Source organism: Rhodococcus sp. IEGM 1307 (assembly GCF_030056915.1).
GTDB classification, from domain to species: Bacteria; Actinomycetota; Actinomycetes; order Mycobacteriales; family Mycobacteriaceae; genus Rhodococcus_F; species Rhodococcus_F opacus_D.
This window is the reverse complement of the sequence record NZ_JASHKW010000033.1, coordinates 1-56,251: the sequence shown is the minus strand read 5'-3', so window position 1 is coordinate 56,251 and position 56,251 is coordinate 1. Positions and strand designations below refer to the sequence as shown.

At 68.2% G+C, this 56,251-nt stretch carries 60 protein-coding genes and 1 tRNA gene; 31 read left to right on the top strand and 30 right to left on the bottom strand.

The features are described 5' to 3' along the window. Positions 1-27: 27 nt before the first annotated feature. The 6 genes from QM841_RS39995 (at position 28) to QM841_RS39970 (ending at position 3,203) form a co-directional block, all read left to right on the top strand. Complete coding sequence (locus QM841_RS39995) at positions 28-828, top strand: thymidylate synthase (RefSeq protein ID WP_283336334.1); 801 nt, start codon at positions 28-30, stop codon at positions 826-828. Then, the gene (locus QM841_RS39990; RefSeq protein WP_283336333.1) at positions 828-1,334 is read left to right on the top strand and encodes a dihydrofolate reductase; all 507 of its coding nucleotides are present in this window, start codon (positions 828-830) and stop codon (positions 1,332-1,334) included. Before QM841_RS39995 ends, QM841_RS39990 begins: the two co-directional genes overlap by 1 nt. A gap of 72 nt (positions 1,335-1,406) precedes the next feature. Further along, complete coding sequence (locus tag QM841_RS39985) at positions 1,407-1,805, top strand: hypothetical protein (protein ID WP_283336331.1); 399 nt, start codon at positions 1,407-1,409, stop codon at positions 1,803-1,805. Between the two features lie 72 nt (positions 1,806-1,877). After that, complete coding sequence (locus QM841_RS39980; RefSeq protein ID WP_087559051.1) at positions 1,878-2,204, top strand: cupin domain-containing protein; 327 nt, start codon at positions 1,878-1,880, stop codon at positions 2,202-2,204. Then, a complete protein-coding gene (locus tag QM841_RS39975; protein WP_349307460.1) occupies positions 2,125-2,481 on the top strand; it encodes an SLAC1 family transporter in 357 nt (118 codons plus the stop codon). Before QM841_RS39980 ends, QM841_RS39975 begins: the two co-directional genes overlap by 80 nt. Further along, the gene (locus QM841_RS39970; RefSeq protein WP_037230761.1) at positions 2,478-3,203 is read left to right on the top strand and encodes an SRPBCC family protein; all 726 of its coding nucleotides are present in this window, start codon (positions 2,478-2,480) and stop codon (positions 3,201-3,203) included. Before QM841_RS39975 ends, QM841_RS39970 begins: the two co-directional genes overlap by 4 nt. A 12-nt stretch (positions 3,204-3,215) precedes the next feature. Here the strand turns inward: QM841_RS39970 and QM841_RS39965 are convergent, their stop codons facing one another. Beyond that, entirely contained in the window at positions 3,216-3,839 is a 624-nt protein-coding gene (locus tag QM841_RS39965; protein WP_009474921.1) for a hypothetical protein, read from the bottom strand. 117 nt (positions 3,840-3,956) lie between these two features. Here QM841_RS39965 and QM841_RS39960 point away from each other — a divergent pair, with 117 nt between their 5' ends. Beyond that, a complete protein-coding gene (locus tag QM841_RS39960) occupies positions 3,957-5,603 on the top strand; it encodes a sensor histidine kinase (protein WP_283336330.1) in 1,647 nt (548 codons plus the stop codon). An 8-nt stretch (positions 5,604-5,611) separates the two neighbouring features. On the opposite strand, the gene QM841_RS39955 is transcribed toward QM841_RS39960, so the two are convergent. Next, entirely contained in the window at positions 5,612-6,247 is a 636-nt protein-coding gene (locus QM841_RS39955; protein WP_283336329.1) for a response regulator transcription factor, read from the bottom strand. 172 nt (positions 6,248-6,419) lie between these two features. Between QM841_RS39955 and QM841_RS39950 the strand changes: the two genes are divergently transcribed. Beyond that, entirely contained in the window at positions 6,420-7,328 is a 909-nt protein-coding gene (locus QM841_RS39950; protein WP_283336327.1) for a nitroreductase family protein, read from the top strand. On the opposite strand, the gene QM841_RS39945 is transcribed toward QM841_RS39950, so the two are convergent. The 4 genes from QM841_RS39945 to QM841_RS39930 form a co-directional block, all read right to left on the bottom strand. Then, complete coding sequence (locus QM841_RS39945) at positions 7,325-8,410, bottom strand: alpha/beta hydrolase family protein (RefSeq protein ID WP_283336326.1); 1,086 nt, start codon at positions 8,408-8,410, stop codon at positions 7,325-7,327. The genes QM841_RS39950 and QM841_RS39945 overlap by 4 nt on opposite strands. A 59-nt stretch (positions 8,411-8,469) precedes the next feature. Continuing rightward, positions 8,470-9,360, bottom strand: coding sequence for a universal stress protein (locus QM841_RS39940; protein ID WP_283336324.1), 891 nt, complete (start codon positions 9,358-9,360; stop codon positions 8,470-8,472). Between the two features lie 49 nt (positions 9,361-9,409). After that, positions 9,410-10,450 carry an LLM class F420-dependent oxidoreductase gene (locus tag QM841_RS39935; protein ID WP_011595049.1) on the bottom strand — a complete coding sequence of 347 codons (1,041 nt, stop codon included), beginning with the start codon at positions 10,448-10,450 and terminating at the stop codon, positions 9,410-9,412. A 70-nt stretch (positions 10,451-10,520) separates the two neighbouring features. Next, a complete protein-coding gene (locus QM841_RS39930; protein WP_271212723.1) occupies positions 10,521-11,405 on the bottom strand; it encodes a universal stress protein in 885 nt (294 codons plus the stop codon). 249 nt (positions 11,406-11,654) lie between these two features. Between QM841_RS39930 and QM841_RS39925 the strand changes: the two genes are divergently transcribed. After that, entirely contained in the window at positions 11,655-12,131 is a 477-nt protein-coding gene (locus QM841_RS39925) for an RrF2 family transcriptional regulator (RefSeq protein ID WP_280780360.1), read from the top strand. A 1-nt stretch (position 12,132) separates the two neighbouring features. Continuing rightward, positions 12,133-13,314 (top strand): globin domain-containing protein, encoded by a 1,182-nt coding sequence (locus QM841_RS39920; protein ID WP_283336320.1) that lies wholly within the window; start codon positions 12,133-12,135, stop codon positions 13,312-13,314. Positions 13,315-13,332: 18 nt separating this feature from the next. On the opposite strand, the gene QM841_RS39915 is transcribed toward QM841_RS39920, so the two are convergent. Further along, positions 13,333-14,841 carry a glutamate-cysteine ligase family protein gene (locus QM841_RS39915; protein WP_005254223.1) on the bottom strand — a complete coding sequence of 503 codons (1,509 nt, stop codon included), beginning with the start codon at positions 14,839-14,841 and terminating at the stop codon, positions 13,333-13,335. Between the two features lie 118 nt (positions 14,842-14,959). Here QM841_RS39915 and QM841_RS39910 point away from each other — a divergent pair, with 118 nt between their 5' ends. Continuing rightward, positions 14,960-15,220 carry a hypothetical protein gene (locus tag QM841_RS39910; protein ID WP_005251602.1) on the top strand — a complete coding sequence of 87 codons (261 nt, stop codon included), beginning with the start codon at positions 14,960-14,962 and terminating at the stop codon, positions 15,218-15,220. A 4-nt stretch (positions 15,221-15,224) separates the two neighbouring features. Here the strand turns inward: QM841_RS39910 and QM841_RS39905 are convergent, their stop codons facing one another. Beyond that, complete coding sequence (locus QM841_RS39905; RefSeq protein ID WP_283336319.1) at positions 15,225-16,013, bottom strand: M23 family metallopeptidase; 789 nt, start codon at positions 16,011-16,013, stop codon at positions 15,225-15,227. A 113-nt stretch (positions 16,014-16,126) separates the two neighbouring features. Beyond that, positions 16,127-17,605 (bottom strand): D-serine/D-alanine/glycine transporter, encoded by a 1,479-nt coding sequence (gene cycA, locus QM841_RS39900; RefSeq protein WP_283336318.1) that lies wholly within the window; start codon positions 17,603-17,605, stop codon positions 16,127-16,129. 176 nt (positions 17,606-17,781) lie between these two features. Here cycA and QM841_RS39895 point away from each other — a divergent pair, with 176 nt between their 5' ends. Next, positions 17,782-18,039 (top strand): hypothetical protein, encoded by a 258-nt coding sequence (locus tag QM841_RS39895; RefSeq protein ID WP_105415257.1) that lies wholly within the window; start codon positions 17,782-17,784, stop codon positions 18,037-18,039. Here the strand turns inward: QM841_RS39895 and QM841_RS39890 are convergent, their stop codons facing one another. Then, positions 18,040-18,810 carry a dienelactone hydrolase family protein gene (locus QM841_RS39890; RefSeq protein WP_283336315.1) on the bottom strand — a complete coding sequence of 257 codons (771 nt, stop codon included), beginning with the start codon at positions 18,808-18,810 and terminating at the stop codon, positions 18,040-18,042. Positions 18,811-18,881: 71 nt separating this feature from the next. Between QM841_RS39890 and QM841_RS39885 the strand changes: the two genes are divergently transcribed. Next, positions 18,882-18,954: transfer RNA gene (locus tag QM841_RS39885), tRNA-Arg, on the top strand. 410 nt (positions 18,955-19,364) lie between these two features. After that, entirely contained in the window at positions 19,365-19,808 is a 444-nt protein-coding gene (locus QM841_RS39880; RefSeq protein ID WP_283336313.1) for a VOC family protein, read from the top strand. Between the two features lie 42 nt (positions 19,809-19,850). On the opposite strand, the gene QM841_RS39875 is transcribed toward QM841_RS39880, so the two are convergent. Next, complete coding sequence (locus QM841_RS39875) at positions 19,851-20,726, bottom strand: amidohydrolase family protein (RefSeq protein WP_283336311.1); 876 nt, start codon at positions 20,724-20,726, stop codon at positions 19,851-19,853. Between the two features lie 59 nt (positions 20,727-20,785). Next, entirely contained in the window at positions 20,786-21,319 is a 534-nt protein-coding gene (locus tag QM841_RS39870; RefSeq protein WP_283336309.1) for a ribonuclease H family protein, read from the bottom strand. A gap of 72 nt (positions 21,320-21,391) precedes the next feature. On the opposite strand from QM841_RS39870, the gene QM841_RS39865 reads away from it, so the two are divergent. From QM841_RS39865 to QM841_RS39830, 8 genes are all read left to right on the top strand, one after another. Then, positions 21,392-22,318 (top strand): DNA-3-methyladenine glycosylase family protein, encoded by a 927-nt coding sequence (locus QM841_RS39865; protein WP_283336308.1) that lies wholly within the window; start codon positions 21,392-21,394, stop codon positions 22,316-22,318. A gap of 128 nt (positions 22,319-22,446) precedes the next feature. Continuing rightward, positions 22,447-23,142, top strand: coding sequence for an energy-coupling factor ABC transporter permease (locus tag QM841_RS39860; protein WP_283336350.1), 696 nt, complete (start codon positions 22,447-22,449; stop codon positions 23,140-23,142). Further along, positions 23,139-23,501: a PDGLE domain-containing protein gene (locus QM841_RS39855; RefSeq protein WP_105415372.1), complete on the top strand. Its 363-nt coding sequence runs from the start codon at positions 23,139-23,141 to the stop codon at positions 23,499-23,501. The genes QM841_RS39860 and QM841_RS39855 overlap by 4 nt, the downstream gene beginning before the upstream one ends. A 2-nt stretch (positions 23,502-23,503) precedes the next feature. Further along, positions 23,504-24,268: a cobalt ECF transporter T component CbiQ gene (cbiQ, locus tag QM841_RS39850; protein ID WP_105415374.1), complete on the top strand. Its 765-nt coding sequence runs from the start codon at positions 23,504-23,506 to the stop codon at positions 24,266-24,268. Continuing rightward, the gene (locus QM841_RS39845) at positions 24,265-25,059 is read left to right on the top strand and encodes an energy-coupling factor ABC transporter ATP-binding protein (protein WP_283336307.1); all 795 of its coding nucleotides are present in this window, start codon (positions 24,265-24,267) and stop codon (positions 25,057-25,059) included. Before cbiQ ends, QM841_RS39845 begins: the two co-directional genes overlap by 4 nt. A gap of 50 nt (positions 25,060-25,109) precedes the next feature. Next, the gene (locus QM841_RS39840) at positions 25,110-26,180 is read left to right on the top strand and encodes a class I SAM-dependent methyltransferase (RefSeq protein WP_283336306.1); all 1,071 of its coding nucleotides are present in this window, start codon (positions 25,110-25,112) and stop codon (positions 26,178-26,180) included. 182 nt (positions 26,181-26,362) lie between these two features. Continuing rightward, positions 26,363-26,965 carry a DUF8020 domain-containing protein gene (locus tag QM841_RS39835; RefSeq protein WP_317568287.1) on the top strand — a complete coding sequence of 201 codons (603 nt, stop codon included), beginning with the start codon at positions 26,363-26,365 and terminating at the stop codon, positions 26,963-26,965. Positions 26,966-27,156: 191 nt separating this feature from the next. After that, complete coding sequence (locus tag QM841_RS39830; RefSeq protein WP_037231028.1) at positions 27,157-27,585, top strand: hypothetical protein; 429 nt, start codon at positions 27,157-27,159, stop codon at positions 27,583-27,585. A gap of 54 nt (positions 27,586-27,639) precedes the next feature. Here QM841_RS39830 and QM841_RS39825 read toward each other — a convergent pair whose 3' ends face one another. Then, positions 27,640-28,836 (bottom strand): CaiB/BaiF CoA transferase family protein, encoded by a 1,197-nt coding sequence (locus tag QM841_RS39825; protein WP_283336304.1) that lies wholly within the window; start codon positions 28,834-28,836, stop codon positions 27,640-27,642. Positions 28,837-28,844: 8 nt separating this feature from the next. Further along, complete coding sequence (locus QM841_RS39820; RefSeq protein WP_283336303.1) at positions 28,845-29,210, bottom strand: ArsR/SmtB family transcription factor; 366 nt, start codon at positions 29,208-29,210, stop codon at positions 28,845-28,847. A 168-nt stretch (positions 29,211-29,378) separates the two neighbouring features. Here QM841_RS39820 and QM841_RS39815 point away from each other — a divergent pair, with 168 nt between their 5' ends. Genes QM841_RS39815 through QM841_RS39795 form a run of 5 tightly spaced genes read left to right on the top strand, consistent with a single transcriptional unit; the run spans position 29,379 to position 34,584 of the window. Next, positions 29,379-30,947, top strand: coding sequence for a long-chain-fatty-acid--CoA ligase (locus tag QM841_RS39815; protein ID WP_283336302.1), 1,569 nt, complete (start codon positions 29,379-29,381; stop codon positions 30,945-30,947). Further along, entirely contained in the window at positions 30,944-31,987 is a 1,044-nt protein-coding gene (locus QM841_RS39810) for an MBL fold metallo-hydrolase (protein WP_283336301.1), read from the top strand. The genes QM841_RS39815 and QM841_RS39810 overlap by 4 nt, the downstream gene beginning before the upstream one ends. Before the next feature lie 12 nt (positions 31,988-31,999). Further along, positions 32,000-32,761, top strand: a complete 762-nt coding sequence (locus tag QM841_RS39805; protein ID WP_280780378.1) for a crotonase/enoyl-CoA hydratase family protein — start codon at positions 32,000-32,002, stop codon at positions 32,759-32,761. 47 nt (positions 32,762-32,808) lie between these two features. Then, positions 32,809-33,687 (top strand): LysR family transcriptional regulator, encoded by an 879-nt coding sequence (locus QM841_RS39800; protein WP_283336300.1) that lies wholly within the window; start codon positions 32,809-32,811, stop codon positions 33,685-33,687. Between the two features lie 12 nt (positions 33,688-33,699). Then, the gene (locus QM841_RS39795; protein WP_280780380.1) at positions 33,700-34,584 is read left to right on the top strand and encodes a LysR family transcriptional regulator; all 885 of its coding nucleotides are present in this window, start codon (positions 33,700-33,702) and stop codon (positions 34,582-34,584) included. On the opposite strand, the gene QM841_RS39790 is transcribed toward QM841_RS39795, so the two are convergent. Beyond that, positions 34,566-35,528: an NAD(P)H-dependent flavin oxidoreductase gene (locus tag QM841_RS39790; protein ID WP_283336299.1), complete on the bottom strand. Its 963-nt coding sequence runs from the start codon at positions 35,526-35,528 to the stop codon at positions 34,566-34,568. The two genes, QM841_RS39795 and QM841_RS39790, sit on opposite strands and share 19 nt — an antisense overlap. A 269-nt stretch (positions 35,529-35,797) precedes the next feature. Here QM841_RS39790 and QM841_RS39785 point away from each other — a divergent pair, with 269 nt between their 5' ends. Continuing rightward, positions 35,798-36,622 carry an enoyl-CoA hydratase/isomerase family protein gene (locus QM841_RS39785; protein ID WP_283336298.1) on the top strand — a complete coding sequence of 275 codons (825 nt, stop codon included), beginning with the start codon at positions 35,798-35,800 and terminating at the stop codon, positions 36,620-36,622. Here the strand turns inward: QM841_RS39785 and QM841_RS39780 are convergent. The 6 genes from QM841_RS39780 to QM841_RS39755 form a co-directional block, all read right to left on the bottom strand. Continuing rightward, positions 36,591-37,250 (bottom strand): Dabb family protein, encoded by a 660-nt coding sequence (locus tag QM841_RS39780; RefSeq protein WP_502943328.1) that lies wholly within the window; start codon positions 37,248-37,250, stop codon positions 36,591-36,593. The two genes, QM841_RS39785 and QM841_RS39780, sit on opposite strands and share 32 nt — an antisense overlap. Beyond that, on the bottom strand, positions 37,243-37,596 hold the full coding sequence (locus tag QM841_RS39775; RefSeq protein ID WP_283336296.1) for a hypothetical protein: 354 nt from the start codon (positions 37,594-37,596) through the stop codon (positions 37,243-37,245). Before QM841_RS39775 ends, QM841_RS39780 begins: the two co-directional genes overlap by 8 nt. 87 nt (positions 37,597-37,683) lie before the next feature. Further along, positions 37,684-39,333, bottom strand: a complete 1,650-nt coding sequence (locus QM841_RS39770; protein ID WP_283336295.1) for a class I adenylate-forming enzyme family protein — start codon at positions 39,331-39,333, stop codon at positions 37,684-37,686. A 17-nt stretch (positions 39,334-39,350) separates the two neighbouring features. Then, a complete protein-coding gene (locus QM841_RS39765; RefSeq protein ID WP_005261389.1) occupies positions 39,351-40,115 on the bottom strand; it encodes an SDR family NAD(P)-dependent oxidoreductase in 765 nt (254 codons plus the stop codon). A gap of 34 nt (positions 40,116-40,149) precedes the next feature. Next, positions 40,150-41,283 (bottom strand): thiolase family protein, encoded by a 1,134-nt coding sequence (locus QM841_RS39760; protein WP_283336294.1) that lies wholly within the window; start codon positions 41,281-41,283, stop codon positions 40,150-40,152. Positions 41,284-41,367: 84 nt separating this feature from the next. Continuing rightward, entirely contained in the window at positions 41,368-42,696 is a 1,329-nt protein-coding gene (locus tag QM841_RS39755; protein ID WP_005251536.1) for an MFS transporter, read from the bottom strand. Between the two features lie 330 nt (positions 42,697-43,026). Here QM841_RS39755 and QM841_RS39750 point away from each other — a divergent pair, with 330 nt between their 5' ends. Next, positions 43,027-44,184 carry an acyl-CoA dehydrogenase family protein gene (locus tag QM841_RS39750; RefSeq protein ID WP_280780387.1) on the top strand — a complete coding sequence of 386 codons (1,158 nt, stop codon included), beginning with the start codon at positions 43,027-43,029 and terminating at the stop codon, positions 44,182-44,184. Between the two features lie 49 nt (positions 44,185-44,233). Then, the gene (locus tag QM841_RS39745; RefSeq protein WP_283336293.1) at positions 44,234-44,998 is read left to right on the top strand and encodes a trans-aconitate 2-methyltransferase; all 765 of its coding nucleotides are present in this window, start codon (positions 44,234-44,236) and stop codon (positions 44,996-44,998) included. Positions 44,999-45,007: 9 nt separating this feature from the next. Here the strand turns inward: QM841_RS39745 and QM841_RS39740 are convergent, their stop codons facing one another. The 6 genes from QM841_RS39740 to QM841_RS39715 all read right to left on the bottom strand — a co-directional run bounded on the left by QM841_RS39740 (position 45,008) and on the right by QM841_RS39715 (position 51,846). After that, complete coding sequence (locus QM841_RS39740) at positions 45,008-45,949, bottom strand: TAXI family TRAP transporter solute-binding subunit (protein WP_280780389.1); 942 nt, start codon at positions 45,947-45,949, stop codon at positions 45,008-45,010. Then, positions 45,946-47,361 carry a sensor histidine kinase gene (locus QM841_RS39735; protein ID WP_283336292.1) on the bottom strand — a complete coding sequence of 472 codons (1,416 nt, stop codon included), beginning with the start codon at positions 47,359-47,361 and terminating at the stop codon, positions 45,946-45,948. The genes QM841_RS39740 and QM841_RS39735 overlap by 4 nt, the downstream gene beginning before the upstream one ends. A 1-nt stretch (position 47,362) precedes the next feature. Continuing rightward, positions 47,363-48,022: a response regulator transcription factor gene (locus QM841_RS39730; RefSeq protein ID WP_009474969.1), complete on the bottom strand. Its 660-nt coding sequence runs from the start codon at positions 48,020-48,022 to the stop codon at positions 47,363-47,365. 15 nt (positions 48,023-48,037) lie between these two features. Continuing rightward, entirely contained in the window at positions 48,038-49,405 is a 1,368-nt protein-coding gene (locus QM841_RS39725; RefSeq protein ID WP_283336290.1) for an MFS transporter, read from the bottom strand. A 138-nt stretch (positions 49,406-49,543) separates the two neighbouring features. Continuing rightward, positions 49,544-50,677: a CaiB/BaiF CoA transferase family protein gene (locus QM841_RS39720; RefSeq protein ID WP_283336289.1), complete on the bottom strand. Its 1,134-nt coding sequence runs from the start codon at positions 50,675-50,677 to the stop codon at positions 49,544-49,546. Then, a complete protein-coding gene (locus tag QM841_RS39715) occupies positions 50,674-51,846 on the bottom strand; it encodes an acyl-CoA dehydrogenase family protein (protein ID WP_283336288.1) in 1,173 nt (390 codons plus the stop codon). Before QM841_RS39715 ends, QM841_RS39720 begins: the two co-directional genes overlap by 4 nt. A 146-nt stretch (positions 51,847-51,992) precedes the next feature. On the opposite strand from QM841_RS39715, the gene QM841_RS39710 reads away from it, so the two are divergent. Then, a complete protein-coding gene (locus QM841_RS39710) occupies positions 51,993-53,027 on the top strand; it encodes a LacI family DNA-binding transcriptional regulator (protein ID WP_283336287.1) in 1,035 nt (344 codons plus the stop codon). On the opposite strand, the gene QM841_RS39705 is transcribed toward QM841_RS39710, so the two are convergent. The 3 genes from QM841_RS39705 to QM841_RS39695 form a co-directional block, all read right to left on the bottom strand. Further along, entirely contained in the window at positions 53,028-54,551 is a 1,524-nt protein-coding gene (locus QM841_RS39705) for an acyl-CoA synthetase (RefSeq protein WP_283336285.1), read from the bottom strand. A gap of 45 nt (positions 54,552-54,596) precedes the next feature. Next, entirely contained in the window at positions 54,597-55,205 is a 609-nt protein-coding gene (locus QM841_RS39700) for a hypothetical protein (RefSeq protein WP_005251516.1), read from the bottom strand. A 162-nt stretch (positions 55,206-55,367) separates the two neighbouring features. Further along, positions 55,368-56,150 (bottom strand): enoyl-CoA hydratase, encoded by a 783-nt coding sequence (locus QM841_RS39695; RefSeq protein ID WP_283336284.1) that lies wholly within the window; start codon positions 56,148-56,150, stop codon positions 55,368-55,370. Positions 56,151-56,251 lie beyond the last annotated feature (101 nt).

Sequence of the window (56,251 nt, the reverse complement as noted above, 5' to 3'; positions counted from 1 at the left end):
GGGCGCGGAGCGCCTAAACTGGACGCCGTGACTGTGCCGACCCCGTATGAAGACCTGCTCCGACTCGTCATGGACACGGGCACCCCGAAGGCAGACCGCACCGGGACCGGCACGAAGAGCGTCTTCGGTCATCAGATGCGCTGGAACCTCGCGGACGGGTTTCCGCTGATCACCACGAAGAAGGTGCACCTCAAGTCGATCGTCTACGAACTGTTGTGGTTCCTGCGCGGCGATTCCAACGTGAAGTGGCTCCAGGACAACGGCGTCACGATCTGGGACGAGTGGGCGGACGCGGACGGCGAACTGGGCCCGGTGTACGGCGTGCAGTGGCGCAGCTGGCCGACCCCGTCCGGCGAGCACATCGACCAGATAACCCAGACCATCGAGACGCTGAAGTCGAACCCCGACTCGCGTCGCATCATCGTGTCGGCGTGGAACGTCGGCGACATCCCGCAGATGGCGCTGGCGCCGTGCCATGCGTTCTTCCAGTTCTACGTCGCGGACGGCAAGCTGTCGTGCCAGCTGTACCAGCGCAGCGCCGACCTGTTCCTGGGTGTGCCGTTCAACATCGCGAGCTACGCGCTCCTCACCCACATGGTGGCGCAGCAGGCCGGGCTCGAACCGGGCGATTTCATCTGGACGGGTGGCGACTGCCACATCTACGACAATCACGTCGACCAGGTCACCGAGCAGTTGAGCCGGGAACCGTTGCCGTACCCGACGCTGAAGTTGACCAAGCGGGATTCGATCTTCGACTACACCTTCGAGGACGTGGAGATCGTCGACTACCGGCACCACCCCGCCATCAAGGCGCCGGTGGCCGTCTAGTGGCGGCGCGGCAGGTCAAGCTGGTCTGGGCCCAGGGCGTCAGCGGCGTCATCGGCCGCGACAACACGATCCCGTGGCACGTCCCCGAGGACATGGCGTATTTCAAGAAGGTGACGCAGGGTCACCCGGTGATCATGGGCCGCCGGACGTGGGACTCGCTGCCCCCGAGGTTCCGGCCCCTGCCCGGGCGGCGCAACATCGTGATCAGCCGTCAGCCCGACTGGACTGCGGAGGGTGCCGAGTCCGCCGACGGGCTCGGCTCCGCGCTCGCGCTCACCGACGAGGACGTCTGCGTCATCGGCGGCGCCCAGATCTACACGGCGGCAATGCCGTTCGCCACCCAACTGCTGGTCTCCGAGATCGACGTCACGATCGACGGCGACGCCTGGGCACCCCCGATCGACGACTCCTGGCACGCGCAGGACACCGGTGAGTGGCTCACGTCGGCGAAGAACGGCACCCGCTACCGGTGGATCACCTACACGCGAGCATTACCTGCGAGGTAATTGAGAGCATTCGGCTTCGGCGCGAGTCTGAGTGACGTACCCGTTCACCCGTCTCACGTGAGGACCGCCGACATGATCGCCGCACTCGAAACCCGCACCGCTCTCTCCCCACTGCGCCTCGTCCTCCGCGTCGACGCCGTCGTCACCGGCGCCAACGGCGTCGCCTACCTCGCCGCCGCCACCGTGCTCGACGACGTCCTCGGCCCGACAGCCGGCTTCCTGCGTGCCATCGGCGTCTTCCTGATCGTCTTCACCGCCGGGGTGTGGGCGGTGAGCGTGCCGGCCCGTCCTTCGCCGGGCGCGGTGGACGCCGTCGTCCTCGCGAACGTCGTCTGGGTGGGCGCGAGCGTGGCCCTGGTGCTCACGGAGTGGCAGCACCTCACCACCGTCGGCGTCGTCTGGGTGCTGCTGCAGGCCGTAGTGGTCGGCGCGTTCGCGGTGGCCCAGGGCTGGGCCCTCATCCGGCGCTGACCGACCCCTTTGCCGCCGCACCGTTACCCCATTCGACGGGTGACGGTGCGCGCAGTGGTTCATACTCACCTCATGGACAAGAAGTCACTGACCGCCCTTGCCCGTCAGCAACTGAAGTTGGCAGGCGGGACGTCCAGCGGCCGCAGTTCGCAGACCGTGTACGGCGGGCATCGGCGCAGCCTCCGACAGACCGTCATCGCCTTGGCCGCGGGTCAGAAGATGGCGGAACACGAGAGCCCGGGCGAGGCCACCCTGTTCATTCTCAGCGGCAAACTGAACCTCGTGGCCGGCGAGGACTCGTGGAAGGGTTCCACCGGCGATCTGCTGGTTCTTCCGACTGATCGGCACAGCGTCGAGGCGATCGAGGACGTCGCGTTCCTGCTCACCGTCGCCATGTGAGGGTCGCGCTCGATCGTGGCGTCACGTCGCGAACAAGGTGCCGCTGCGCTACGACGCCACCGTGTGGAGCATAGTCTTCCCACTCGGCATGTATGGGGTCGCCGGCATCTACCTGGGGCGTGCGGACCATCTTCCACTCGTCGGTATCGTCGGTAGTGCCGAACTGTGGTGTGCATTCACCGTGTGGTGCGTGGCGTTCGTCGTCATGGTGGTGCATCTCTGGCGGTCGGTGGTGCATGTCGGACCGGCAACAGTGACGACGCAGGAGAACGCGTGACCGAATCCCAGCCCGTGATCGAGGTGTCCGTCGCTGCGGCGCCGTCGGTGGTGTGGCCTGCCCTGCGCGACCCGGAGTTGATCCGGCGCTGGCACGGCTGGGACTACGCCGGCCTGGCCGACGAGATCAGGGAAATTTACTTCGACGACGTGAAAGAGGACGCCGCCGCCTTCACTCTGGCCCTGAACGGCGCCGACAAGTTCAGCCTCCACGAGCACGAGGGCACCACGCTGGTGCGGATCACCCGCCCGCCCCGCAGCGGCGACCCCGCCGCCGACGACTGGTACGACGACGTCACCGAGGGCTGGACCACGTTTCTGCAGTTCCTCAAGTTCGGCATCGAGCGGCACGGACTCGACGAGCGTCGCACACTGTTCCTCGAAGGCCCGGTCGCGGAGGGTGATTCGGCGCGGCATCTGCTCGGCCTCGACAAACTCGAGGGAATGACGGTCGGCGATCATTTCACCGTGGTCGCCGAGACGGGCGATCTGCTGCACGGGGTCGTGTGTTTCGTGGGCGAACACCAGACCGCGGTGAGTGTCGACGACCTCGGCCCGGGACTGTTGCAGTTCGGCGAGCAGCCCGTCAACGCGGCACGCCCCAACGGCGGTGCGCAGATCCTGCTGGCGGCCTACGACCTGGACGACGAGGAGTGGGCCGAACTCGAAGAGCGCTGGAGAGAGTGGTGGCAGGCCCGGCCGGGAGCCGAACCTGCCACCTGAGTTCTCGAACGGTCAGGCGAGCACGGTGCCCAGGGTGGGCCACCAGATCGTGCTCTTGACGACGTTCGGCCCCACCTGGTGGTTCAGCGAGCCGTACACCGCCGCCACGACCAGACCGCTGCCGAGCCCGGCGACCGGCGGAGAGGAGACGACCGTGGGAACCGCGACGTTGTTCTGGTCCAGCTTCACGATGCCGCTGGCACCGGTGGCGAAGCTGTAGTAGACGACGTCGAGTTCGGCACCGGTCTGGTCGTTCGCGATGACGCCCGGTCCGCCGAAGAATCCGAAGCGGAACTGGTTGCTCATGTTGGTCGCCACGCCCGCGCCGTACAGCTGTCCGAGGACCGGACCGCCCTGCCCGGTGTCGGAGTACGCGGGGATCTGGAAGATCTGGCCCGGGAGGGCGATGTTCGTTGCCGCGGTGTCGGTCGGCGACGCGGCGAGTCGCTCGAGGGCGGCTTCGGCCTCGGGGTTACCGGCGGCGACGGTGCGCAGCTTCGCGATCGCGGTGGCCGGGTCGACGACGGGGGCGGAATCTGCGGGCTGCGCCGATACGACACCGGTGAACATCATCGTCGCTGCCACTGCAGCGGTCAGACCTGCCGCGACCCGTCGTCCGAAGTGCCGTCGATTCATTCTTCTTCTCCCTCGTCACGTCAATGGGTAAGCATTAGTTCGAATGAGTAAACACTCGAGCCCTTATCGACGCCGCGGTTCGCGGCGTTACGCCGCCCCCGGACCTATGCTGCAGACATGGGAGCGGACGGCGGGCACGAGGCGAGGATCAGTGAGTTTCGGGAGGGGCTCGCCGACGTGGTCCCCACGCGCCGAAGTCTGCAGCGACTGTTCGAGGCGGTCCTCGTGGTCGGTTCGGGACTCGAGCTGGATTCCACCCTGCAACGCATCGTCACTTCGGCCACGTCCCTGCTCGACGCCCGGTACGGCGCGCTCGGTGTCCACGCCCCCGACGGGGGGCTGTCGGAGTTCGTCTACGAGGGCATCACGCCGGAAGAGCGTGCGCACATGGGCCATCTGCCCGAAGGCCTCGGTCTGCTGGGACTGCTGATCCACGACCCCCGCCCGGTGCGCCTCGCCAACCTGGCCGATCACCCCGGGTCGATCGGCTTCCCGCCCGATCATCCACCGATGAAGAGCTTTCTGGGCATGCCGATCATGATGCGGGGCAAGGTTTTCGGGAGCATCTACCTCACCGAGAAACTCAGCGGACCCGAGTTCACCGACGAGGACGAGGTGATCCTGCGCGCGCTCGCGACCTCGGCAGGTGTGGCGGTGGAGAATTCGCGGCTGTTCGAGGAATCGCGGACGCGGGAGCGGTGGTTGACGGCCGTCGCGGCGATCACGTCCCGGCTGATGGTCGGCGGATCACTCGACGAAACACTCCACACACTCGCCGCCGAGGTACGCGAACTGTCCAGCGGCGACGAGGTCTTCATCGTCGTCACGCTCGGCGAGGGCGCGGTGGTCGGCGCGGACAGCACGGTGCGGCCGCTGCGCAACAGCTTCCGAATCGCCACCCAGGCCGAGCCGTTCGCCGAAGTGCTGCTCTCCCGCACTCCCGCACTGCTGACGGGTCTCGACGGTCTCGCACCGTTCTCCGCCGAGGCGGGCCGGGCCGCGGTGCTGCCGTTGTCGACGGCGTCGGGGGTCGGCGGGATCCTGGTGGTCACGGCGCGCGGCAACACCGCGTGGGATCCGGACGAGGTCGCCCGACTCGAATCGGTGGCCGACCTGGCTGCCGTCGCGGTGGAATTCTCCGATCAGCAGAGCAAGCAACGCCTGCTGTCGGTGCTCGCCGACCGCGACCGGATAGCGCGTGACCTGCACGACAACGTCATTCAGCGATTGTTCGCCACCGGCATGAGCCTGCAGAGCACGCACGCGGTCGGGGACGTTCCAGAGGGCGTGCGCTCCATCGTGGCCACCGCGGTCGAGCAACTCGATCGCACGGTGCGCGAGATCCGCACCACCATCTTCGATCTGCAGGCCACCGGGATCGCGTCCGCGACCAGTCTGCGCCGTCGTCTCCTCGACGTGATCGGCGACCTCACCTCCCAGTCACCGATCGCGCCGAACGTCCAGTTCTCGGGCGCCATCGACACTCTCGTGCCCAGCCGCATCCACCAGCACGCGGAGGCGGTGCTGCGGGAAGCCCTGAGCAATGCGCTGCGGCACGCGCGGGCCACCACCATCGACATCTCGGTGGCCGCCGGGGACGACCTCACCGTCACGGTCGCGGACGACGGCATCGGGATCGCCGACGGCGCCCGGCGCAGCGGACTGGACAACCTCGATCGGCGTGCCGAGCACTGCGGCGGCACCTGCACCGTCGACGCCGAGGGCGGTGGAACCGTCGTCACGTGGCGGGTTCCGTTGACGTGAGGAAGAAGTCAGCGCTGGTTGCGTAGTTCGGTGGCCAGCACGGCGGCCTGCGTGCGTCGTTGCATCCCGAGTTTCGACAACAGCCGTGACACATAGTTCTTGATCGTCTTCTCGGCGAGGAAGAGCCGCTCGGCGATCTCCCGGTTGGTGAGCCCCTCGCCGATCAATTCGAACACGGCGCGTTCCTGCTCGGACAGTTCCGCCAGGGGGTCTTCCCGGCGCGCGGACCTGATCCGGTTCATCAGCGCCGACGTCGCCCTGCTGTCGAGCAGCGAACCGCCCTCCCCCACCGTCCGCACGGCGGCGACCAGGTCGGTGCCGAGGATCTGTTTGAGGACGAATCCGGACGCGCCTGCCATGATGGCGTCGAACAGCGCCTCGTCGTCGGAGTACGACGTGAGCATCAGGCACCGCAGTTCGGGCAGGGACGTGCGGAGGTCCCGGCACAGTTCGACGCCGTTGCCGTCGGGCAACCGGACGTCGAGCACGGCGACGTCGGCGCCGCTGCCCGGGATCCGTGCCATCGCCTCGCCGACGGACGCAGCCTCCCCGACGACCTCGAGGTCGGGCACGCTGCCGAGTAGATCGACCAGGCCTCGTCGCACGATCTCGTGGTCGTCGACCAGGAACACCCGCGTGGTCATGTCTGCACCTCCACCGTCTTCTCCTCGAACCGTACCGCGCCGGCGACCGGTGCCCACCCCTCCGGGACCTCTCCCTCGCGCATTCGGGACCTTCGACCCCAGCGCCGGCGCCGCGGTGCGCGGGAGGCTGAGCCTGCGGGGGAACACCCGGACACGACAAGTGGAGGTCGCGATGAACAGCTGGTCGCTCAGTGACATCGAGGTGGTCTCCCGCGCCATCGTCTCGGCCCCGTCGGTCCACGACACCCAGCCGTGGGATCTTCGGCTCGACGGCGGGTGCGCGGAGGTCACGGAGCGTCGCGGTTTCACGGACACACCACGCGCCGACCGCGTGATCTCGTGCGGTGCGGGTGTCGCGAACGTGGAGCTCGCGCTGCGGGCGCTCGGCAAGAAGATCGAGACCGACCTGCTGCCCGATCCGCGCAGACGCGAGCTCGTCGCCACCGTACGGGCCGTGGGCACAGCTTCCCCGTCCAGCACCGAGCTGAGGCTGTTCTCCGCGATGGCCCGCCGCCGGAGTCATCGAGAAGCGTTCGCCGACATACCGGTTCCCGCAGCAACCATCGCCGACATCGTCGCCGCGGCGGAGATAGAGGGCGTCCGCGCTCGGCTGCTCGCCGCGGACGAGGCGCCCGCGCTCGCCGACGTCCTTCTCTATTCCGCCGACCGGGTTCGGCAGGATCCCGGCCACCAGCGCGACCTCTTCCCGTGGACGTCGCACTGGCTGCCGCAGGGCGGTCACGAGTCGGTCGACGCGATCCGCCCCGTCGTCACCCGCGGCGTCCCCGACTCGGCACGGCTCGCCGCGGCCATCGAGAGCGAGACCGTCCTCGTGTTCGTATCGGACACGCAGGAGTCGATCGACCTGGTCCGCACCGGAATCGCGGTCGAACGAGCGTGGCTGACCGCGGTCGATGCCCGGCTGGGTGCCTCCATCCTCTCCCACCCGCTTCGCGTCGACGACTCGGCGCATCGGCTGGCACGCCGACTCGACGTGCCGGGTCATCCCCAACTGATTCTGCGAATCGGTTACTGGGGCATACGCAACTTCCGCCGCGGCGAACGCGCCGCGGCCCTCTAACGCACCTCGAAGACCAGCGGGTACCGCGACGCGGCGTCGTCGAGTTCGGGTGCCGGAGCCTCCTTCAGGAAGCGGTCGAACATTCCCGCCACGAGGTGGTTGGTCGTGTCGACCACCTCCTGGCGGGGAGCCGTGCCGAGGCTGAAGCCGGCGGGCACGTCCATTCCGGGAGGATCGGGGATCGCCTGCGGGACGTAGTGCTCGGCGTCGGTGAAGCTGAAGTGCCCGGTGTCCCGGAGTGCGTAGACCTTACTCCAGGACCGTGGGGTCGCAAAATACTGTCCCCAGAACCTGTCCCGGCCTTCGGGGCTCTCGGCGTGACGCGAGTTGAGCACGCTGAGCAGTGGGGTGCCGGGATCCTGGGAAACGATCGGGCTCGCCGTGTTCGCGTACAGGAGCGCTCCGTCGACATTGACCCCGGCGTCCACCCGCGGATCGTCGAGGAGGACCTGGGTGGTCGTGGCTCCGCCGATCGAGTGACCGAACATCCCGATCCGTTCGGGATCGACGGCCTCGGAGAGGCCGTCCGGCAGCAGCCGGCCGATCCCGTCGGGGTCGTCACCGCGGGAGAGGGATTCGACGGTGTCGACGACGAAACTCGCGTCCTCCACCCGGGTGTCGAGCGCCTTCTTCTGGGTTTCCGCGGAGTACGGGTCGGTGATCTGCGACGTGACGACGCGGCCGTCCGGGAACACCGTCGCGAGGGCCTCACCCGTGTGGTCCATGCCGATCACCACGTAGCCGCGGCTCGCGAGATCCTCGGCGGCGATCGTGTACAGCGTCCGCGGCACATAGAAGCCCGGCGAGAAGAGGATCACGGGAAGCGAGCGGGTTCCGCCCGCGGCGAATCCGGCAGGATAGGTGACCGTCACCGGAATGGATCGCGCACGGCCCGGCGACCACGGATCGTCGCGATCGTGATCCACCAGTTCGAGTGTGCTGACACCGACGTTCGAATCGCTCGCAGGCAGGCGCAGCAGCGTGCCCGTGCCGGCACTCGCCGTCGCCGGCTGGACCGAGGCCACTGCGCCGACAACCACTGCGCCGGCGACCAGTCCCCGGAGCATGAGGGTTGCCTTCACTCGAACCTCCTCTGCGAAGTCGCGCGAAGGCTACCGCACAGTCGTCGTGATCGGGGGCGCTAGCTTTCCGGCCGGACGATCATCACCGGGCAATCCGCGGTGTGGAGCAACGCATTGCTGGTGGAGCCCAGCAGCATTCCCTTGAAGCCACCCCGGCCGCGGCTGCCGACCACGATCAGCTGCGCCTTCTCGGCGAACTCGCTGAGCACCCGCACCGGACGGTCCCGCGCCACGATGCGTTCGACCGTCACGTCGGGATACCGCTCCTGGTATCCGGCGAGGCGCTCCGACAGCACCACCTCTTCACCCGTCTGGATGCTGCTCCACAGCGCGTCCTCCGGGCTGGCGCCGAGCGACGGCTGCACACTGACATCGCTCCACACATTGACCGCGACCAGGCTCGCTCCGCGGGCGGCGGCCTGCTCGAACGCCACTTCCACCGCCGCCTTGCTGCTTTCCGAGCCGTCGACGCCGACCACGATCGGCCCCTCCGTGGGCGGCTGCCCGTCCATGGTGCGCCCCCGCACGACCACCAGCGGGCAATGGCCGTGCGCGGCGACCGCGGAGGTGGTGGAGCCGACCAGCAGACCGGTGAACTCACCGTGCCCCCGCGAACCGAGCACCACCATGTGCGCGTTCGCGGAGAGCTCGATGAGTGTCTGACTCACCTTGCCCTCGTGCTGTTCGGTGGTGATGTCGAGCGGCTCGTCCACCGTCTGCTTGGCATGCACCCGCGCACTGCCCAGCCGGGCCTTCGCCGTGTCCTCGAGTTCTTCCTTGAAACTCTCGGCCAGGTACGGCTCGGTGTAATAGAAGGCAGGAATGTGCACCACTGTCACGATGTGCAGCGGGAGCGACAGGGCGGCGGCGGCGCGAGCGGCCCACGCCACTGCGGCCGAGGCCGCCTCGGATCCGTCCACACCCACGACGATCGGCTTGATTCCAGTCATGGTCACCTTTCCTGATTCTTCCGGCTGGGCACTGCTGGGGTTTGCGGGGCTACCCGCAGATCTTGCGGAGCTTCTCGACCAGCGCGACTCGTCCCGCACGATCCGCGGCGAGCGGGGTGACGGTGAGCGTGGTGACCCCGGACTCGGCGAAGGCGGCCACCCGCTCCGCGACGTAGCTCTCCGGACCGATCAGCGACACGGCCCGCACCAGATCGTCCGGCACCGCGGCGGCGGCCTCGTCCTTCTTGCCCGACAGGTAGAGGTCCTGGATGGTCTCGGCTTCCTTCTCGTAGCCGTACCGGACCGCGAGGTCGTTGTAGAAATTCTTGCCCTTCGCGCCCATGCCGCCGATGTACAGCGCCAGGCCCGGGCGGACCCAGTCGAGCATGTGCTCGACGTCGTCGCCGATGGCGAGGGCGGGCGACGCGAAGACCTGCAGCTCACCGAGGCTGGGGTCGCGCTTCGCCTTGCCCTTGGCCAGCGGCTCGCCCCACACGCTCGCCGCCTTCTCCGGGTGGTAGAAGATGGGTTCCCAGCCTTCGGCGATCTCGGCGGTCAACTCCACGTTCTTCGGTCCGAGCGAGGCGATGACGATCGGGATGCGATCACGCACAGGGTGGTTGATGATCTTCAGCGGCTTGCCCAGCCCGGTGCCCTTCTCGGCGGGCAGCGGAATCTGGTAGTACTTGCCCTGGAACTCGACCTTCTCGCGGCGCCACACCTTGCGGCAGATCTCGACGACCTCGCGGGTGCGCCCGAGCGGGGCGTCGTACTTGACGCCGTGAAAGCCCTCGATCACCTGCGGGCCGGAGGCGCCGAGGCCCATCACGAAGCGTCCGTCCGACACGAAGTCGAGGCCGGCCGCCGTCATGGCGGTCAGGCTGGGCGTGCGGGTGTAGATCTGGAAGATGCCCGACGCAAGTTCGAGTGTCGTGGTCTTGGCGGCGAGGTAGCCGATCTGGCTCACCGCGTCGAACGAGTAGGCCTCGGGCACGAACGCGATGTCGAGCCCAGCTTTCTCCAGGTCGGCGACCTCGTCGACCGTCTCGGCGAAACCGCCGCTGTAGTTCAAGCCCATACCTATGCGCACGTCGTTCCCCAATCTGCGTTATCTGCAACCTGTTCCTGCGTCAACCCAGACACTACTGCGAACAATCGCGTCAGGGACGTGCAGGCCTCACGACGACTACCGGGCAATGCGCACCACCGACCAGGCTGTTACTGGTCGATCCAAGCAGCATCCCCTTGAATCCTCCGCGCCCCCGGCTGCCGACCACCAGCAGTTGCGCCTTCCTCGACCACTCGAGCAGTCGCGCCCGCGGATTGTCGATGTACACCTCCCGGGTGACCCGCACGTCGGGGTACTTCTCCTGCCAGCCGGCGAGGCTCTCGGCGAGAACGGCGTGTTCGTCCTCCTCGAGTCCCTGCGGCACCAGGGCCGCGGCCCGCGGGTCCTCGAACGCTTTCGGTCCGAGGTCACTCCAGACGTGGACGGCCACCAACGGCGCATTCCGCAGCGACGCCTCCTGGAAGGCCACCGAGATCGCCCGCTCACTGGTGGGGCTGCCGTCGACGCCGACCACGACGGGCCCTCCGGCGTGGGCGTCGCCGCGGACCACGACGACCGGGCAGTGCGCGTGGCTGGTGACGTTGATCGCCGTGTTCCCGAGCAGTGCGGTGGCGGCCGCTCCGGACCCGGACGCGCCGACGACCACGATCCGGGCGTTCTCGGACAGGTCGACGAGCCACTGGGCACTGCTGCCGATCGACAGTTCGGTGTGGACGTCGATGATGGGATTGACCGCGAACGCCTGCTCCTGCGCTTCGGCGAGAATCGCCTTGCCGCTGGCCTCCACCCACTCGTACACGCCGCCCGAATCCATGTAGGGACCGCCGAACCCGTACGGGGCGAAGTCGAGTGCGTGGATGATCTTCAGGTTCAGTCCACGTTCGGTGGCCAGTTCGGCGGCCACCCGAACAGCGGACTTCGAGGTGTCCGATCCGTCGACACCGACGACGACGCTGTTGCGGTCCCGTGTGCTCATGGCTTCACACTATCCCCGGCCTCCGTTTCGCGTCTGCCGCCCTTCGCCTTTCGACGAGGGACTTAAGTCCCCACCAACTCGGGCTCTCCGCCCGTAGCCGCGGGCCCCGACTTCGACGATGATGAGAAGGTGGGGTCCTGTGCCCTATTCGAATTTTGCTGGGCCACTGCACTTTCCGACCAGATTCCGCTGGAGCGACGTCGATCACAAATTTGGTATTCGGAATGCGAATTAAAGTACGTTCGGGTCATGCAACTCACACAGTTCACCGACCTCGGACTGCGGGTGGTCATGCGACTGGCCGTCGCCGGGGAGGGCGAACGACCGGGAAGCCGGGCGATCGCCGAGGAACTGTCGGTGTCGTACACCCACGCCGCCAAGGTCATTACCCGGCTGGGTGAACTCGGCATCGTGGACGCACGCCGGGGACGCGCGGGCGGTCTGGCCATCACCGAACTCGGGCGCACCGCCTCCGTCGGCTGGCTCGCCCGCCGACTCGAAGGCGATGCGGAGGTCGTCGACTGCGACGGCGCCCAACCGTGCCCGCTGCGATCGGGCTGCCTGCTGCGGTCGGCGCTGCGACGCGCGCAGAACGCGTTCTTCGAGTCGCTGGACGCCCTCACCATCGAAGACCTCACCCGGTCCCCCACCGGAACCGTGCTGCTCACCCTCCCACGCGTAGCCGCCGCCACAACTTCCCAGATTTCTCGAACGATCGGAGAATGACATGCTCTCGCCCACCTCGACGGACGTCATCCGCGCCACCCTGCCCGTGGTCGGCGCCGCGATCTCGGACATTACGACGCTGTTCTACCGCAAGCTGTTCGACGCGCACCCCGAACTCGAACGTGACCTGTTCAACCGCGGAAATCAGAAGCAGGGCGAACAGCAGAAAGCGCTGGCCGGGGCCATCGCCGCGTTCGCGGCCCTCCAACTCGAGCCCGATCAGGCGCGCGTCGACCTCATCCTGTCGAGGATCGCGAACAAGCACGCCTCACTGGGGATCGAGCCCGCGCAGTACGCGATCGTGCACACCCACCTGTTCGCGGCCATCGTCGAGGTCCTCGGTGACGCCGTCACTCCCGAGGTCGCTGCGGCCTGGGACGAGGTGTACTGGCTGATGGCGGAGACGCTGATCGCGATGGAGGCCGGCCTCTACGCCTCGGCGGGAGTGACGGTCGGCGACGTGTGGCGGGACGTGCGGGTCCGCGAGCGCCGCCACGAGTCCGCCGACACGGTGTCGTTCGTGCTGACGTCCCTCGACGGCTCGCCGCTTCCGTCGTTCGCTCCGGGGCAGTACCTGTCCGTGGCGGTGCACCTGCCGGACGGCGCGCGCCAGATCCGCCAGTACAGCCTGTCGTCGGCCCCGTCGCGCGGTGACTGGAGGATCTCGGTGAAGCGAGCGGGCGAGGTGTCGAACTTCCTGTACCAGAACGTCTTCGAAGACGACATCGTGACGGTGTCGACGCCGTTCGGCGATCTCGTCCTGCAGGACGACGACGCGCCGCTGCTGCTCGTGTCCGCGGGCATCGGGTGCACGCCGATGATCGGGATGCTCAGCCACCTCGCCGACACCGAGGACAGCCGACCGATCTCGGTGCTCCACGCCGACCGGTCCGCCAGCAGTCACGCGCACCGCGCGGAACTGACCGAACTGGTGGAACGTCTGCCGTTCGCGGTGATGCACCGCTGGTACGAAGACCTGGGCGCCCGCCGGCCCGAGGGCAGCCTGCGGGAGGGCCGCGCGGACCTCGGCGAGGTCGCGATCGCGCCCGGCACTCGCGCCTACCTGTGCGGTCCGTTGCCGTTCATGCTCGGAATGCGGGAGGCGCTCCTCGCGAAGGACGTGCCCGCCGAGAACATCCACTACGAGGTGTTCGGCCCCGACAGTTGGTCGGCCACCGTGTGAGAGCCACGGCGGCTTCGTTCACACCGGCCAGGTGTGGACGGGGCTGCCCTCACGCATGTTCTCCACGTACTGACGCAACATGGCGGCCAGGGCTTCCGGGCGGCTCAGACCGGCGTTCTCGTGCCGGACCACCTGCGCACGCTGCCACGACGCCCCCGTCTGCCGGGTGACGCACCGGCCCTCGATGACGCTGAGGTAGCGATCGCGGGCCTTCGCGGACAGCCCGAACGCGGCGAGCCCCTCGTCGGCGATCGGCAGCAGCCGCCGCAGGACGAGCTCGTCGGCGCCCGCGAACCCCACACCGGGCCAGTACAACTCGGCGTCCATACCGTACTTCGCGCCCGCGTGCAGGTTCTCCTCGGCCGCGTTGAACGACATCTGCGACCAGACGGGCCGGTCCGATTCGACGAGCCCGCGCAGCGCGCCGTAGTAGAACGCGGCGTTCGCCATCGTGTCGAGCACCGTCGGGCCCGCGGGCAGCACCCGGTTCTCGATCCGCAGGTGCGGCTTGCCGTCGTCGCTGTCGTACACCGGGCGGTTCCATCGGTAGATGGTGCCGTTGTGCATCTGCAGTTCGCTGAGGTCCGGTACCCGGCCCGCGTCGAGTTCGGCCGACGGGTCGACGTCGGAGACCTCCGGCAGCAGCGCCGGGAAGTATCGGGAGTTCTCCTCGAACAGGTCGAAGACCGACGTGATCCATCGTTCGCCGAACCACACACGCGGCCGCACGCCCTGGTTCTTCAGCTCCAGCGGCCGCGTGTCGGTGGCCTGCTCGAAGATCGGGATGCGCGATTCGTGCCACAGCGCCTTGCCTGCCATGAACGGTGCATTCGCGGCGAGGGCCACCTGGGCACCGGCCAGGCACTGCGCGGCGTTCCAGTGCGCGGCGAATTCGTCCGGCGCGACGCGCAGGTGCAGCTGCAGCGACGTGCACGCGGCTTCCGGGAGCACCGAATTGGCGTCCACCTTCAGCTGTTCGGCGAGCCGGCCCTCGAGCGGCACACCCTCGAGGTCGAGTTCGATGTCCTCCCCGCGCGCGGCGAAGATCTGATCGTTGAGCTGCTCGTAGCGGGGATTCGCGGTGATCCACTCGCGGCCGAGGTGCTCGAGTTGCAATGTCGGGAGCATTCCCACCATCACCAGCTGGGCGTCGTGCCCGTGGATCCGCGCGTCGGCGACGTGCAGCGATGCCCGCAGGGTGCGTTCGAGCTCGAACGTCCCCTCACCGATCAGGGGACCCGGCCGGACGTTCATCTCGACGTTGAACTGACCGAGTTCGGTCTGGAACACGGCGTCGTCGTCGATCGACTCGAGGACTGCGAGATTGGACATCGCCGGCGTCATGTCGGCATGGACGAGATTGAACTCGATCTCCATGCCCAGCATGGGCCTCGGCGGGTCGACCTCGTCGACGAACGCTCCCTCCCGCAGCATCCTCTCGAGCGCGTCGACGCACATGAGCACCTTCTGCCGGAACAGGCGCCGGTCTTCTCGGGTGAATGTCCGAGACGTCACTTCGCGACCCATACCACTCCCCAACTGCGCGTCGAACTGCGCTCACGGGGGAGCATATCCGTTCATCCCGCGCGAAGGCGGGATGGCGGGCTAACCTCGAACCAGACGCTGGTGAGCGGAAGGACTTGAGATGACGCCTGATACCGACTCCAAGAAGAAACCAGAGTTCTCCGTGGGCACGCGCGTGAAAACGCGGCATTCGGCCGATCACGAACTGGCCGAGAAGAAGTGGCCCCTGGAGGCCGGCGTCATCGTCGACGATTTCGCCGGCGTCCAGGACATCAGCAACGATTCGTACGGCCGCGACTGGGCCGTCTCACGCCGCTGGGCGATCGCCCTCGACAGCGGACCACTCGTGTTCCGCAACGACGACGACCTCGAGCCGGAATAGGCCCTTACGCGTTGGCGCCTGCGTCGCCCCAGGTGACGGCCACGCCGCGGTCCTGCAGCCAGCGCCCCGGATCGACCTTGTTACCGCTCGCGTCGTGTACCTCGAAGTGCAGGTGCGGTCCGGTGGACTGACCGCGGTTACCGACGTGGGCGATCTCCTGCCCGGCGGTGACGCGCTGCCCCACGCTCACGGTGTAGTCGTTGACGTGTCCGTAGACGGTGACGGTGCCGTCGTCGTGCAGCAGACGCACCCACAGTCCGAAACCGGACGCCGCGCCGGCGTCGATGACCTGACCGTCGGCCGCCGCGAGCACCGAGGTGCCGATGGGCGCCGCGATGTCGATGCCGCCGTGGTGTGCTCCCCAGCGGGAACCGAAGTTGGAGGTCAGCTTGCCCGACACCGGCTGAACCGCGTGCGGCTTGACCGGGTTGACGGACGACAGCCACTGCTGCGCCTGAGCGCCGAGGTCCGGGCCGCCGAGGTTCTGGGCGGCGGCACCGAGGTCTGCGGGCAGTTCGAAGCCGGCGGGAAGGACACCGGCCGGGATCTCGAACGGCACACCCGGCAGCGTCTGCGCGCCGCTCGTCTCGTGGGAGTCGACGGGGGCGGCAGCAGCGTTTCCGGCGCCCAGCTGGGCTGCGCCGACCACGATGGCTCCGGTGGCGGCCGCAACAGTCGCGGCCTTGATGCCCACACCCGCTCCGGTCTGCTGGTTGCGATGGCGTCCGCGCGCCGCGTCCGGATCGATCTCGAAGCGAACGGAAGACCCGTTTGCCCGGTGGTGGGAACCCACAGTAAATACCTCGTCAGTCGTCGGATTGCAGCTCTCCCCGTCCGGGGTGGGCTCCTCTGTCTGGCGACGAATGTAACAAAACGATATAGGTCCGCGCCACCGTTACCGAACGTTTATGTTCGGCGGTCCTCGAGTTCTGCCTTGAATGCGGCGTAGCGGGCGCGGTGCGGGGCGCGCCGGCGGATCACCGCCCACGCGATCCCGAGCACGACGAACCATACCGGGGTGACGAGGAGCGCCTCCAGGGTGTCCGCCTCCTGGGTCAACGCCCAGATGAGGAACACGAAGAACGCCAGGACGACCCAGCACATCACCACACCGCCGGGCATCTTGAACTTCGACGCCTCGTGCAGTTCGGGCCGCCGCTTCCGGTACACGATGTAGCTGGCCAGGATCATCGTCCACACGAACATGAACAGCACCGATGAGATTGTCGTCACAGTCGTGAACGCCTCGATGACGGAGTCGCCGGAGAACAGCAGCGCGATCGCCGACAGCAGGAAGGCGCACGAGAACATCAGCGCATTGGCCGGGACCTTGCGGGAGGAGAGCCTGCCGAGCCGGCCCGGCGCGTCACCCTCCTGCGCGAGGCCGTAGACCATCCGGGACGTCGAATAGATTCCCGAGTTCGCCGAGGACGCCGCGGACGTCAGCACCACGAACTGGATGACTCCGGCCGCGATCCCCAGACCGGCGAGGGTGAACATCGCCGTGAACGGGCTCTCGCCGGGGACGACCTCACGCCATGGCGTGACCGAGATGATCACGATCAGCGAGACCACGTAGAACAGCAGGATGCGGATGGGGATGGAGTTGATGGCCTTCGGCAGGTTCTTCTCCGGGTCCTTCGCCTCGGCCGCGGTGGTGCCGACGAGCTCGATACCGACGAACGCAAAGACCGCGATCTGGAATCCGGCCACGAAGCCCATCGCCCCGGTCGGGAACATGCCGCCGTCGTTCCACAGGTTGTCGAAGCCGGCCTCCGAACCGTTGGGCGACGTGAAGTGCGTGAACACCATCACGAGTCCGACGACGATGAGGCTGACGATGGCGATGATCTTGATCAGCGCGAACCAGAACTCGGTCTCACCGAACGCCCGCACGGTCGGCAGGTTCAGCAGCAGCAGCGCCGCGATGGCGACCAGCGCCGGGATCCACAACTGGAGGTCGGGCCACCAGTACTGCACGTAACCGGAGATCGCGACGATGTCGGCGATGCCGGTGACGATCCAGCAGAACCAGTACGTCCACCCGGTGAAGAACCCGGCCCAGGGGCCGAGCAGGTCGGCGGTGAAGTCGGAGAACGACTTGTAATGCAGGTTGGAGAGCAGCAGCTCGCCCATCGCCCGCATCACGAAGAACAGCATGAAGCCGATGATCATGTAGACGAAGATCACCGACGGTCCGGCCAGCGAGATCGTCTTCCCGGATCCCATGAAGAGACCCGTGCCGATTGCTCCGCCGATCGCGATCAGCTGGATGTGCCGGTTGGCGAGCTGCCTGGAGAGATGCGGCTCACCGGCCGGTCCCGTCCCTGAGCCATCACCCGGTTCCGATCCGATCGAGCCCGTCGAGGAAGTGCGGTCAGCCATGGAACACCTGCAACCCTTCTCAGTCCTTGCTGTCACCGTCCGAAAGCGTGGGTCACGTTACGCCGGGACCGTTCGCGCACCACGGTCGAGGACGGCATTCCGCATCGAGGGACTTGACAGAGGCCGAGTAGCTAAGGCTAACCTCAGTTCGTTACTTCGAGGCGAGGAGCCTGCACATGATCGAGGACCTGATCGAGATCGCGTACGCCCAGGGCGCAGTCACCTGCGTGGCTCAGGCCGCCGACGGCGTCGACGAGTACGAACTCGCACGGGTCGATTCGGTCGCGTCCAGCGTCACGGTCACGGTGCGGGCCGACGGCAAATTCGCGAAGGCCACCAGCGTCGAGGGCTACCTCAGTCTCGGGCAGGTCGTCCGGGCATGCGGACTCGACTACCGGCACGCCACGTCGAGCGCCCGCCAGTACATCCACTGATCAACTCAAGTGCTCCCCGAAGAAACCGTCGATCCTCTTCCACGCGTCGGCGGCGGCTTCCGGGTCGGGCACCATCCCCGTGACCTTCGCCAGGGGACGCAGCACCTTCGGTCCGGCCAGTTCATCGTTCAGGAACGTATGACCGGCAGTGGGGTACTCCTTCACATCGTGAGCCACGCCGGCCTTCGTCAGCGCCGCCTCCAACTTGGCCGCCGCATTCCGCAGAGCGAAGTCCTTGCCGCCGTAACTGGCGACCACCGGGCACGCACCCGCCACGGCCGCGTCGAGGTCGCGCGGCAGGACCCCGTAGTTCGGGGCCGCCGCATCGAACCCCGTGCGCAGGGACATCAGGGCGAACCCGCCGCCCATGCAGAATCCGATGACACCGATCTTCCCCGTGCAGTCCGACGAGCCGGACAACCACTGACGGGCAGCCTCGATGTCGCCGTACGCCCGGCCCTTCCCCGAGAGCATCGCCCGCATCGTCGACACCAGACAGCGTCGCGCACCACCCGCACTGAACAGATCCGGCGCAACCGTCAGAAACCCCGCCGCCGCCAGCCTGTCCGCCTGCCGGCGCATCACGTCGTCCAAGCCGAACGCCTCGTGCACCATCACTACACCCGGCCACGGACCCTCACCGGACGGCCTCGCCAGATAACCGTGCAAGTTCAGCGAACCGTCGTGCCGCGCAGCGAGGTCGGTCAAGTCGATCTCGGACATGTGCGTCTCCCGTTCCGTCGTCACTTCCAGAACATCTGCGACAACCATGCCCTCCCCATCGCGAGCGCACCACCATTCCCGCTACACTCACCTCGGTGTGCGCCCCGCGCGTGCACCGCGCCTTCGTAGCTCAGGGGATAGAGCAACCCTCTCCTAAAGGGTAGGTCGCAGGTTCGAATCCTGCCGAGGGCACTCTCCTGCCTGCGGTAGTCCTCACTGCGCTCCGCTCCCGCAGCTTGGACGTGGTAACGCAGGTCACGCCGCAGGCGATACGCCAGGCAGGTCGGGACGACCCGAGGAGAGTCTCATGAACTGGGTGGACATCGACATCTTCCCGCCGCTGATTGCCAACCTGCTGCACCTGTTGGCCGCCCTGACGAACAATGGGACGGGATCATGATCGGCATATTGCCCGACCTGCCGTACATGGGATTGGACTGGGAGTTCTTCTTCCCGACCAATCTCTATATCGCGTTCATCAACTGGTGGAATCCTTTCTAGCGCAGGGCAGCTCGGTCAGCGGGGTCCGCGCCCGCGTCGACATTCCGGGGCTACGGATATTGCGGACCGTGGCTGACCTCGATCGTTCGTATCGTCGCCCCATGACCACCACCGAGAACCGCCCGGCCGCCCTGCACTCGTACTTCGCCTACCGTGACGCCCCGGCAGCTCTGCGCTGGCTGGAGCGCGCGTTCGGTTTCGAGACCACCCTCGAATTCCCGGACGACAACGGCGGGATCATGCATTCCGAATTGCGACGAGGCGACGCCGCCATCATGGTCTTCAGCGACGACGGCAACTACGACCGGCCTGCGCTCCGCGGCGAGACCGTCGGGCACGGTACGTATCTCAGCGTCGGCAGCGACAGCGAAGTCGACGAGCTCTACGCCACGGCGATCGAGGCCGGCGCCACCTCGGTCTGGGAACCCGCGAACACCCCATGGGGCAACTACCGGTGCCGGGTCCTCGACCTCGAGGGATTCGAGTGGCCGTTCGGCACCCTGCGCCCGGGCGAGAGCAGTGCTGACTGGTCGGAGTGTGAATGACGGTGACACGGAACCGGATCGACGCGGCACCGCACCCCGTCGTCAGACGATCGCGAAGAGCCGGGCCGCGTTGTCGTGGCACACCGCTCGCAGCCACGGCTCGCCCAGGTCGAATCGGGTGAGTCCCTCGAGTGCGTCGAGGTAGGGATACGGGATGTTGGGGAAGTCGCTGCCGAACACGATGCGTTCCTGCAGATCCGCCAGCCGGTGCACCTGATCGCGCGGAAACGGTGTGGCCGCTTCGGTGTAGTCCGTGAACGTCATCGTCGTGTCGAGATACACGTTGCCGTACTGGTCGGCCAAGTCCAGGAATTCCCGGTACTCCGGCAGACCCATGTGGGCGATGATCAGGTGCAGCCTCGGGTACCGCGACAGCAACTCGGCGATCGGGCCGGGGCCCGTGTAGGTGCCGGGCGCCGGCCCCGACCCGCAATGGATGACCACCGGGACACCCGACTCCTGCAGCACACCCCACACGGGGTCGAGGAGCGGATCGTTCGGCGAGTAATCGCCCACCTGGATGTGGGACTTGAAGACGCGCGTCCCCGACTCGACCGCCTCGGCGACATACGTGGCCGCGGACTCCTCCGGGTAGAACGTCGAGGTCCGCAGACAGTCGGGGGTCTGTTGGGCGAACTCGACCGACCACTGGTTCAGCCACGCGGCCATCTCCGGCTTGTGCGGGTAGATCATCGACGTGAACCGCCTGACACCGAACCCACGGAGGTGTTCGACGCGGACGTCCTCTTCGTGCCGGTAGTGGATGGGCCACTCACGTCCGGTGAGGGGACCGACTGCGTCGAAGTAACCCCACACCTTCTCCATCACGTTCGCAGGCATGAAGTGGGTGTGAACGTCGATGATGCCGGGCAGCCCCAGCGCACGCCAGAACTCCTGCACTCGCAGATCCTCGGACAACAGTCTTCTCCTCGACGCAGTGCCGGACGCAGACCCCGGCAGATCAGAACGGGGCCGACTCAGAACAGCGTGAACGCGTCCTCGGCCTCGGGGGTGGACGGCGCGACGACTGCCGGTGCAGGCGCGGGGGCAGGGGCAGAGACCGGCGCCGGCGCGAGCGCACCGGACGCGACGGCGCGGGCCGCCTCGCCCGCGAGAACGTCGGCCATCTCGTTGTAGTGATTGCCGACGTGGCCGCGAACCCAGCGGAAACGCACGGGCCCGGGCCGTTCGCTGATGGCCCGGTCGATGGACTGCACCAGTGCGAGGTTCTTGACGGGGGCGCCACCCGCCGTCTTCCAGCCTTTGCGCTTCCAACCGGGCAGCCACTCCGACGCGCACTTGATGGCGTACTGGGAATCGGACTCGATCAGCAGCGGATCTTCCCCGGGATGCGCGGTGATCGCTTCGAGCAAGGCCCGCAGCTCGGCGATCTGATTGGTCCCGGAGGGTTCGCCACCCGATTGGCTGGGACCCTCGTGATTGACCCATGCCCAGCCGATCGCCCCACCGGGGTTGCGGAGACAGGATCCGTCGGTACTCACGATGATCATGGCTGGGACTTTACGTGCGCGCTCCGACATCCGCCGGTAGCGGTCGCCTTCGGAGTGGATACGCTGCATTCGATGACGGTTTCGCTGGAGGTGGTCGAGACCACCGTGACCGCGCGGCGTCCCCTGGACGTCGCCATGTCGTTGCAGCCGCTGCAACGCGGCAAGGGCGACCCCTGCCACCGCCGGACGGCCGACGGCTCGATCTGGCGGACGTCGGTGCAGAAGTCGGGGCCGGTCACGTATCGCCTCACCCAGATCGACCGCCACTCGGTGCGCTGTCAGGCGTGGGGTGCGGGCGCCCACGAGTTGTCCGAGGGCCTGGGCCGCCTCGTCGGCGACCACGACGACTGCGCGGACTTCGCCCCCGACCATCCGATCCTCGTCGAGGCCCACCGCCGATTCCCGCACCTGCGCCTCGGCCGCACCGACCGGGTGATGGAGGCCCTCGTTCCCGCCATCCTCGAGCAGCGTGTGCACGGCCTCGCCGCGTTCGCGTCGTGGCGGCGGCTCGTGTGGAAGTTCGGCGAACCCGCGCCCGGTCCCGCCCCCGACGGGATGCGACTACCGCCGACCGCGGACGTGTGGCGGCGGGTTCCGTCGTGGGAATTCCACCGGGCCAACGTCGACCCCAGCCGGTCCCGGACGATCGTCCGCTGCGCGCAGGTCGCCGACCGGCTCGAGAAGATCGTCGACCTCCCCCGCAAGGAAGCGAATCGCCGGCTGATGTCCGTCCCCGGCGTCGGGATCTGGACGGCGGCCGAGGTGTCGCAGCGTGCGCTCGGCGATCCCGACGCCCTGTCGGTCGGCGATTATCACCTCGCCGCGGTGGTGGGGTGGTCGCTGCTCGGCAAGCCCCTCGACGACGCCGAGATGGTGGAGTACCTGGCTCCGCTGCAGCCGCACCGCTATCGCGCGGTACGCCTGCTGGAGGTGAGCGGACAGGCCGTCAAACCCAAGTTCGGGCCCCGGACGGCGCTCGTCGACCACACCTGGCACTGACCCGGGATCCGCGGAGACCACACACGCGCTCACCGGCACCCATGAACACCTGTTCAAGTGTTCATACGAGAAACTAGACTTCGAAGGATCAGCTGCCGGCCGGAGGAGACGCCGTGGAACCCGTGGCAATGCACATGAGCGACGGCCTGATCAATGCGCCGACCTCCCTGCTGTTCGTCGTCGTCGCGGTGGCGGGACTGTCGATCGCCGCGTGGCGCGCGCGCTCCGAACTCGACGAACGCACCGCCCCGATGGCCGGTCTCGTGGCGGCCTTCATCTTCGCGGTCCAGATGGTCAACTTCCCGATCCTTCCCGGTGTGAGCGGGCACCTCCTCGGCGGCGCGCTCGCCGCCATCCTCGTCGGCCCCTACACCGGCATGCTCTGCGTTTCGATCGTGCTGATCGTGCAGGCGCTGCTGTTCGCCGACGGTGGGCTGACGGCGCTCGGAGCGAACATCACCAACATGGCGATCATCGGGGTGGTCGTCGGCTACGGCGTCGCGGTGGCCCTGCGTCCACTCGTGGTGCGACAGCAGCGACTGCGCTTCCGCATCCTCGGTGCGCTCGCCTTCGCCGCGGCACTGTGCGGAACGGTGGCGGCGTCGATGGGCTTCGTCCTCGAATACGCGATCGGCGGTCATGCGACGTCCGGAGATTCGACGTCGCTGGGCGCGGTGGCGGTGTACATGCTCGGGGCGCACGTGCTGATCGGCATCGGCGAAGGCCTCATCACCGCCGTCACGGCGACGGCCGTGGCGAAGGCGCGCCCCGACCTCGTGTACCTGCTGCGGACGGCGCCCCGCCGAGTCGAGGTGCGGGCATGAGCACGTCGTCGCCGGTCTCGCTGCGCCGATTCCTCATCGGCTTCGCGCTGGTGGCGTTGCTCGTCGCCGGCGCGGTCTCGTACCTCGCCAGCTCGAGTCCTGACGGTCTGGATTCCGCGACCACTCGCGGGTGCGAAACCGTGGAAACCGATACCGGGGAGACGCTCGAGGGTGACTGCATCGCCCAGAACGCGTCCGCCCACCCGTTGTCGGACTCGCCGCTCGCCGACTACACGGTGGGCGGCCGGTCGCATCTCACCGGGGTCGCGGGCGTGATCGGCGCGACCGCCACGTTCGTCGTCGCGGGTGGCCTGTTCTGGCTGCTCGCCCGCGTGCGGCGCAACCGAACGAGCCCCTGACCGTGGGAGCCGGCCACGCCCATCCGCTCTACCTCGACGGCACGTCCCCCGTGCACCGACTGCCGGCCGAGGTCGGGATCGTCTGCGCCGTCGTCTTCGTTTTCGCGGTGGTCGCGACGCCACGCGAGGCGTTCTGGGCGTTCGCCGGGTATCTCGCGATCCTGATCGTGATCTGGCGGATCGCCGGCATTGCGCTCACGTGGATCGGACCGCGGATGCTGATCGAGTTGCCATTCGTGACGCTCGCGCTCCTCCTGCCGTTCGCCGAGGGCGGTGCACGCGTCACCGTCCTCGGACTGTCGCTGTCCGTCGCGGGCCTCTACGCCGCCTGGGGCATTCTCGTGAAGGGCACGCTCGGCGTCCTTGTCTCGCTGACACTCGCCGCGACGACGCCGGCCCGGGACCTGCCGTTGGGTCTGGCGCGGCTGCGCGTGCCCGCGATGCTCACCACGATCGTGGTGCTGATGCTGCGCTACCTCGACCTGCTGACCGCCGAGGTCGAGCGGATGCGCACCGCCCGGCTCTCCCGCGGCGACGACCCCCGGACGTTCCGGCAGATCGGTGCCACCGCCCGGGGCGTCGGCGGCTTGTTCGTGCGGTCCTACGAGCGCGGCGAGCGCGTCCACCTGGCCATGCTGTCGCGGGGTTTCACGGGTTCCGTTCCCACGATCGGCGCGCCCCCGGCGACCGCTGCGATGTGGCGGGCGGGGCTCGTGCCCGCCGTGTGCGCGGTGGGGATCTGTGTCACCGTGTGGGTGCTCCGATGACCGCGGCCGTGCATCTCGAGGGCGTCTCGTTCGCGTATCCGGACGGCAGGGCCGCGCTGCACCGGATCGACCTCACGGTGGAACCCGGCGAGCGGGTGGCCGTCCTCGGTCCGAACGGGGCCGGGAAGACCACACTGATGTTGCACCTCAACGGCATTCTGACGGCCACCGAGGGCAGTGTCACCGTGGGCGGGCTGGAGCTGTCGCGGGGGGCGTCCCGGGACACGGTGCGGGAGGTCCGGCGCCGCGTCGGCATCGTCTTCCAGGACCCCGACGACCAGTTGTTCATGCCGACCGTCGCGCAGGACGTCGCGTTCGGTCCGGTCAACTTCGGGGTCACCGGGACCGCGCTCGACGAGCGGGTGCACGACGCGCTGACGGCCGTGGACATGACGGCACATTCGGACCGCAATCCCGCGCACCTCTCCGTGGGGCAGCGCCGCCGCGTCGCGCTGGCGACGGTCCTCGCGTGCGCCCCGGACGTGCTCGTGCTGGACGAGCCGTCGAGCAATCTCGACCCCGTCGCCCGACGCGAACTGGCCGACGTCCTCCTGGGTATCGACACCACGCAGCTGCTCGTCACGCACGACCTGCCGTACGCCGCCCAGTTGTGCACGCGCGCCGTGATCCTCGACGAGGGACACCTGGTGGCCGACGGTCCGATCCTGGAACTGCTCTGCGATCCCGCGCTGCTCGCCCAGCATCGTCTCGAGTTGCCCTGGGGTTTCCGGCTTCCCGCGACCGACCCTCATTCGCCCGGCGAACGATCCGTGACACCGCCGACCAGGTAGCCCACGATGGGGAGACGAAGCTTCGCCCGCACTCCCACCGGAGGTCAGCGATGTCCATACCCGAAGCCGACGCCGGGGCCGTGTCCCAGCGCATTTTCGACGCATCGCTCGGGGCGATCGACCTCCTTGCCGTCCATCTGGGCGACCGTCTCGGCTGGTACCGCAGTCTCGCGTCGGACGGTCCGGCGACCGCGGACCAACTGGCGGAACGCACCGCCACCCACCCGCGGTACGCGCGGGAATGGCTCGAACAGCAGGCCGTGTCGGGACTTCTCACGGTCGACGATTCGGAGCCACGGACGTTCACGCTTCCGGCCGGCGCCGCCGAAGTACTCACCGACGAGCAGAGTCTCAACTATCTTGCACCGCTGGCGCGGATCTTCGTCGCCGCGACCACGCAGATGCCCGCGTTGCTGGAGGCGTACCGCACGGGCGGCGGTGTGGGTTGGGCGCAGTACGGCACGGATGCCCGTGAGTCGCAGGCCGACATGAATCGGCCGTGGTACGAGCAGGTTCTTCCCGGTGCACTGGCATCGGTTCCCGAGGTGGATGCATTGCTCCGGACGCCCGGTGCCACCATCGCCGACGTCGGATGCGGCGGCGCCTGGTCCACGATCGCACTCGCGCGCGCCTACCCGGATGCCCGGCTCCACGGCTACGACATCGACACCGCGACCGTCGAACTCGCGAGGTCCAATGTGCGCGAGCGGCCGGACGTCGCCGATCGGATCACGATCACCGAATCGGATGCGGCCGGGATCCCCGAGAGCAGCTACACCGCCGCGTTCGCGTTCGAGTGCATCCACGACATGCCCGCGCCCGTCGACGTGCTGTCCGCGGTCCGCAACGCACTGGTTCCCGGTGGCGCGATGATCGTGATGGACGAGGCGGTGGACGACGAGTTCTCCGCCCCGGGAAGCGACATCGAGCGTCTGATGTACGGATTCAGCCTCACCGTGTGTCTTCCCGACGGCATGAACCACACACCCAGCGCGGGCACCGGAACGGTCATGCGCCCGAGCACATTGCGCGGCTACGCCGAGGCGGCAGGTTTCGGCACCATGGACGTCCTGCCGATCGAGGATTTCGCGTTCTTCCGGTTCTACCGGCTCACGGTGTAATCCCTGCACCGACACCCCGATACGCACGTATTTTGCGGAAAGGCCGAAAACTGGGGCATCCGAAGGGGGAAGATGTCTGCAGTAGGCAGGTTACGGACGCTTTCGCCGGTCGGGGCAACTGTGAAGCGCCAGGTCGAACCAGATTTGTCGTTTGTCATCCGCTACTACGCATGGGAAACACCATGAAACTGCATAGAGTGACAGCACCGGCAGCGCTGCTGATCGCCACCCTGTGTGTCGGAATGGGTACCGCGTATGCCGCCCCCACTCCCGCCGACCAGGCCGTCATCTCGCACACCAGCCTGAGCGCCGACGGCCGATCGGTCGGCACGGCACTCGACGCCGGGCACTTCACCCTGTCGCGGACGGCCGCCGCCGTCGACATCGTCAACGATTCGGGCACCCCGGTGGGCATGATCCCCCTGCGCTATTCGATCGCCGGTGTGCAATTCGCGATCGATCCGGTCATCACCGACGCCGGCCGGTTCCTGAACCTGACACCCACGACGACCCCTGTCGCGGGAACCCTCGCCCTCACCCCGGTCGACAGGGATTCGGCGTACAACAACATGGTCGAGCAACTGCAGATCGGCTGGGACAACGGCGGCGGGACCGCGACCGCGATCGGCGCAGGCATCGGATTCGTCGTCGGGTGCGTCTTCCTCATCCTCGGCGGGTGCCTCCCCGGTGCCGCGGTGGGCGCAGCGATCGGCGCGGTCACGGGTATCAGCAACGCGAACCCCGCTGCGCCACCAGCGGTTTACGAATTCCTCGGAACCCCGTAGCGGGGCTTTCCGTCCGACTCCGAAGACGATTTCGGGAGGGCTATGGGTTAGTTCGCACACGGGGAGCATCACCGCGCACCCACATATGCATGTAGCCGTTCCGGTTTTCCAGCGAATATGGTCCACGCACAACGATGTTCGGTGCACTCAGGTGGGGACCGTGTTCGTCCTACGACATGGTGGGAATTTCCATGAAACTCTTGAAAACTCTGGCATTGTCCATATTCGTCATCTCCGCGATGGCCGTCGGGGCGGGCACTGCGTATGCCGATCCCGCACCTCAGGGAATCGACTGGTCGCAGCCGCTGATGACCCCGGCAGCCGACGGCGGCAGCAGCCAGGTGGCCGAACAGTTCTTCCCGGAGAACGAAGTGAAGCAGGACGCCTTCGACAAGATGACCAACGAGATCAATACCGGCTGGAACAACGCGGGCCTGCAGGGCATGGCGATCGGTTCCAACGTGGGCATGGCCATCGGGTGCGTGTCGATCTTCCCCAACTTCATTGCCGGCTGCATCGTCGGCGCAGTGGTCGGCACCATCGCCGGCGCCGTCATCGGCATCGGTGTGGGTAATCCCAACGCACAGCCGGCCGTAGAGCAGTTCTTCGCCACACCCTGAGCGAAGAGCGAGCTGCAGCCCCGGCCTCACTCGGGCCGGGGCTGCGGCGCGTCGTCAGCCGACGACGCCCTGGTCGCGCATCGTCGCGATATCTTGCGCCGACCAGCCCAGTTCACCGAGGATCCGATCGGTGTGCGCGCCGAGCGCGGGCACGTCGCCCATCCGCATCTCCACGTCGGAGAACGTCATCGGGGGCAGCATCGCCCTGATCGGCCCGGCCTCGGTGCCGATGTCACGCCAGCGGTCGCGCTGATCCAGCTGCGGATGCTCGATCAACCCGCCCATGTCGTTGAGCTCCGCCGCCGGGATCCCGGAGTCCGCGAGCGCCTGGTCGAGAGCCGCGCTCGTGAAGCGTTGAGTCTCCTCGGCGACGAGGGCGTCCACCTCGGCGCGGTGCTGCACGCGCAGCATGTTGGTCGCGAACCGGGGGTGGTCGGCGAGTTCGGGGCGTTTGAACACGTCGGTCACCAGTTGCCGCCACCCGCGGTCGTTCTGGACACCGATGAGGATCTGCCCGTCGAGGGTGGGGTACGAGTCGTACGGGACGATCGCCGCATGACCGAGCCCGACGCGCGGGATCTGCTTGTCGGCGTACATCTTCATGTACATCGGGTGGCCCAGCCACTCGGCGGTCGCGTCGAACATCGACACGTCGATCCGCGCCCCCACCCCGGTTCGTGACCGCCGGAACAGGGCTCCGAGGACTGACGTCATCGCGTACATTCCCGCCGCGATGTCGGAGACCGGAACACCCGTCTTGGTTGCGGTGTCGGGGGTGCCGGTCACCGAGATCATCCCCGTTTCGGCCTGGACCAGCATGTCGTAGGCCTTGCGTTCGCGCCGCGGCCCCGCCGATCCGTAGCCCGACATGTTCACGACGATCAGTTCCTCGTGGTCGGCGCGCAACTCGTCGGCGCCGAACCCCAGACGGTCGGCGGCGTCGGGGGCGAGATTCTGGACGAAGACGTCGGCCTTCGCGATCAGCTTCGCGACGGTGTCCCGACCCACCTCGGACTTCAGGTCGACGCCGAGCGACTCCTTCGACCGATTCAGCCACACGAAATGCGAGGCCTGCCCGAACACCGCGTCGTCGTAGTTGCGGGCGAAGTCTCCCTCACCGACGCGCTCGATCTTGATGACCCGCGCGCCCATGTCCGCGAGATGGCGGGTGGCGAGCGGAGCGGCCACGGCCTGCTCGAGTGCCACGACGGTGATGCCGTCGAGCGGCAGCAGTCCGGGGTCGTTCTCCATGTCGGGATTCACCTTTCCTCTTCGGCACCCGGGTGATTGTGATAGTGCGTGGCCCCGATCGTGTGCAGCAGTTCGTGCACGGTGTCGTCGGTGAGCCGGTACCGCATCGATCGACCGTCCCGCGTCGCCGACACCCACCCCTGGTTGCGGAGCAGTCGCAGCGCGTGCGAGACGGCGGTGCCGGTCATGTCGAGTGCCGCCGCCAGGTCGCCGACGCAGATGTCGGGGGCGTGGTGCAGACACAACAGCAGTCGGAGGCGGTTGCCGTCGGACAGCAGTTCGAACCGGTTGGCCCACCCGCCGATGTCGGGGGTGTGCAGTGCCGCCGCAGCACGCTGAACATCCTCGGGGTTCAGGGCGGGGGTGGCGGCCATCACGCCAGTCTACAAACGCCGCGAGGCCGCTCGGCCGGGCATCCATAGGCGATTCCTCACTGTCCGTTCGGCTCTGTGACTTTGTTTCCGGCCTCACACGGGTGGTCGACTGGCAGCACGCGTCACCCGGTTCCCCGGCGGCGTCGACGAGTCATCGAGGAGCGTGATGTGAGCGGTCTGCATCTTCCCCAGCGCGTGCGGCGCCATGCCGCAGAACGGCCCGGAGCACCGGCCGTGACGTGTGGTGACACCACGCTGACGTATGCGGAGCTCGACTGGCGGACCAATCGGATCGCAACCGCGCTGTCGGCGTTGACATCCGGCGGCGGCCGGGTCGGGGCACTGCTGCGGATGCGCACCGAGGGGGTCGAGACGTTCGTGGCCGCCGCCAAGTCGGGGCTGGTGTTCGTCCCGCTCAACTGGCGACTCCCGCCCGCCGAGGCCGCCGCGATCGCGGTCGATGCCCAGCTCCAGGTACTGATCGTCGAATCCGAATTCGCCGCCGCCGCGGACGCCGTCCGCGACGCGCTCCCGAGTGTGGTCGTGGTGGTCGTCGACGCCGCCGACGGCGACGTTCTTCGGCCCGGCACCTGGACGTGGGACCGGCTGGTCACGTCCGGCACCGCCACCGATCCGGGTCTCGGGGACGACCCCGACGCCGAGGTGCTGCAGCTCTACACATCGGGCACCACGGGCTTCCCGAAGGGCGTCGTCGCGACGCATCGCAACCTGCACAACGAGCCGCAGGGCCTGCTGATCTATCGCTGGAAGCCCGGCTCGGTGGCACTCGACGCCATGCCGCTGTTCCACATCGCGGGTGCCGGCTGGTTGAGCACGTGCCTGTCGGCCGGCGTCCACGTGGTGCTGCTCGGCGCGTTCGACGCCCGACAGGTCGCCGAACTCGTCGAACGGCATCGGATCACCCACGCCTTCCTGGTTCCGTCGACCATTCAGATGCTCCTCGACGTGCCCGACCTCGACCGCTACGACGTGTCGAGCCTCGAACTGGTTGCCTACGGTTCGGCGCCGATCACCACCACTCTGCTCCGGCGCGCGATCGATCGCCTCGGCTGTGGATTCGTGCAGCGCTACGGCATGACCGAGACGACGGGCTCGGTCACCGCCCTCGCCGTCGAGGACCACGACCCGTCCGGGCACCGCGCGCACCTGCTGCGTTCCGCCGGCAAACCCATGCCCGGTGTCGAGGTCGAGATCCGGGACGTGGTGACCGGCGCCCGGCTTCCGGTGGGCGAGTCCGGGGAGATCGTGTGCCGCTCACGCAACAACGTCACGGGTTACTGGCGGCGGCCCGACGAGACCGCGCAACTGCTCACCGACGACGGTTTTCTGCGCACCGGCGACGCCGGGCACATCGACGAGGAGGGCTATCTGTTCGTCACCGACCGGGTGAAGGACATGATCATCACGGGAGGCGAGAACGTGTACCCGATCGAGGTCGAATCGGTGCTCGCCGAGCATCCGGCGGTCGCCGAGGTGGCGGTGGTCGGCGTGCCGCACCGGACGTGGGGTGAGTCCGTGACGGCGGTCGTCCGGCTCGTCGATCCGTCGAACCGACCGGACGAGCAGGACCTGATCGCGTTCACCGCCGCCCGGCTCGCGTCGTACAAGAAGCCGCGGGAGATCGTCTACGTCGCCGAACTTCCGCGCGGAGCGAGCGGCAAGATCCTCAAACGCACCCTGCGCGAAGGGCTCCGCGCCACGGAGGTGCCGTCGTGATCGTCACCGAAGACGTCGGTACCGTCCAGCGCGAGGCGTGGGCCCGCGGCGTCCTGCCACCGGTCGAGCAGGTACGACCCGGATTGTGGTCGATCCCGGTGCCGATGCCGCGAAACCCGTTGCGCTACGTTCTGATCTACGCGCTCGCGCTGCCCGACGGCCTCGCCCTGATCGACGTCGGCTGGGATTCCGAGGAGTCGTGGCGGGCCCTCGTCGACGGCATCACCGAGACCGGGCACCACGTCACCGACGTCCGGTACGCCGCCGTCACCCACCTGCATCCCGACCACTTCGGTCTCGCGCCGCGGCTGCGGGAGGTCAGTGGGGCCGCGCTCGCGATGCACGGCGCGGATGCCGCACTCCTCGGCCACCATTCGCCGGAGGACGCCACCGCCGACGAACAGCTGTGGAACACCCAGCTCGCCCAACTCGGGGCCCCCACCGACATCCTCGCGGCCGCCCGCGTCGACCTCGTTCGCCTGGGAGCGGGCGAATCCATGGACGTCGTGCTCGATGACGGCACTCCCCTGGACCTTCCGGGCTGGGATCTGCGGGCGGTCTGGACCCCGGGGCACACTCCCGGTCATCTGACCTTCGTCGACGACACCCACGGGCTGATGTTCAGCGGCGACCACATGCTGCCCCGCATCAGTCCCAACATCTCCACGGTCCCCGGCGAGCTGGAGAACCCGCTGCACCGCTACCTGCTGTCGCTGCACGCCACCACCTCCATGCCCGACGGCGAGGTGCTGCCGGCCCACGAGTACCGCTTCCGGGGCATCGCCGACCGCGCCCGGCAGCTGATGGGTCATCACGAGGAACGCCTCGCGGAGATCGTCGACGCCCTGGGGGTGCGCCCCGAATCGACGGCGTGGGAGATCTCGCAGCACATCTCGTGGTCGCGGCCGTTCGAATCCATGTCCGACCGCCTGCTCCGCCTCGCGGTCCGCGAAACCCATGCCCACCTGCTCGTTCTGGCCGACCGCGGGAGCATCCGCTCACACGGCGGGCACCCCGAACGCTGGACCCCGACACCGTAAGGAAGACACCCCATGAGCGTGGTTCTCACCGAATTCTCCGACGGCGTCGCCGTCATCACCCTGAACCGGCCGGAGGCGAAGAACGCCGTCGACCTCGAGGTCGCCAAGGCGCTTGCCGCCGCGATCGACGAGTTCGAGGCGCGGCCCGACCTGACGATCGCGATCCTCACCGGCGCCGGGGGAACGTTCTGCGCGGGCATGGATCTGAAGGCGTTCACCCGCGGGGAGCGGCCGTCGCTGCCCGGACGCGGCTTCGGCGGAATCACGGAGGCCCCGCCGACGAAGCCGCTGATCGCCGCGGTCGAGGGCTGGGCGCTGGCCGGCGGCTGCGAATTGGCACTGTCGGCCGATCTGATCGTCGCCGCCCGCGACGCCAAGTTCGGCATCCCCGAGGTCAAGCGGGGGCTCGCCGCCGCCGGCGGCGGCCTGCTGCGACTGCCGAAGGTGCTGCCGTATCCGATCGCGATGGAGATGGCGATCACCGGCGACCCCCTCACCGCCGAGGTGGCGCACGCGCACGGACTCGTCAACCGGCTCACCGAGCCCGGACAGGCCCTCGACACCGCACGCGAACTGGCGGCACGGGTCGCCGCCAACGGTCCCCTCGCCGTGCGCGCCACCAAGCAGGTCGTCGCGATGTCCGCCAACTACACCGACCCCGACGCGTTCATCGGGCAACGCCGCTTCCTCGATCCGGTGTTCGCTTCCGAGGACGCCCAGGAGGGTGCACGCGCCTTCGCGGAGAAGCGCCCGCCGGTGTGGCGTGGCCGCTAGCCGCATGATCGGCACAGCCCGCATCACGGCTTCCGTACGATGACCGCGTGGACCTGCATCTCGTCACCTACTTCGTCGCGGTAGTCGATCACGGCGGGATCACCAGGGCCGCGCAGTCCCTCTACATCTCGCAACCGTCGCTCTCGCAGGCAATCCGCACACTCGAACGCCGCCTCGGTGTCACCCTGTTCGACCGCACCGGGCGGCGTCTCGAGCTGACCGAGGACGGCCGCACCCTCGACGTCGCCGCCCGCCGCATCCTCGCCGACGTCGAACGGGCCAAGGCGAAGGTCGCCGCTGTGCGCGAACTCGTGTCCGGCCGCGTCGACGTCGTCACCTACGCGGCGTTCTCGATCGATCCGATCGTCGGCCTGGTACGCCGGTTCCGTGAGCAGTACCCCCGCGTGACGGTCCGCATCATCGACGCCGACGGCCCCACCGGCGTCCTCGGCGCCCTGCGCCGCGGCGAGGCCGAACTCGGGGTGATCGACCTGTCCGTCGACCACAGCGCACTGCGCTCGGTCCCCATCGGCGACCAGGAGCTGGTACTCGCCCTGCCCGATGCACTCGCCGCGACCCTCCCCGATCCGGTGCCCCGCTCGGCCGTCCGCGACATTCCGCTCGTTCAGGATCTCGGGGACAAGAGCGACGCGGCGCTGATCACCGAGCTCGTCGGCGAGCCCGCGAACGTCGTCATCGACTGCACGCACCCGGGCGCCACGTGGGAGCTGGTGATGCGCGGCGCGGGGGCCACCGTCCTCCCCCGCCTCGTCGCCGAGGAACAGTTGCGCGGGGTCTCGATCCGGTCGATGACGCCGAAGCTGACCCGTCCCGTCGGTCTCGTGCAGCGGTCCGGGCCGGGATCACCGGCGGCCTCGGCGTTCGTCGCGATCGCGCAGGCCACCCGAACACCGGCACCCGAGTGAGGAACTGAGCACATGGAGTTGCGTCAGGTCGAGTACTTTCTCGCCGTCGTGGAACACGAAGGCATCAACGGGGCCGCCGCGTCGCTCGGTGTCGCACAGCCCACCATCTCGCAGGCATTGCGCGGGCTCGAGCGGGAACTGGGTGTGCAGCTGTTCCACCGCATCGGCCGGGGCATGGTGCTCAGCGCCGCAGGGCGCAGCATGGTCGGGCCGAGCAGGCAGATCCTGCGCGACGTCACCGCCGTCGAAGACCTCCTCGCCACCTCCGACGGGGCACTCGCCGGCCGACTGGACATCATGGCGTTTCCGGCGTTGGCGATCGGACCCCTCGTCGACCTCGTCACCGAATTCCGGCGAACCCACCCGAATGTGATGGTCCGGTTGGGTGAATTGAAAGACGAGGCACAGGCCGGGTCGCTGATCGAGGATGGCCACTGCGAATTCGTGGTGGCCCACCTACCGCTGGACGACGCCCGCCTGGACGTCGTCGAACTCGGCGAACAGGAGTACTGGCTCGTGTACCCACCGGGCACCGACCTCCCGGACGGTCCCGTTCCGCTCGCCGCGCTTCCCGACATCCCGATGGTCTTCGTCCCCCGCGGCCACTCCGTCGCCAATGAGATCGAGGAATCGATCCGTCGCGCCGGCGCACGCCCCACTCTCGCGGCGCTGTCCGATCACCGCGAGGCGCGACTTCCCCTGGTACTCGCGGGAATAGGCGGGACCCTGCTGGAACGGTCGATCGCGGAGGCGGCCCAGGACCGCGCGGTGGTCCGCCGCGCGGAGCCGACGATTGCCCGCACCTTCGGGATCGCATTCGATCCCGACATGCTCTCCCCGGTCGGGCACGCGTTCGTCGAACTCGTGCGGGCGGAAGGTTACAGCGCGAGCAGGTAGCTCTTGGCCGCGGCGTACTCGGAGACGAGCCGGTCGACGAGTTCCGCCGTCGGTTGCACCGAGCGCACGGTGCCGATCCCCTGTCCGGACCCCCAGATATCGCGCCATGCCTTCGTTTTGGCGGTTCCACCGCTGAAGCTCATGGCGGACGGGTCGGAGTGGGCGAGATTGTTCGGGTCGAGTCCGGCGGCCTCGATGCTGCCGCGCAGGTAGTTGCCGTGCACCCCGGTGAACAGGTTGGAGTAGACGATGTCGGACGCGGTGGAGTCGACGATCATCTGCTTGTAGCCCTGGTCCGCGTCGGCCTCTGCGGTGGCGATGAACGCGGAGCCGATGTATGCGAGGTCGGCGCCGGCGGCCTGCGCGGCGAGAACCGAGCGGCCGTGAGCGATGGAGCCCGACAGCAAGAGCGGCCCGTCGAACCATTCGCGGATCTCCTGAATCAACGCGAACGGCGACAGGGTGCCCGCATGTCCGCCGGCGCCGGCCGCGACGGCGATGAGGCCGTCGGCGCCCTTCTCCACGGCCTTCTTCGCGAACTTGTTGTTGATGACGTCGTGGAGGACGATGCCGCCGTAGCTGTGGATGGCCTCGTTGACTTCGGCGCGGGCGCCGAGGGACGTGATGACGATCGGGACCTCGAACTCGACGATGGTCGCGAGGTCCTCGTCGAGGCGGTCGTTGCTCTTGTGGACGATCAGGTTGACCGCGTACGGCGCGGACGGTGTCTCCGGGTTGTTGGCGTCGTGCTTGGCAAGGGTCTCGGTGATGCGGGTGAGCCATTCACGCAGGACGGGCTGCGGGCGGGCGTTGAGCGAGGGGAAGGAGCCGACGATGCCCGACGTGCACTGGGCGATCACCAACTCGGGACCCGAGACGATGAACATCGGGGAGGCCACAGCCGGCAGGCGCAGGCGATCGGACAGCACGGAGGGTAGAGACATCGGTTCTCCTGATGAGGGGGAGTCTTCTGATGCAAGCACTTCCAGGTCCGACCAGTTCAGCACGCAGTCCGGGCGTGGACAAAGACACATCGCTGATGGTCCGGTTAATCGGAACCTATGACACTCGGCGGTAACCATAGGTTTCACCTCATCCGGTGTATCCCAGAACGACATTGCGGCGGAACGTTCCCGGTGATCGACTGGCTGGGCGGCACGGCGTCGACCACTCCGGCGTGCGCCGAGAACCGCGCCGACGTCTGGAGCCGCGTATGAGCATCGAAACCGTCACCTCGACCACAGGCACCGAATCCGCCGAACACGACGTTCTGGTCAGCCGGGACGGCGCGGTCGCGACGATCACCCTGAACCGGCCCGCACGGCGCAACGCCATGACCCTCGACTCGTGGATCGCGCTGCGCGAGGCGCTCGGCGAACTCGCCCTCGACGACGCCATCCGTGTCGTGGTCCTCACCGGCGCAGGCAGCGACTTCTGCACCGGCGCAGACCTCGACAAGCGCACCCCCATGCACCCGCTGAACCGCATGCGCCAGATCAACGCGACGGCGCTGGCGGTCGCCGAGTTCCCCAAGCCGCTGATCGCGAAGGTTCGCGGCTACGCCGTGGGAGCCGGCTGGAACCTGGCGCTGCTGTGCGACCTGCTCATCGCCTCGCGCGACGCGCAGTTCAGCCAGATCTTCGCCAAGCGCGGCCTGTCGGTGGATTTCGGCGGCTCGTGGCTCCTGCCGCGCATGGTGGGACTACACCGCGCGAAACGTCTGGTCATGCTCGCCGAGATGATCGACGCCGAGCAGGCGGATGCGCTGGGACTGGTCAGCGAGCTCGTCGAGCCGAACGAATTGGATGCCACGGTCGCCCGGTTCGCGACCCGTCTCGCGGCAGCGCCGACGGTGGCCCTCATGCAGTCGACGCGCCTGATCGAGAACGGCACGACGTCGTCGCTGCGGGACGCACTCGAGAACGAGGCGCGTTCGCAAGCGGTCAACTTTGCGACTGACGCTCCGGCCGCACTACGCGCATTCATCGAGAAGCGTCCCCCTGCGTTCAGCGGCGAGTGGCAGGTGCAGCAACCGTGATGGTCGGGCCGTCGATCGCACAGAAGCTGTGGCACAGCCGAGTGACGATCCGCGGCCCGCGTTCGGGATCGAACCACCGATCTATGTGCGCCCAGTGATAGGGGTGTGTCATATACGGCCCGAGCAGCCCGTCCAGGTTCGCGTACTCCTGCTCCCAGACGTGGGTCCACCGCGCGGAACCGGCCGATTCCTGCACCCGGCTCAGCTGCGAGGTCCCGATCGTGCGGATGTGGGTCGGCATCGCCCGCATCTCGGATTCGAAGCGCTCCACCACCGCCGGGTCGACCGAATCGTCCACTGAGACAAACAGCGTCCGGTAGACGGTCGGTTCGAAATGACCTGGGGCGGGAGTGGGCACGCCCGTGTAACCGACGCTGTCGATGTGCCGGATCTCGGGGATGCGTAGCTGTGCGATGATGCCTGGTTCGACAGCGCGCCAGTGGGATTCGTCGTCGAAGTGCAGGTGCGCGATCACGTCGCCCCCGTTGATTCCGCCGGGCAGGGTCGGAGTCACGAGAACGCGCCGGGCCGTGGGCGCAGCGATCTCGCGCAGCCTGCCGGCCAACGCCGCACCGGTGGAGGCATCCGCGTCGGCGACGAGGTGAACGAGCTTGGTCACCTTAAACATCGGTCATCGCCTCCACGTCCGCGGGCGAGCAGGAGACGGTGCGTCGCCGAGTGGTGAGGAACTCGTCGGCATCGGCCCACCAGCGAAGCACCTCCGCATCGTGGCGTGCGAGAAGACTCTGCCGCCACCACGCGCGAGCGCCCCGCAGAGTCCAGCTGACGGTCAGGGTGTTCGACTGGTCCTCCAGCCATACCGGCGGCGAGACGAGCACGCGATCGAGCGTCAGGCCACGCGCAATCGCGCCGGGCACATAGCGCTCCAGGTAGTCGGCGAGAAACACGCGAGCCCGCCCGGGCTCGGCCACCATCTCGTCGACGATGTACACGATCGACTCGGCCGATGCCATCGGCGCTCCCTTCTTCCCCCCACCAGGACGGTAGGGGGAAGTAGGAAGCGCTCCACAGGGTTGCTTCCACCCAGCGGGAGAAAAACGCTAGGTCGTCGCGGCGGCGAGTTGCTCACGCAGCTTCGTCTTGAGGATCTTCCCGGCCGCCGACGTCGGCAGCTGCTCGACCACCACGACGTCGCGTACCTTCTTGTACGGCAGCACCCGCTCGGCGACGAACGCGGACACCGCATCCGGATCGATCGTCACGTCCGGCATCGGCACCACGAACGCCACCGGCTCCTGGCCGACACTGCCGGCCTCCCTGCCGACGACGGCAGCCGAGGACACGTCCGGATGCGAGACCAGAATCTCCTCGAGCTCACGCGGATACACGTTGTAGCCCTTGTAGATCAGCATGTCCTTGGTGCGGTCGCAGATGAACAGGTACCCGTCCTCGTCCAGGTAGGCGATGTCGCCGGTGTCGAGCCAGCCGTCGACGTACTGCTGCGCCGTGGTCTCCGGATGGTTCAGGTAGCCGTCCGTGACCTGCGGGCCGCGGACCCACAACTTGCCGCGGGTGCCGGCCTCCAGCACGGCGCCGGAGTCGTCCTGGGCACGGATCTGCACCTCCGTGTCGAACACCGGCAGCCCTACGCTGCCGAGCTTGTACGCGACAGAGCCGGTCAACGGTGCGGAGGCGACCAGGCAGGTGCCCTCCGTCAGCCCGTACCCCTCGACCACGCTCGCCGACGGGAACGCCCGGACCAGCGCCTCGAGCGTCACATGATCGATCGGCGCCGCACCCGACGACACGACCCGCACCGAGTCGGTGTCTCGAACGACGGCGTCGGGGTGGGTGGCGACGGCATGCCACATCGCCGGACTGCCGGTGATGTACGTGGCGCGGTGCGTCTCGATCAACTCCAGCATGCGGCCCGGCTCGAACCGCCCGGCGAACACCTGGGTCGCCCCGGACAGCAGGAGGAACGACATGTTGATCAGCGCGTGCGCGTGGAACAGCGGCGACACGACGACGGTCGCGCCCGCGCCGGGCACCACACCGCGGTCCCCGAGACTTTCGACGGGTCGCAGTTCGATCCCGCCGTCGGCGGTGGCGCGCACCTCGTGACCCGCGCGCCAGGCGATCATCTGGGTCACGTTGGCGAGAACGTTGCGGTGCAGCACCCGCACACCTTTGGACAACCCGGTGGTGCCGCCCGTGTAGGCGAGGTGGGCGACGTCGTCCCCGGACACCTTCGGGGTGAACGGTGCGGTGGCGTACCCGCGGACGAACTCCTCGAACCCGAACTGACCGCGACCGACGCCCGCGGGGAGGCCGGCCACGACGATGGTGCGGACGGTGGTGCCGCTCGCCGCCTCGGTGAGCGTGTCCAGTTGTGCCGGCTGGGTGACGGCGGCGACCGCCGCCGTGTCGACGATCTGCGAGCGCAGGCCGGGGCCGGGTTGCAGCGGGTTGACCAGGGTGACGGTCGCGCCGGCCCGCAGTGCGCCGTAGTAGGCCACGACGAATTCGATGCAGTTGCCGAGGTGCAGGAGCACCACGTCGCGTTCGGTCACCCCCGCGTCCCGCAGGGCGGCGGCGAACGCGCCCGACCGCTGGTCGAGCTCGCGGTAGGTGCACACCGTGTCGCCGTCGACCACTGCGGCCTTGTCTCCGTACAGGTCCGCCATGGCGGACGGAAACGCCGCCAACGTCAGGTCGGGGTAATGCAGTACCGGTGCAGCAGAATTCACGTTCGGTCCCTTACTCGTCAGCGAGGTGCCATGCGGATGGCACCGTCCAGGCGGATGGTCTCACCGTTGAGGTAGCCGTTCTCGAGGATCTGGCAGGCGAGCTGCCCGAACTCGCTGGGCTTGCCCAGACGCGACGGGCCCGGCACGGACTTCTCCAGCGACGCGCGCACGTCGTCGCGCAGCCGGGCGAGGAGCGGGGTGTCCATGATTCCCGGCGCGATGGTGCACACCCGGATGTTGCGGCTGGCGAGGTCACGGGCTGCGGTGACCGTCATGCCCACGATGCCGGCCTTCGATGCGGTGTAGTTGATCTGGCCGATCTGACCCTCGAAGGCGGCGACGGACGCCGTTAGCACAACCGCGCCGCGCTCGCCGTCGATCTCCTCCTGCCGCGCGATCCGTTCCGCGCCGAGGCGCAGGGCGTTGAACGAACCCACGAGGTTGAGCCGGATCACGAACTCGAAGTCCTCGACGGAGCCTGCCTTGCCGTCGGAGTCGAGGATGCGCATCCGGCGTCCCGCCCCGGCGCAGTGCACGATGCCGCGCAGGCCACCACGATCGTCGGCGACGTCGAGTGCGGCCGCGAACTGCTCGGAATCGGTGACGTCGGCGGGAGCGAACTGGGCGGCGCTGCCCAGTTCCTTCGCCGCCGCCTCCCCGTCGGAGTTCGGGAGGTCGATGAGCGTGACCTGAGCGCCTGCGTCGACGAGGCGGCGTGCCGTCGCGAGTCCGAGACCGGACGCGCCGCCGGTGACCGCGGTCGAGATTCCCTTGAGTTCCATCGTGCGGGTGTTCCCTTCGAAAAGTGTTGTCGGATCAGAGAAGTTCGAGGATGGTGGCGTTGGCGAGGCCGCCCGCCTCACACATGGTCTGCAGTCCGTACCGGATGCCGTTGTCCCGCATGTGGTGGACGAGTCGGGTCATGAGGATCGCGCCGGAACCGCCGAGCGGGTGACCGACGGCGATGGCGCCACCGAGCGGGTTCAGCCGGTCCGTCGCGGCGCCGGTCTCCGCCTGCCACGCCAGCGGGACGGGAGCGAAGGCCTCGTTCACCTCGAATGCGCCGATGTCGTCGATCTTCAGTCCGGACCGGGACAGTGCCTTCTCCGTCGCGGCGATGGGTCCGGTCAGCATGATCACCGGGTCGTCGCCGGCAACGGCACAGGTGTGGATGCGGGCCATCGGGGTCAGACCGAGTTGCGCGGCCTTCTCGCTCGTCGTGACGAGCAGCGCACCGGCGCCGTCGGAGATCTGCGAGGAGTTGCCGGCGTGGATCACGCCGTCCTCCTTGAACACGGTCTTCAGCTTGCCGAGAGACTCTAGCGTGCCGCCGCGGCGGATCCCCTCGTCCCCGGCGAGGACGTCGGAGAGCGGTGCGAGTTGCCCGTCGAATGAGCCCCGGTCCGCGGCGTGCGCGGCGAGTTCGTGGGATCGCAGCGCGTATTCGTCGAGCACCTGACGGGAGAGCCCCCACTTCGCGGCCATCATCTCGGCGCCGGTGCCCTGGCTGAACCCGTCGACGCCGTACCGGTCGAGGACGGCCGCCGGGAAGTGCTCGCCGTTCTTGCTGGCGCTGCCCATGGGAACCCGGCTCATGGACTCCACACCACCGGCGACGACGACGTCCTCGTGGCCGGCGATCACGGCGGCGGCGGCGAAGCTCACGGCCTGCTGGCTCGATCCGCACGCCCGGGTGAGCGTGGTGCCCGGGACCGTCTCCGGCCAGCCGGCGGCAAGCACAGCGGTGCGGGCGACGTTGCCTGCCTGCTCCCCCACCTGGCTGACACAGCCCCAGACGACGTCGCCGATCTCCTCCGGGGAGAGACCGGTGCGCGCCACGAGGGCCTCGAGGACGTGCGCCGACAGATTTGCGGGGTGGATTCCGGACAGGGAACCGCCACGCCGCCCGATGGGCGTGCGGACGGCGTCGACGATCACTGCATCGCGCATGGTGTGTTCCTTCGATCTGAGGGGGTCACTCGAATCAATCACGGGCGATGTCGTCGGCACAACGACTTTCGGCCGATCAGAGGGTTAGTTCGTGCCTATGTCCGCAGCGTCACCCCGGACGAGTTTCTTGTCGCGCTCGGGGTTCGCGAAGACCAGCGCGCCGACGGCGCAGACGGCGGCGACAAGTCCGAGCGACTGGAACGCGGTGGCGTAGCCCTCGGCGGGCGAGGCAGCCGCGTCGACGATCAGACCCGTCGCGTAGGGGGCGACGAGGCCGCCGATCGCCATGACGGCGAGGAAGACGCCCAGGGTGCCCGCGGTCTGACGGGGCGGGCAGATCTCCGAGATCGCCGCGTTGAGCAGCGGGAACACCGACGCGGCGAAGCCGTAGCCGACGGAGACGACGAGGACGGCGACGGCGGGTGCGGTGATGGACGGGAGTGCCAGCAGGATCGCTCCGCAGATCAGCACCCCGACTGCGGGGACGATGACGCGGACGACGCGGGACGTCGAACCGCGTGCGAGCAGACGGTCGCCGATCACGGACGAGAGCAGCATCAGGATCAGCCCGGCGATACTCGGGAACGCGAACATGGAGCCGGCCTGGAGGCGGCTGTATCCGAGGCCCACCTCGAAGTACGAGGGCAGCCACGTCAGAACCACGGCGACCAGCGCGTACACGCTCATGACGAGAAGCGCGCCGCTGATGAACGTCCGGGTCCGGAAGATGCGACCCCACGGCACCGCCGGTTCGCCCGCGTCACCGGAGGCCGCGGAATCGGCGCCCTTGCCGCTGCGAATGTACGGGCCCTCGCTCCAGACGGTCAGCCACACGACGCACCACAGGACCCCGATGACCGCCAGCGCGACCAGCGCGTAGCGCCACCCGAACGTGACGGTCACGAATGCGAGAGCAGGCGCGACGGCGATCTTGGCGATGGACGCGGCACCGGCGAGCAGAGCGCTCGGCAGTCCGCGCTTGGCGGGTGCATGCCACGAGTACGCCGCCGTGTGGAGCAGCGCGGAACTCGGCCCCTCCGCGAGCCCGAGCAGCAGGCGGCTGACCAGCAGCACCGCGAAAGACGCGACGACCACGAGCGGGAGTATCGCGACGGACCAGGCGATCGCGAGCAGCAGCAGCGCCCACCGTAGCGACATCCAGCGATTCAGCGCGCCGGCGAAGAATCCGCCGACGGTGAAGGTCAGGAAGAAGAGGCTCCCCACCAGCCCGATCTGCGAGGCACTCAGTCCCAGCTCGTGGGCGAGGGGTTGGGCGATGATGCCGAGGACGGCCTTGTCGGCGTAGTTGACGACGTAGAGCAGCACGAGGAGCCCGGTCAGGCCCCAAGCGCGGCTGCGGGACTCGGAACCGATGGCGACGGTCCGGTCGAGGATGGCAGTGGAGCGGGTCACGTGGTGATCCCTTCGGAAGCGGGGTGGCGTGGGTCACAGTGTCACGGTTCATTCAACGTACCGGGGTGCCCGTGATCAATACGCACTCGGCGAAGGCACCGGCTACGTCTGCCTATGTGTCGGCAGAGTCGAGGAGCCACGCGTGCATTGGACTGCGCTATCCGACCGATAGCCGAACGCCCCTAGCCGGACCCCCGCGGATCGGGCATTCTCATCCCAAGAGCCGCCTCGCCCAGACTTTCGATCCGACGAACACTCCGAGGTACGGAAGATAATCATCGGCAAGGTCGTACTACGCAGTTACGCACTGTAATTCGAAGGAGAAAGCCCGTGCAGCGTACGGTGTTCAACGAAGATCACGACGCGTTCCGGAAGACGATCCGCGACTTCATCGCCAAGGAAGTCGCCCCCGTCCACCACGAGTGGGAGGGCGAAGGGCATCCCCCGCGCGACTTCTACCGTCGTCTCGGGGAGCTCGGGGTACTCGGCATCCAGGTGCCGGAGGAGTTCGGCGGCGGCGGTGAGAAGAGTTTCAAGTTCGCGGCGGTGGTCGGCGAGGAGACGGCGGCCGCCGGAGTCACGTTCGGCAGCTACTCGGTGCACACCAACCTGATCCTGCCGTACCTGCTCGAGTACGCGAACGACGAGCAGAAGCAGCGGTGGCTCCCCGGATTCGCGTCCGGCGACATCATGTTCGCCATCGCGATGACCGAGCCGGGAACCGGTTCGGACCTCGCGAACATCGCGACGTCGGCCAAGCTGTCCGACGACGGGTCGCACTACGTCCTGAACGGCGCGAAGACGTTCATCACCGGTGGCGCGCTCGCCGACCGGATCCTCGTGGTGTGCCGCACCGCGCCCAGCACCCCCGAGGACCGCCGGGCCGGTCTCACCATCCTCGTCGTCGACACCACGTCCGAGGGTTTCGCGGTGGGTCGCAAGATCGAGAAGATCGGCCTGAAGGCCTCGGACACCGCCGAACTGTCCTTCACCGACGTCAAGGTGCCCGTGGCGGACCGACTCGGCGACGAAGGTGCCGGTTTCAGCTACCTCACCCACAACCTCGCCCAGGAACGCCTCTCCATCGCGCTCGGCGGGTCGGCGACCGCGGCCGCGGCGTTGCAGCACGCGATCGCGTACGTGAAGGAGCGCAAGGTGTTCGGCAAGCCCGTCGCGGCGTTCCAGAACACCAAGTTCGTGCTCGCCGAGTGCGCCACCGAGGTCGAGGCGATCCAGCTGATGGCCGACCGGGCGCTCGAACTGCACGACGCCGGCGAACTCACGGTGGCGGATGCCGCGAAGGCGAAGCTGTTCTGCACCGAGGCCGCGGGCCGGGTCATCGACAAGTGCCTGCAATTGCACGGCGGATACGGCTACATCCTCGAGTACCCCATCGCGCGCCTGTACGCGGACACCCGCGTCTCCCGCATCTACGGCGGCACGAGCGAGGTCATGAAGACGATCATCGCGAAGGATCTCGGCCTCTGACCCCACACGCCAACAGTATGGGCGTACTGTTTCAGGCGAGGAGGACTATATGTGGGATCCGAACAAGTACCTCGCCTTCGCGGACCATCGCGGGCGCCCGTTCTACGAGTTGCTGTCGCGAGTCGACGCGCGGTCACCGCGCCGCGTCGTCGACCTCGGCTGCGGCCCGGGAAACCTGACCGTCAGCCTGGCCGAACGTTGGCCGGACGCCGTCCTCGAGGCCTCCGACAGCTCACCCGAGATGGTCGAGGCCGCGCGTGAACGCGGCCTCGACGCCGGCAGGCAGGACGTGCGCGACTGGACGCCGAAGCCCGACACGGACGTCGTCGTCTCCAACGCCGCCCTGCAGTGGGTGCCCGAACACCGGGAGTTGTTGCGTCGCTGGCCGGCTCAGCTGCCGTCGGGGGCGTGGATCGCAGTGCAGGTTCCCGGCAACTTCGACGCGCCCTCGCACGCAGTCGTCCGGGACCTCGCTTCGAGCGACCGATGGTCCCGGTTGCTGCCGGACGCGCCGTTCCGGGAAAGCAAGGTCGTCGACGATCCCACCGACTACGCCGGTCTACTCGCCGACGCCGGGTGCGCCGTCGATGCCTGGGAGACCACGTACGTGCAGCAGCTGACCGGGGAGAACCCGGTTCTGGAGTGGATCACCGGCACCGCGCTCCGCCCGGTCAAGGACGCCCTCTCGACACCGGAGTGGGACCGGTTCCGCGAAGAACTCGTCCCGCTCCTCGACGAGGCGTACCCCCGGCGACCGGACGGCAGCACGTTCTTCCCGTTCCGGCGCATCTTCGTCGTCGCCCAGGTGCAGTGATAGACCGGCTCAGCCGTGGTGTCTGCGGTACGCCGCGGCCGCGCCGGGGTGCAGTGGAACCCCCGCGGTGACGATCAGCGACTGCCGGTCCAGGAACTGGCTGCCGGTCGCCTGATCCGGCACCAGTTCCGCCGCGTGGTCGATGAGCACCTCGACGATGGCGCCGGCGGCGCTGTCCGAGACGGCCGGGTCGGCGAGCAGCAGGTTCGCGAGACCGATCGTCGCGACCGACGCCTGCTGTCCGTACGTTCCGGGCGGAATCAGCACCGGCTCGTAGCGCGGGCCGAACTGCTCCCGCAGCAATTCCAGTTCGGCAGACAGGTCGAGTAGACGCAGCGGGATCCCGAGATTCGCGAACGACGGCGTGGGCACTCCGCCGGCCCACAGAACCGCGTCGACGGTGCCGTCACGCAGGGCCTGCCCCGCGTCGGTCATCGACAGGTGCAGACGCGTCACGTCTCCCGGACCCGCCAGACCGAGCACCTCGAGGATCCGTTCGCCCGTCAGTTCCGCGCCGGAGCCTGTGGCACCCAGGCTGATTCGGGTACCTCTCAGTTGCGAGGTGTCCGAGATCCCGGAATCGGCGCGCACCGCGAGTTGCATGTAGTTCTCGTACACCTTGCCGATGGCGGTGAACCCGGCGCCGGCCTCGAGAGCCGCCACGGCGGCGTCGGCGAGGCTCAGGGCGAGTTCCGCGTCTCCGGATGCCAGCGCCGCCAGATTGTCCATCGACCCCGCGGTGCGGACCGGGACGATGCTCACCGGCAGTGCGGCACGCTCCGCGGCCTGGGCCGTCAATTGGGCGAACTCCCAGAAGAATCCGCCCTCCTCTCCGGCGGCGAGTCGCAGCGGATCGCGGTCGCTGTCCGAGCACGCGGCGAGCAGCGAACCGGTGGCCGCGGTCGCTCCGGCGGCGACGACGCCGCGTAGAAGTGCACGTCGGGTGATCACGGCGCCACCGCCGGCAGTGTCAGCGTCACCCGGAGTCCGTGTGGCTGCTCCGCGGCGATCGTCAGCGCCCCACCGCCGCCCTCGACGAGCGCGGTCGCGATGGACAACCCGAGCCCGGTGCCCTGCTGCGCCGCGCCGGACCCGCGGAAGAAGCGTGACGACAGTTTGCCGATCTCGTCCTCGCTCACCCCGGCCCCGTCGTCGCTCACCCGGATCTCGATTCCCGCGGCCGACCGTCCCGTGTCGATCCGGACCGTCGAACCTCGACCGGCGTACGCGTGCGCGTTGCTGAGCAGGACGTCCAGGACCTGCGCCAGGTGACTCGACCGGAAGTCGGCGACCAGCGGTTCGGCCGGTTCCCGGAGCACGAGGTCCATCCCCGACTCCGCGAGGGCCTCCGTCCAGGCGTCGGCACGGTCCGCGAGGACGGCACCGACGTCGCATCCGCCGTGCGCGGTCTCGTCGTCGGCGGAGTCCGTGGGCGATTCGGCGACGGCCAGCGCCAGCAGTCCGTCGAGGATCCCGCCGAGCCGATCGACCTCCATCCCCGTGCGACGGTACGTCTCGGCCCCGGCCTCGGCGACGTGCGGGCCGAGGGAATCCAACCGGATGTGCAGGGCCGCGAGGGGGTTTCGGAGCTGATGGGCGGTGTCGGCGATCAGCTGCCGCTGCGCCTGACCGGACGCCTGGACGGCGCCCGACATGGTGTCGAACGCCTTCGCGAGTTCCTGAACCTCGGGTGGCCCGGTGTAGCTGCCGGACGGCTGCCCCGTGCTGCGCCGCGCCCGCGGACGCGGCGACGGGACGGCGTCGGTGAGGGCGCCGACCCTGGCGGTGAGCGCCCCGAGCGGACGAACGGTCCACCGGGACAGCGCGATCGCGACCGCGGTGACCGCCGCCAGCGCGACGAGCGCCCCTGCGACGATCACCACCCACGACGTCCGGATGGACTCCCGTGCGGCGCGGGTGGACACGTCCAGGACGACGGCACCGTCCACCTGCGCGCCCGTTCCGACGGGCACGGCCGACAGGACACGGTCCGCCGACCACGGTGTCAGCGAACCGCTGATCCCCTGCTTCTGGTTGCGCAGTCCCGCCGTGACCGCCGCGGCGACGTCGGCGTCGTCCGGCGACAGTCCGGCGCCCGCGCGGAGGTTGCCTCGCGCGTCGACGATGAGGACGCCCTCGCCGTACAACTCGTGGTAGCGGGCCACCTCCTCCCGCAGCAGCGTGGTACTTCCGGGGGCCTGGGTCTGTCCGGCGAGGCTGGCGAAATGCGTCGCGTCCGCCTCCCTACTCAGCCGCAGGGCCTGGGTTCTCCCGGCGCTGGTGGCCAGCGCCAGCGGGACGGCGAATGCCACCACCGCGACGGCCGCGAACACCAGCAGGACGGCGAGCACACGGCGGCGCACGTCAGGTGCCCCAGCGGTAGCCGTACCCGCGGATGGTCGAGATGAGCCCCGGCCGGCCCAGTTTCGCGCGCAACCCGGTCATGTGCACGTCGAGGGTGCGTGAGATGGCCACGTACGCGTCGCCCCACACCGCATCCATCAGTTGCTGACGACTCACGGCGGCGCCGGGACGGGTGACCAGCACCTCGAGAAGCTCGAACTCCTTGGCCGTCAACGCGACCGGAGCGCCGCCGACCTCGACCTCGCGTGCCGCCAGATCGACCACCACATCACCCTCGGTGACCGTCTGCGCGGCCGAGGCCGCGGTCGCGCGGCGACGCTGGGTCACGACGTCGAGCCGCGCGAGCAATTCCGCGAGCCGCGCCGGCTTGACGAGGTAGTCGTCCGCCCCGCCCCGCAGTCCCCGCACCACCGACCGTTCGTCGTCGCGGGCGGTGAGGATCACCACCGGAACGTCGCTGACGGCCCGCAGCTGCCGGAGCACCTGCAGGCCGTCCGCGTCGGGGAGACCGAGATCGAGTATCACCGCGTCCATACCGCGATGGCCGAGAAGGAGATCGGAGCCGCGCCGCATGCGCACCGCCTCGTGGCCGTGGGTGGCCAGTGCTTCCACGAGTGCGTCGCCGACTCCGTCGTCGTCCTCGACCACCGCGATCTGCACTTCTCTTCCCTTCGATCAGCTCCGCGAGTCGACCAGCTCGACGTCGTCGTCCGGGGTGTCCTCCCGGCTGGTCGTCCGGTCGAGCGGCGAACCGTCCGAAGTCTCACGCATGAAGAAGTAGACGACGAGCGAGATCGCGATGCACCCGGTCACGTAGTAGAAGAATAGCGATTCGTGGCCGGCCCGCTTCAGGGCGAGGGCGACGGTCTCGACCGTTCCGCCGAAGATCGCCAGCGTGAGCGCGTACGGCAGCCCGACCCCGAGCGCGCGAACCTTCGTCGGGAACAGCTCGGTCTTCACGATCGCGTTCACCGACGTGTATCCGGTGACGACGATCAGTCCCAGCATCATCAGGCCGAACGCGACCAGGGGGTTCGTCGTGGTCCCGAGCACCGTCATCAGGGGCACGGTGAGCACGGTTCCGCCGATCCCGAAGAAGATGAGCAACTTCCGGCGACCGATGCGGTCGGACAGTGCGCCGCCGATCGGCTGCAACACGATGAACACCAGCAGGGCCGCGAAGTTGATCCACGCCACCGTGTCCTTGGAGATGCCGGACGTGTTGATCATGTACTTCTGCATGTACGTGGTGTACGTGTAGAACGCCACGCAACCACCGAGTGTCAGGGCGCACACCAGCAGGCACTCGCGGGGGTACTGCAGCAGCATCCGAAGCGAACCTTCCTTCGGCCCACCGTCCGAGGAGTCTGCGTCACGCTTCGCCTCCACCTCGTCGGTGAACGCCTCCGACTCGTCCATCGTGCGACGGAGCCACATCACCGCGACGGCACCGGCGGCGCCGATCAGGAACGGGATTCGCCAGCCCCACGACTGCATGGCCTCCGCAGGCAGCGTCAGCTGCAGGATGATCTGCACACCCAGTGCGATCAGCTGCCCGGCGACGAGCGTGACGTACTGGAAGCTCGAGTAGAACCCGCGCCTGCCGGGCGACGCGACCTCGGCCAGGTACGTGGCGCTGGTGGCGTACTCGCCACCGACCGACAGTCCCTGCAGCATCCGGGCGATCACCAGAAGGACCGGTGCCACGAGCCCGATGCTCGCGTAGGACGGCGTGACGGCGATGACGAGCGAACCCGCCGCCATCACGGTCACCGACAGGGTGAGCGCCGAGCGGCGTCCGTGCCGGTCGGCGTACCGTCCCATGATCCAGCCGCCGATCGGCCGCATCAGGAATCCGACCGCGAAAACGGCTGCCGTGGAAAGCAGCTGCGCGGTGGTGTCGCCTTCCGGGAAGAACTCCTTCGCGAAGTACACACTGAACGCCGCGTAGACGTACCAGTCGTACCATTCGATCAGGTTGCCGACCGAACCTTTCAAAACATTGCCGATGACTCGGCGCTCACCCGTCGATGTGGTGCTCACGCGGGACTCCTCTCGATGCTCTGGATCTCTGCGTTCACACCACAGTGGGTCACGTCACATCGATACGGAAGGGCCGCGGAGCCTTCCTAACACTCCCTTAGGGAAGAGCCCCCGTGAGTACTTGTTAACCGCGGGCGGTTAACAAGTACTCACGGCTGGGGTGTCCTCGCCGAGCCGCGGCGGCGCGCTGCGGTAGCTCGCCGGGGTGGCGCTGAGCCGGATCGGGTTCGCCACCTGACGTACGGGCCGGTCCCTGCGGGGGTCGTCGATCTCGACCACCGGATTCAGCCCGAGCCGCTCGGCGAGCGCCACTGCGTCGGCGATGTCGTTGAGCGGGCCGCACGGGACACCCTGCGCCGTCAGCTTCTCGAACCACTCGTCCGCCGAGCCCGCGGACAGCGCCGCGGTGATGTCCCGGACCAGTTGCTCGCGGTGCGCCACCCGTTGCGTGTTGGTCGCGTACCGTTCGTCGTCGGCGAGTTCGGGCACACCGAGAACCTCGACGAGAGAGGCGAACTGACGGTTGTTCCCCACCGCCAGCACCAGCGGACGGTCGCCGGTCCGGAAGACCTCGTACGGCGCGATGCTGGGGTGCCGGTTGCCCATCGCCTGCGGGACGACACCGGCGCCCACATACCCCGACGTCTGGTTCGCGAGGGCGGACAGCAGCGACGACAGCAGGTTCACCTCGACCCGCTGCCCCTCCCCGGTGCGATCGCGGTGGCGCAGCGCCGCCAGGATCCCGACCGCGGCGTGCAGTCCGGTGATGATGTCGACGACGGCCACCCCGACCTTCGTCGGAACGCCAGGTTCGGGACCGGTGATGCTCATCAACCCGCCGACGGCCTGGATGAGCAGGTCGTACCCGGGCAGGTTGTTCTCGCCGCCGAACCCGGTGACGGAGCAGTAGACCACGTCGGGATTGATCTCCCGCACGGCGTCGTAGCCGAGCCCGAGCCGGTCCATCGTGCCGGGAAGGAAGTTCTCCACCACCACGTCGGCCCGGGCGGCCAGTTCCCGCGCCTGCTGCAGGTCGGCGGGGTCGCGCAGATCCCAGGCGAAGGACCGCTTGTTGCGGTTGACGGACTGGAAGTAGGTGGATTCGTCGCCCACCCACGGCGGCCCCCACTGCCGGGTGTCGTCCCCGACGCCTGCGCGCTCGATCTTGACGACGTCGGCACCGAGGTCGGCGAGCAGCATCGTGGCGTACGGCCCGGCGAGCACCCGCCCGAAGTCGGCGATCAGCAGGCCATCCAGGGATGCACTTCTCACCGGAACGCTGCCTCGCCCGTCAGCGCCTTGCCGATCACGAGCTGGTGGACCTCGGACGTTCCTTCGTAGGTGAGCACGGACTCGAGGTTGTTGGCGTGGCGGATCGCGGGGTATTCCAGCGTGATTCCGTTGGCGCCGAGGATGGTGCGGCACTCGCGGGCGATGGCGATGGCCTCGCGGACGTTGTTCAGCTTGCCCGTGCTGACCTGCTCGGGACGTGCCACGCCGCGATCCTTGAGACGTCCGAGGTGGTACGCCAGCAGGTGGCCCTTGCCGACCTCGAGGGCCATGTCGGCGATCTTGACCTGCGTGATCTGGTAGGCGGCGAGCGACTTGTCGAAGACCTGACGGTCCTGCGCGTAGGAGATGGCCGATTCGAGGCAGTCGCGGGCGGCGCCCATCGCACCGAAGATGATGCCGAACCGGGCCTCGTTGAGGCAGCCGAGCGGACCGGACAGTCCCTTGGCCTCCGGCAGCATCGCGGATTCGGGCAGCCGGACGTCCTCGAGCACGAGCTCCGAGGTGACGGACGCCCGCAGCGACATCTTGTGCTTGATCTCGGGCGCCGAGAAGCCGGGGGTGTCGGTGGGCACGACGAATCCGCGGATGCCGTCGTCGGTGCGCGCCCACACGACGGCAACGTCGGCGACGGATCCGTTGGTGATCCACATCTTGGTGCCGTTGAGGATCCAGTCGTCACCGTCCCGCTTGGCGCCCGTGCGCATGCCTGCGGGGTTGGAGCCGAAGTCGGGCTCGGTCAGTCCGAAGCAGCCGATCGCCTTGCCGGCGGCCATCCGGGGCAGCCATTCCTGCTTCTGGTCTTCGCTGCCGTAGTGGTGGATCGCGTACATGGCCAGCGAGCCCTGGACGGACACGAGGCTGCGGATTCCGGAGTCGACGGCCTCGAGTTCGAGGCAAGCCAGGCCGTAGGCGGTGGCGCTCATGCCGGCGCAGCCGTATCCCTCGAGGTGCATGCCGAGCACGCCGAGTTCGCCCAGCCCTTCCGCCAGCTCACGCACCGGCAGTGCCGCTGCTTCGAACCATTCGCCGATGTGGGGCCGGATCTTCTCGTCCGAGAATCGGCGCACGGTGTCGCGGATCGCGATCTCCTCGGTGTCGAGCAGCGAGTCGAGGGCGAACAGCTGGGACAGGGACTGCGAGTCGGACATTGTTCCTCCACGGGGCCGGTGGGGCTGGTGTGCAAACGTTCGCGAGAACGATTGCACGAACGATTTCGTCACGTAGACTAAGGCGCATTCCGGCGGCCGTCAACCACGACACCACCGGCCCCCGTCCCCGAGCGCGAGGATTGCCCGTGAACCAGCCGGACCGCCCGACACGCACCTCCGGGCGTCCGCCTACCCTCCGCGAGATCGCCGAACGCGCCGGCGTCCACGTGTCGACGGCATCCCGGGTGCTCCGCCAGCCCGAACCCGCCGACGGCTGGTCCGAAGCCGCGCTGCGGGTACGAGAGGTGGCGGTGGAACTCGGCTACCAGCCCAACCTGTGGGCGGCGAGCCTGCGGACACGCAAGACCACCACCCTCGGCGTCGTGATGCCGCGACTCACAGACGGCGTGGTCGCGACGATGTTCCAGGGCATCGAGGAGACGGCCACGCAGGCCGGCTACTCGGTGCTGCTGTCGAGCCCGCCGGACGACCTCGACGCCCAGCGCCGCGCCATCGAGTTCCTCGTCAGCAGGCAGGTGGACGGCCTGCTGCTCAGCAGCCTGCACAGTCCCGGCCGCGAATTCGTCGACTCGCTGTCGGTGGGGGCTTTGCCGATGCTGCAGCTCAACCGGCACGCCGACGTCGGTCTGCCGTTCGTGTCCGGCGACGACCACCGGGGCGGCTACCTCGCCGGACGCCATCTCCTCGACCGCGGCTTCACCGAGGTCGCCGTCATCACAGGCCCCGACCATGCGAGCACCTCCCGCGACCGCCTCGCCGGATTCCGCGCCGCACTGGCCGAGAACGGCATCGAACTCCGCCCGGATCGCGTCGTCCGCTCCGACTTCGACGTGTCCGGCGGTGTCGCCGCGGCCACCGTTCTCCTCGAGTCGGATTCGCGTCCCGAGGCGATCTTCACCGTCAGCGACACCATCGCGATCGGCGTCCTCGGCGTCGCCCGCGACCTCGGGCTGCGGATCCCCGACGACCTCGCGCTCGTCGGGTACAACGACATTCCGGTGGTCGCCCAGCTGCCGGTGCCGCTGACGACCGTCCGGTCACCCGCGCGCCTGATCGGCGCAACGGGTGTGCGGCATCTCCTGTCGATCATCGCGGGCAACGACGTGGAATCGGTGAAACTCCCGGTCGAGCTGATCGAGCGGGCATCGACCAGGAAGTAGTCAGAGCGTCGCCCGCAGTTCCCGCTTGAGCAGCTTCCCGCTCTGGTTGCGGGGCAGTTCGTCCACGAACACCACCTGCTTGGGCACCTTGAACGGTGCGATGCGTTCCTTGACGTACGCGATCAACCCGTCCGGTGTCACGCCGGCGGCATCCTCCCGCAACACCACGACCGCGGTGATCGCCTCGATCCACTTGTCGTCCGGCGTCCCGATGACCGCGACCTCGGCCACGTCCGGATGCGTGTAGACCGCATCCTCGACCTCCCGCGACGCCACCAGGATGCCGCCGGTGTTGATGACGTCCTTGATGCGGTCGACGACGGTGATGTACCCCTCCGGGTCCCGCGTCACGAGATCCCCCGAGTGGAACCAGCCGTCGCGGAACGCCTCCGCGGTGGCGTCGGGGTTGTCCCAGTACCCCAGACACAGCTGGGGTGAACGGTAGAGCACCTCACCGGGCGTGCCGTCCGGAACGTCGTTGCCGTCCGGGTCCACCACCCGCGTCTCGACGAAGAACACGGCCTTTCCGCACGACGACGGCCGGTCCTCGTGTTCCCCCGGCTGCAGCACCGTGGCGAGCGGACCGATCTCGGACTGTCCGAAGCAGTTGTAGAAGCCGAGGTCGGGGTAGCGTTCACGCAGCTTGTTCAGCACCGTCACCGGCATGATCGACGCGCCGTACTGCGCCTTCTTCAGCGACGACAGGTCGCGGGTCCCGAGATCCGGATGTCCGGCGAGCGGCACCCACACCGTCGGCGCCAGGAACAGCGAGCCGATGCGATCCGCCTCGATGCGCCGCAGGATCTCCGGAATGTCCGGGGTCTGCATCAGATTCACCGAGGCGCCCACCGACAGGTACGGCATCAGAAAGACGTGCATGCCCGCCGAGTGGTACAGCGGCATGCAGATCAGCGGATTGTCGCCGTCGCTCAGCGCGAGGGCGATCACGGAAGACACATACTCGTGCACGAGCCCGCCGTGAGTCATCATGGCGCCCTTCGGCTTCGACGTCGTCCCGGACGTGTACAGCAACTGCGCCAGATCGGTGGCCGCGACCGGCACCGCGAGCACGGGGACCTCGCCGGAGCCGCTGTGGGCGAGCAGCGAGTCTTCGGCGTCGCGCAGGGGAATCACGTGGCGCAGATCGAGGGCGCCGCGGACCGAGTCGAGCGTGCCCCTCAGCGCCGGATCGACCAGCACGGCGGCGCTCCCGGACTGCGACACCAGATAGGTCAGCTCGTCACCCTCGAGCGCATAGTTGACGGGGACGTGCACGAGACCCGCACGCGCGCAGGCCAGGAACCCGATCGTGTACGCGTCCGAGTTCGTGCCGTACGCGGCCACCCGCTCACCGGCCGACAGTCCGAGCGACTGCAGGTAGGCGGCCGCCCGGCTGACCGCGTCGTCGAGTTCACGGTACGTCCACGTGCGGTCCTCGAACGTCAGTGCCCGGCGGTCGGGGAACTTGGCGGCCGAGCGCCGCAGCACTCCGTCGACGGTATCGGTACGCGCATCCAGACTCATGCACGAAGGTTATAGGACGTCCAAGTACCTTGCCGGAGGTTTCGGCTACCGCCCTGCAGGCACCAGCATCGGCTCGTGCATGTCGTAGTACGACACGTCGCCCATCAACCGCCCCTCTTCCTCGAACAACGACCTCAGGTCGTCCGGGATCTCGACCTTCTCGTGCTCGCGGGCCTCCGATTCCGAGGTGAAGTACACCGCCTCGACATACCCGCCGTCGCCGTACGTGCACAACGTTCCGCCGAGGATCTCCGGGCGCAGCTGATGAACCTGGGGTTCGGCCTGTTCCAGCAGCTCCCGCATCCGGCTCGCGTCGGTGGTGTGCCCCTCCATGACCTGAACGAATGTCGCGTCGTCCGAGCCGCCACCCATCCACTCCATCACGTCCGGGCAGTCCATGAACGACACGGCACCCTCGAAGCACCTCTCGGTCTCTGCCCACCACGCGCCCTGCTCCGGACGCTCGCTGTTACGCCGGGCCGCTTCGGCCGATTCGAACCGCGCGAGTGCGATGAACGTTCCGTCGTCGCACAATCCCTGGGTGCAGCCCAGGAAGCCCGTCGCTCCCGGTCGCACGTCCTCCGTCCAGCGGTCCATGCACCGGCGTAGGCCGGCCTCGTCGGACACCTTTCCTTGAATAACCTGGATGAACATCGATAGTCACCTCCCGCGGGACGGTCGCCCCGCAGTGAGAACGATCTCGGTGACCGACCCGTCGCGGTCCACCGTCAGCGGGCACCGACGGCCCGCGGCCGCAGCCACTGCACACTTGATCCTTCGCCGGTTCGCTGGACCGCGCAATGCAGACAGCGCGCGCTATTTTCCCTGCCACTGCGGTGTGCGCTTCTCGACGAACGCCTGCATGCCCTCCTGGGCGTCGCATGTGATCGCGTTGGTGGCCATCGTCTCCGCCATCGCCGCGTAGGCCTCGCCCTGAGGGAGCTCGATCTGCCGGTAGAACGCCTGCTTGCCGATCTTCACCGTGAGCGGGCTGGCCTTCGTGATCTTCGCGGCGAGAGTCCGGGTCTGCGCGTCGAGTTCCTCGGGTGCCACGACCAGGTTCACCAGCCCCCAGTCCGCGGCGGTCTCCGCCCCGATCGTCTCCCCGGTGAGCAGCATCTGCAGGGCACGCTTACGTCCGATCGCACGACTGAGGGCCACCATCGGGGTGGAGCAGAACAGGCCGATCTTCACCCCCGGCGTCCCGAACACGGCGTTCGACGACGCGACGACCAGGTCGCACGACGCGGCGAGCTGACAGCCCGCCGCGACGGCCGCGCCCTGGACGGACGCGATGACCGGTTGGGGAATGTCCTGCACGGTCTGCATCATCTCGACGCAGGTGTCGAAGATGGCCTGCTCCTCCTCGAGTGTGCGGCCGATCATCTCCTTCAGGTCGTGGCCTGCGGAGAACACCGGTCCTGCAGCCCTGATGACGACGACGCGGGTGGTGTCGTCGTCGCCCAGCTTCCGGAGCGCCGCGGTGACGTCCCGCATGGCCTCGGACGACAGCGGATTGCGCTGTTCGGGGCGGTTCAGGGTGAGGAACGCGACGCCGGTGTCCGGCTCGGCAGTGGTCTCGACGAAGTTCTCGGTCATGACTACTGCCTACCACCTGTGAGTACTTATCAATCGCCCGCGGTTATGTCATGTCTCAGGACTTGGAGGACAGATATGTCTCAGGACTTTGAGGACAGTTT

Bases quoted from the DNA above. Each gene is read 5' to 3' on its own strand.
- QM841_RS39840 (WP_283336306.1), top strand. From the start codon at position 25,110: ATGTCCATACCCGAAGCCGACGCCGGGGCCGTGTCCCAGCGCATTTTC.
- QM841_RS39705 (WP_283336285.1), bottom strand. From the start codon at position 54,551: ATGAGTCTGGATGCGCGTACCGATACCGTCGACGGAGTGCTGCGGCGC.
- QM841_RS39910 (WP_005251602.1), top strand. From the start codon at position 14,960: ATGACGCCTGATACCGACTCCAAGAAGAAACCAGAGTTCTCCGTGGGC.
- QM841_RS39780 (WP_502943328.1), bottom strand. From the start codon at position 37,250: ATGTTTAAGGTGACCAAGCTCGTTCACCTCGTCGCCGACGCGGATGCC.
- QM841_RS39880 (WP_283336313.1), top strand. From the start codon at position 19,365: ATGACCACCACCGAGAACCGCCCGGCCGCCCTGCACTCGTACTTCGCC.
- QM841_RS39775 (WP_283336296.1), bottom strand. From the start codon at position 37,596: ATGGCATCGGCCGAGTCGATCGTGTACATCGTCGACGAGATGGTGGCC.
- QM841_RS39915 (WP_005254223.1), bottom strand. From the start codon at position 14,841: ATGGGTCGCGAAGTGACGTCTCGGACATTCACCCGAGAAGACCGGCGC.
- QM841_RS39940 (WP_283336324.1), bottom strand. From the start codon at position 9,360: ATGACTGGAATCAAGCCGATCGTCGTGGGTGTGGACGGATCCGAGGCG.
- QM841_RS39930 (WP_271212723.1), bottom strand. From the start codon at position 11,405: ATGAGCACACGGGACCGCAACAGCGTCGTCGTCGGTGTCGACGGATCG.
- QM841_RS39715 (WP_283336288.1), bottom strand. From the start codon at position 51,846: ATGTCCGACTCGCAGTCCCTGTCCCAGCTGTTCGCCCTCGACTCGCTG.
- QM841_RS39820 (WP_283336303.1), bottom strand. From the start codon at position 29,210: ATGGCCGCCACCCCCGCCCTGAACCCCGAGGATGTTCAGCGTGCTGCG.
- QM841_RS39895 (WP_105415257.1), top strand. From the start codon at position 17,782: ATGATCGAGGACCTGATCGAGATCGCGTACGCCCAGGGCGCAGTCACC.
- QM841_RS39825 (WP_283336304.1), bottom strand. From the start codon at position 28,836: ATGGAGAACGACCCCGGACTGCTGCCGCTCGACGGCATCACCGTCGTG.
- QM841_RS39985 (WP_283336331.1), top strand. From the start codon at position 1,407: ATGATCGCCGCACTCGAAACCCGCACCGCTCTCTCCCCACTGCGCCTC.
- QM841_RS39700 (WP_005251516.1), bottom strand. From the start codon at position 55,205: ATGTTCATCCAGGTTATTCAAGGAAAGGTGTCCGACGAGGCCGGCCTA.
- QM841_RS39760 (WP_283336294.1), bottom strand. From the start codon at position 41,283: ATGCGCGATGCAGTGATCGTCGACGCCGTCCGCACGCCCATCGGGCGG.
- QM841_RS39950 (WP_283336327.1), top strand. From the start codon at position 6,420: ATGAACAGCTGGTCGCTCAGTGACATCGAGGTGGTCTCCCGCGCCATC.
- QM841_RS39830 (WP_037231028.1), top strand. From the start codon at position 27,157: ATGAAACTCTTGAAAACTCTGGCATTGTCCATATTCGTCATCTCCGCG.
- QM841_RS39860 (WP_283336350.1), top strand. From the start codon at position 22,447: ATGCACATGAGCGACGGCCTGATCAATGCGCCGACCTCCCTGCTGTTC.
- QM841_RS39785 (WP_283336298.1), top strand. From the start codon at position 35,798: ATGAGCATCGAAACCGTCACCTCGACCACAGGCACCGAATCCGCCGAA.
- QM841_RS39765 (WP_005261389.1), bottom strand. From the start codon at position 40,115: ATGGAACTCAAGGGAATCTCGACCGCGGTCACCGGCGGCGCGTCCGGT.
- QM841_RS39805 (WP_280780378.1), top strand. From the start codon at position 32,000: ATGAGCGTGGTTCTCACCGAATTCTCCGACGGCGTCGCCGTCATCACC.
- QM841_RS39745 (WP_283336293.1), top strand. From the start codon at position 44,234: ATGTGGGATCCGAACAAGTACCTCGCCTTCGCGGACCATCGCGGGCGC.
- QM841_RS39960 (WP_283336330.1), top strand. From the start codon at position 3,957: ATGGGAGCGGACGGCGGGCACGAGGCGAGGATCAGTGAGTTTCGGGAG.
- QM841_RS39855 (WP_105415372.1), top strand. From the start codon at position 23,139: ATGAGCACGTCGTCGCCGGTCTCGCTGCGCCGATTCCTCATCGGCTTC.
- QM841_RS39845 (WP_283336307.1), top strand. From the start codon at position 24,265: ATGACCGCGGCCGTGCATCTCGAGGGCGTCTCGTTCGCGTATCCGGAC.
- QM841_RS39980 (WP_087559051.1), top strand. From the start codon at position 1,878: ATGGACAAGAAGTCACTGACCGCCCTTGCCCGTCAGCAACTGAAGTTG.
- QM841_RS39695 (WP_283336284.1), bottom strand. From the start codon at position 56,150: ATGACCGAGAACTTCGTCGAGACCACTGCCGAGCCGGACACCGGCGTC.
- QM841_RS39890 (WP_283336315.1), bottom strand. From the start codon at position 18,810: ATGGTTGTCGCAGATGTTCTGGAAGTGACGACGGAACGGGAGACGCAC.
- QM841_RS39920 (WP_283336320.1), top strand. From the start codon at position 12,133: ATGCTCTCGCCCACCTCGACGGACGTCATCCGCGCCACCCTGCCCGTG.
- QM841_RS39835 (WP_317568287.1), top strand. From the start codon at position 26,363: ATGAAACTGCATAGAGTGACAGCACCGGCAGCGCTGCTGATCGCCACC.
- QM841_RS39865 (WP_283336308.1), top strand. From the start codon at position 21,392: ATGACGGTTTCGCTGGAGGTGGTCGAGACCACCGTGACCGCGCGGCGT.
- QM841_RS39870 (WP_283336309.1), bottom strand. From the start codon at position 21,319: ATGATCATCGTGAGTACCGACGGATCCTGTCTCCGCAACCCCGGTGGG.
- QM841_RS39955 (WP_283336329.1), bottom strand. From the start codon at position 6,247: ATGACCACGCGGGTGTTCCTGGTCGACGACCACGAGATCGTGCGACGA.
- QM841_RS39790 (WP_283336299.1), bottom strand. From the start codon at position 35,528: ATGTCTCTACCCTCCGTGCTGTCCGATCGCCTGCGCCTGCCGGCTGTG.
- QM841_RS39795 (WP_280780380.1), top strand. From the start codon at position 33,700: ATGGAGTTGCGTCAGGTCGAGTACTTTCTCGCCGTCGTGGAACACGAA.
- QM841_RS39965 (WP_009474921.1), bottom strand. From the start codon at position 3,839: ATGAATCGACGGCACTTCGGACGACGGGTCGCGGCAGGTCTGACCGCT.
- cycA (WP_283336318.1), bottom strand. From the start codon at position 17,605: ATGGCTGACCGCACTTCCTCGACGGGCTCGATCGGATCGGAACCGGGT.
- QM841_RS39925 (WP_280780360.1), top strand. From the start codon at position 11,655: ATGCAACTCACACAGTTCACCGACCTCGGACTGCGGGTGGTCATGCGA.